Origin of the sequence: Rhizobium album (assembly GCF_003122325.1) — a bacterium.
Classification (GTDB): domain Bacteria; phylum Pseudomonadota; class Alphaproteobacteria; order Rhizobiales; family Rhizobiaceae; genus Metarhizobium; species Metarhizobium album.
Genome location: NZ_QFBC01000005.1, coordinates 1 through 57,671, shown reverse-complemented (window position 1 = coordinate 57,671; position 57,671 = coordinate 1). Strand labels below are relative to the sequence as shown.

At 63.1% G+C, this 57,671-nt stretch carries 53 protein-coding genes (1 of these 53 running past the window's edge); 29 read left to right on the top strand and 24 right to left on the bottom strand.

All coding sequences use genetic code 11. The features are described from left to right. The 8 genes from DEM27_RS13260 to DEM27_RS13225 all read right to left on the bottom strand — a co-directional run. Window positions 1-925, bottom strand: partial view of a type VI secretion protein IcmF/TssM N-terminal domain-containing protein gene (locus DEM27_RS13260; protein ID WP_109458726.1) — the 5' portion only. 893 nt of this gene lie to the left of the window's left edge; only the first 925 of its 1,818 coding nucleotides appear in the window; its start codon is at window positions 923-925; its stop codon lies beyond the left edge, outside the window. After that, window positions 922-2,292: a type IVB secretion system protein IcmH/DotU gene (gene icmH, locus DEM27_RS13255; RefSeq protein ID WP_109458725.1), complete on the bottom strand. Its 1,371-nt coding sequence runs from the start codon at window positions 2,290-2,292 to the stop codon at window positions 922-924. Before icmH ends, DEM27_RS13260 begins: the two co-directional genes overlap by 4 nt. A 111-nt stretch (window positions 2,293-2,403) precedes the next feature. Beyond that, window positions 2,404-3,732 carry a type VI secretion system baseplate subunit TssK gene (gene tssK / locus DEM27_RS13250; RefSeq protein ID WP_109458724.1) on the bottom strand — a complete coding sequence of 443 codons (1,329 nt, stop codon included), beginning with the start codon at window positions 3,730-3,732 and terminating at the stop codon, window positions 2,404-2,406. A 62-nt stretch (window positions 3,733-3,794) separates the two neighbouring features. Beyond that, a complete protein-coding gene (gene tssJ / locus DEM27_RS13245) occupies window positions 3,795-4,349 on the bottom strand; it encodes a type VI secretion system lipoprotein TssJ (RefSeq protein WP_245445839.1) in 555 nt (184 codons plus the stop codon). Continuing rightward, window positions 4,349-5,116: an FHA domain-containing protein gene (locus DEM27_RS13240; protein ID WP_280954516.1), complete on the bottom strand. Its 768-nt coding sequence runs from the start codon at window positions 5,114-5,116 to the stop codon at window positions 4,349-4,351. The genes tssJ and DEM27_RS13240 overlap by 1 nt, the downstream gene beginning before the upstream one ends. 91 nt (window positions 5,117-5,207) lie before the next feature. Further along, the gene (locus DEM27_RS13235; protein WP_128755500.1) at window positions 5,208-6,287 is read right to left on the bottom strand and encodes a methyltransferase domain-containing protein; all 1,080 of its coding nucleotides are present in this window, start codon (window positions 6,285-6,287) and stop codon (window positions 5,208-5,210) included. Between the two features lie 12 nt (window positions 6,288-6,299). After that, window positions 6,300-6,680, bottom strand: coding sequence for a PAAR domain-containing protein (locus DEM27_RS13230; RefSeq protein ID WP_245445819.1), 381 nt, complete (start codon window positions 6,678-6,680; stop codon window positions 6,300-6,302). Continuing rightward, a complete protein-coding gene (locus DEM27_RS13225; RefSeq protein ID WP_165823417.1) occupies window positions 6,677-7,753 on the bottom strand; it encodes an ATP-binding protein in 1,077 nt (358 codons plus the stop codon). Before DEM27_RS13225 ends, DEM27_RS13230 begins: the two co-directional genes overlap by 4 nt. Before the next feature lie 87 nt (window positions 7,754-7,840). On the opposite strand from DEM27_RS13225, the gene DEM27_RS13220 reads away from it, so the two are divergent. The 10 genes from DEM27_RS13220 to tssE all read left to right on the top strand — a co-directional run bounded on the left by DEM27_RS13220 (window position 7,841) and on the right by tssE (window position 19,746). Continuing rightward, entirely contained in the window at window positions 7,841-8,170 is a 330-nt protein-coding gene (locus DEM27_RS13220) for an STAS domain-containing protein (RefSeq protein WP_109458954.1), read from the top strand. 141 nt (window positions 8,171-8,311) lie between these two features. Next, window positions 8,312-11,053, top strand: coding sequence for a type VI secretion system ATPase TssH (gene tssH, locus DEM27_RS13215; protein WP_109458719.1), 2,742 nt, complete (start codon window positions 8,312-8,314; stop codon window positions 11,051-11,053). Between the two features lie 61 nt (window positions 11,054-11,114). Next, window positions 11,115-11,591 (top strand): Hcp family type VI secretion system effector, encoded by a 477-nt coding sequence (locus tag DEM27_RS13210; protein WP_109458718.1) that lies wholly within the window; start codon window positions 11,115-11,117, stop codon window positions 11,589-11,591. A gap of 58 nt (window positions 11,592-11,649) precedes the next feature. Next, window positions 11,650-13,740 (top strand): type VI secretion system Vgr family protein, encoded by a 2,091-nt coding sequence (locus DEM27_RS13205; RefSeq protein ID WP_109458717.1) that lies wholly within the window; start codon window positions 11,650-11,652, stop codon window positions 13,738-13,740. An 11-nt stretch (window positions 13,741-13,751) separates the two neighbouring features. Continuing rightward, a complete protein-coding gene (locus DEM27_RS13200; protein WP_109458716.1) occupies window positions 13,752-14,363 on the top strand; it encodes a DUF6931 family protein in 612 nt (203 codons plus the stop codon). A gap of 153 nt (window positions 14,364-14,516) precedes the next feature. Then, the gene (gene tssA, locus DEM27_RS13195) at window positions 14,517-15,653 is read left to right on the top strand and encodes a type VI secretion system protein TssA (RefSeq protein WP_109458715.1); all 1,137 of its coding nucleotides are present in this window, start codon (window positions 14,517-14,519) and stop codon (window positions 15,651-15,653) included. Between the two features lie 56 nt (window positions 15,654-15,709). Further along, entirely contained in the window at window positions 15,710-16,219 is a 510-nt protein-coding gene (tssB, locus tag DEM27_RS13190; protein WP_109458714.1) for a type VI secretion system contractile sheath small subunit, read from the top strand. A gap of 3 nt (window positions 16,220-16,222) precedes the next feature. Then, on the top strand, window positions 16,223-17,716 hold the full coding sequence (gene tssC, locus DEM27_RS13185; protein WP_109458713.1) for a type VI secretion system contractile sheath large subunit: 1,494 nt from the start codon (window positions 16,223-16,225) through the stop codon (window positions 17,714-17,716). Between the two features lie 4 nt (window positions 17,717-17,720). After that, window positions 17,721-19,265, top strand: coding sequence for a type VI secretion system contractile sheath large subunit (gene tssC / locus DEM27_RS13180; RefSeq protein ID WP_109458712.1), 1,545 nt, complete (start codon window positions 17,721-17,723; stop codon window positions 19,263-19,265). A gap of 1 nt (window position 19,266) precedes the next feature. Next, a complete protein-coding gene (tssE, locus tag DEM27_RS13175) occupies window positions 19,267-19,746 on the top strand; it encodes a type VI secretion system baseplate subunit TssE (RefSeq protein ID WP_109458711.1) in 480 nt (159 codons plus the stop codon). A 16-nt stretch (window positions 19,747-19,762) separates the two neighbouring features. Here the strand turns inward: tssE and DEM27_RS13170 are convergent, their stop codons facing one another. The 6 genes from DEM27_RS13170 to DEM27_RS13145 form a co-directional block, all read right to left on the bottom strand. Then, entirely contained in the window at window positions 19,763-20,203 is a 441-nt protein-coding gene (locus DEM27_RS13170) for a response regulator (RefSeq protein ID WP_109458710.1), read from the bottom strand. Window positions 20,204-20,528: 325 nt separating this feature from the next. Next, window positions 20,529-20,783 carry a hypothetical protein gene (locus DEM27_RS13165; protein ID WP_109458709.1) on the bottom strand — a complete coding sequence of 85 codons (255 nt, stop codon included), beginning with the start codon at window positions 20,781-20,783 and terminating at the stop codon, window positions 20,529-20,531. A 177-nt stretch (window positions 20,784-20,960) separates the two neighbouring features. Next, window positions 20,961-21,584, bottom strand: coding sequence for a DUF2076 domain-containing protein (locus tag DEM27_RS13160; RefSeq protein ID WP_109458708.1), 624 nt, complete (start codon window positions 21,582-21,584; stop codon window positions 20,961-20,963). Between the two features lie 28 nt (window positions 21,585-21,612). After that, a complete protein-coding gene (locus tag DEM27_RS13155) occupies window positions 21,613-22,329 on the bottom strand; it encodes a Bax inhibitor-1/YccA family protein (RefSeq protein WP_109458707.1) in 717 nt (238 codons plus the stop codon). 37 nt (window positions 22,330-22,366) lie between these two features. Further along, entirely contained in the window at window positions 22,367-23,140 is a 774-nt protein-coding gene (locus tag DEM27_RS13150) for an anti-sigma factor family protein (protein WP_109458706.1), read from the bottom strand. Next, entirely contained in the window at window positions 23,127-23,672 is a 546-nt protein-coding gene (locus DEM27_RS13145; RefSeq protein ID WP_109458705.1) for a sigma-70 family RNA polymerase sigma factor, read from the bottom strand. The genes DEM27_RS13150 and DEM27_RS13145 overlap by 14 nt, the downstream gene beginning before the upstream one ends. A 328-nt stretch (window positions 23,673-24,000) precedes the next feature. Here DEM27_RS13145 and DEM27_RS13140 point away from each other — a divergent pair, with 328 nt between their 5' ends. Next, window positions 24,001-24,933, top strand: coding sequence for a lysylphosphatidylglycerol synthase domain-containing protein (locus DEM27_RS13140; protein ID WP_109458704.1), 933 nt, complete (start codon window positions 24,001-24,003; stop codon window positions 24,931-24,933). Window positions 24,934-24,976: 43 nt separating this feature from the next. Here DEM27_RS13140 and DEM27_RS13135 read toward each other — a convergent pair whose 3' ends face one another. From DEM27_RS13135 to DEM27_RS13125, 3 genes are read right to left on the bottom strand one after another with little or no spacing between them, the layout of a single operon-like run. Further along, entirely contained in the window at window positions 24,977-26,710 is a 1,734-nt protein-coding gene (locus tag DEM27_RS13135) for a flotillin family protein (RefSeq protein WP_109458703.1), read from the bottom strand. A gap of 6 nt (window positions 26,711-26,716) precedes the next feature. Continuing rightward, window positions 26,717-27,385: an OB-fold-containig protein gene (locus DEM27_RS13130; protein WP_109458702.1), complete on the bottom strand. Its 669-nt coding sequence runs from the start codon at window positions 27,383-27,385 to the stop codon at window positions 26,717-26,719. Beyond that, the gene (locus tag DEM27_RS13125) at window positions 27,385-28,431 is read right to left on the bottom strand and encodes a PspA/IM30 family protein (RefSeq protein WP_165823416.1); all 1,047 of its coding nucleotides are present in this window, start codon (window positions 28,429-28,431) and stop codon (window positions 27,385-27,387) included. Before DEM27_RS13125 ends, DEM27_RS13130 begins: the two co-directional genes overlap by 1 nt. A gap of 345 nt (window positions 28,432-28,776) precedes the next feature. On the opposite strand from DEM27_RS13125, the gene DEM27_RS13120 reads away from it, so the two are divergent. The 9 genes from DEM27_RS13120 to glgX all read left to right on the top strand — a co-directional run bounded on the left by DEM27_RS13120 (window position 28,777) and on the right by glgX (window position 40,764). Continuing rightward, window positions 28,777-29,808: a substrate-binding domain-containing protein gene (locus tag DEM27_RS13120; protein ID WP_109458700.1), complete on the top strand. Its 1,032-nt coding sequence runs from the start codon at window positions 28,777-28,779 to the stop codon at window positions 29,806-29,808. Between the two features lie 87 nt (window positions 29,809-29,895). Beyond that, complete coding sequence (locus DEM27_RS13115; RefSeq protein WP_109458699.1) at window positions 29,896-31,452, top strand: sugar ABC transporter ATP-binding protein; 1,557 nt, start codon at window positions 29,896-29,898, stop codon at window positions 31,450-31,452. Window positions 31,453-31,474: 22 nt separating this feature from the next. Continuing rightward, the gene (locus DEM27_RS13110; RefSeq protein ID WP_109458698.1) at window positions 31,475-32,461 is read left to right on the top strand and encodes an ABC transporter permease; all 987 of its coding nucleotides are present in this window, start codon (window positions 31,475-31,477) and stop codon (window positions 32,459-32,461) included. 2 nt (window positions 32,462-32,463) lie between these two features. Further along, complete coding sequence (locus DEM27_RS13105) at window positions 32,464-33,474, top strand: sugar-binding transcriptional regulator (RefSeq protein ID WP_109458697.1); 1,011 nt, start codon at window positions 32,464-32,466, stop codon at window positions 33,472-33,474. Next, window positions 33,471-34,466: an aldo/keto reductase gene (locus DEM27_RS13100; protein ID WP_109458696.1), complete on the top strand. Its 996-nt coding sequence runs from the start codon at window positions 33,471-33,473 to the stop codon at window positions 34,464-34,466. The genes DEM27_RS13105 and DEM27_RS13100 overlap by 4 nt, the downstream gene beginning before the upstream one ends. Before the next feature lie 17 nt (window positions 34,467-34,483). Beyond that, window positions 34,484-36,187: a glycerol-3-phosphate dehydrogenase/oxidase gene (locus tag DEM27_RS13095; protein ID WP_109458695.1), complete on the top strand. Its 1,704-nt coding sequence runs from the start codon at window positions 34,484-34,486 to the stop codon at window positions 36,185-36,187. Between the two features lie 2 nt (window positions 36,188-36,189). Next, window positions 36,190-37,032 (top strand): class I fructose-bisphosphate aldolase, encoded by an 843-nt coding sequence (locus DEM27_RS13090; RefSeq protein WP_109458694.1) that lies wholly within the window; start codon window positions 36,190-36,192, stop codon window positions 37,030-37,032. A 33-nt stretch (window positions 37,033-37,065) separates the two neighbouring features. Beyond that, window positions 37,066-38,577, top strand: a complete 1,512-nt coding sequence (locus DEM27_RS13085) for an FGGY-family carbohydrate kinase (protein WP_109458693.1) — start codon at window positions 37,066-37,068, stop codon at window positions 38,575-38,577. A 99-nt stretch (window positions 38,578-38,676) separates the two neighbouring features. Beyond that, window positions 38,677-40,764, top strand: a complete 2,088-nt coding sequence (gene glgX / locus DEM27_RS13080) for a glycogen debranching protein GlgX (RefSeq protein WP_109458692.1) — start codon at window positions 38,677-38,679, stop codon at window positions 40,762-40,764. An 82-nt stretch (window positions 40,765-40,846) separates the two neighbouring features. Here the strand turns inward: glgX and glgA are convergent, their stop codons facing one another. Continuing rightward, the gene (glgA, locus tag DEM27_RS13075) at window positions 40,847-42,322 is read right to left on the bottom strand and encodes a glycogen synthase GlgA (RefSeq protein ID WP_109458953.1); all 1,476 of its coding nucleotides are present in this window, start codon (window positions 42,320-42,322) and stop codon (window positions 40,847-40,849) included. A 274-nt stretch (window positions 42,323-42,596) separates the two neighbouring features. Continuing rightward, complete coding sequence (locus tag DEM27_RS13070; protein ID WP_109458691.1) at window positions 42,597-42,836, bottom strand: DUF2934 domain-containing protein; 240 nt, start codon at window positions 42,834-42,836, stop codon at window positions 42,597-42,599. Between the two features lie 178 nt (window positions 42,837-43,014). Here DEM27_RS13070 and DEM27_RS13065 point away from each other — a divergent pair, with 178 nt between their 5' ends. After that, entirely contained in the window at window positions 43,015-43,254 is a 240-nt protein-coding gene (locus tag DEM27_RS13065) for a hypothetical protein (protein ID WP_109458690.1), read from the top strand. 114 nt (window positions 43,255-43,368) lie between these two features. Here DEM27_RS13065 and DEM27_RS13060 read toward each other — a convergent pair whose 3' ends face one another. The 3 genes from DEM27_RS13060 to DEM27_RS33995 form a co-directional block, all read right to left on the bottom strand. Next, window positions 43,369-43,869: a YciE/YciF ferroxidase family protein gene (locus DEM27_RS13060; protein WP_109458689.1), complete on the bottom strand. Its 501-nt coding sequence runs from the start codon at window positions 43,867-43,869 to the stop codon at window positions 43,369-43,371. A gap of 102 nt (window positions 43,870-43,971) precedes the next feature. Continuing rightward, a complete protein-coding gene (locus DEM27_RS13055) occupies window positions 43,972-44,559 on the bottom strand; it encodes a DNA-3-methyladenine glycosylase (protein ID WP_109458688.1) in 588 nt (195 codons plus the stop codon). 61 nt (window positions 44,560-44,620) lie between these two features. Next, the gene (locus DEM27_RS33995; protein WP_165823415.1) at window positions 44,621-44,773 is read right to left on the bottom strand and encodes a hypothetical protein; all 153 of its coding nucleotides are present in this window, start codon (window positions 44,771-44,773) and stop codon (window positions 44,621-44,623) included. Window positions 44,774-44,995: 222 nt separating this feature from the next. Here DEM27_RS33995 and DEM27_RS13050 point away from each other — a divergent pair, with 222 nt between their 5' ends. From DEM27_RS13050 to DEM27_RS13015, 8 genes are all read left to right on the top strand, one after another. Continuing rightward, window positions 44,996-45,499, top strand: a complete 504-nt coding sequence (locus tag DEM27_RS13050) for a sigma-70 family RNA polymerase sigma factor (protein ID WP_420028822.1) — start codon at window positions 44,996-44,998, stop codon at window positions 45,497-45,499. A 77-nt stretch (window positions 45,500-45,576) separates the two neighbouring features. Next, entirely contained in the window at window positions 45,577-47,433 is a 1,857-nt protein-coding gene (treZ, locus tag DEM27_RS13045) for a malto-oligosyltrehalose trehalohydrolase (protein ID WP_109458686.1), read from the top strand. Between the two features lie 149 nt (window positions 47,434-47,582). Further along, window positions 47,583-48,608, top strand: a complete 1,026-nt coding sequence (locus tag DEM27_RS13040) for an ABC transporter substrate-binding protein (RefSeq protein ID WP_109458685.1) — start codon at window positions 47,583-47,585, stop codon at window positions 48,606-48,608. Between the two features lie 180 nt (window positions 48,609-48,788). Continuing rightward, window positions 48,789-50,294 (top strand): sugar ABC transporter ATP-binding protein, encoded by a 1,506-nt coding sequence (locus tag DEM27_RS13035; protein ID WP_109458684.1) that lies wholly within the window; start codon window positions 48,789-48,791, stop codon window positions 50,292-50,294. Continuing rightward, window positions 50,294-51,283, top strand: coding sequence for an ABC transporter permease (locus tag DEM27_RS13030; RefSeq protein WP_109458683.1), 990 nt, complete (start codon window positions 50,294-50,296; stop codon window positions 51,281-51,283). Before DEM27_RS13035 ends, DEM27_RS13030 begins: the two co-directional genes overlap by 1 nt. A 2-nt stretch (window positions 51,284-51,285) precedes the next feature. Next, window positions 51,286-52,272, top strand: a complete 987-nt coding sequence (locus DEM27_RS13025; protein ID WP_109458952.1) for an ABC transporter permease — start codon at window positions 51,286-51,288, stop codon at window positions 52,270-52,272. Beyond that, window positions 52,269-53,285, top strand: coding sequence for a LacI family DNA-binding transcriptional regulator (locus DEM27_RS13020; RefSeq protein WP_109458682.1), 1,017 nt, complete (start codon window positions 52,269-52,271; stop codon window positions 53,283-53,285). The genes DEM27_RS13025 and DEM27_RS13020 overlap by 4 nt, the downstream gene beginning before the upstream one ends. 26 nt (window positions 53,286-53,311) lie before the next feature. Continuing rightward, the gene (locus tag DEM27_RS13015; protein ID WP_109458951.1) at window positions 53,312-54,553 is read left to right on the top strand and encodes a Gfo/Idh/MocA family protein; all 1,242 of its coding nucleotides are present in this window, start codon (window positions 53,312-53,314) and stop codon (window positions 54,551-54,553) included. A 100-nt stretch (window positions 54,554-54,653) separates the two neighbouring features. On the opposite strand, the gene DEM27_RS13010 is transcribed toward DEM27_RS13015, so the two are convergent. Beyond that, window positions 54,654-56,993, bottom strand: a complete 2,340-nt coding sequence (locus tag DEM27_RS13010; protein WP_109458681.1) for a glucose/quinate/shikimate family membrane-bound PQQ-dependent dehydrogenase — start codon at window positions 56,991-56,993, stop codon at window positions 54,654-54,656. A 64-nt stretch (window positions 56,994-57,057) separates the two neighbouring features. Continuing rightward, window positions 57,058-57,327: a BON domain-containing protein gene (locus DEM27_RS13005; protein ID WP_109458680.1), complete on the bottom strand. Its 270-nt coding sequence runs from the start codon at window positions 57,325-57,327 to the stop codon at window positions 57,058-57,060. Between the last annotated feature and the right edge of the window lie 344 nt (window positions 57,328-57,671).

The following is a 57,671-nucleotide window of genomic DNA, read 5'->3' as shown; positions in this document are numbered from 1 at the left end:
TTTTCTGCAGCGCGGCGATCTGCGCGGAAAAGCCCTGAAGGTGGCCGCAGCGCACCGGATCGGCCTCACGCGACAGCCATTCCATGTGGCGCGCCCGCATGGCGGCGAGCAGGTCCTGAAAACCCTTGTCGATTTCGGCGTGCCGTTCCACCGCCGTCTTGCCCTTGGCCATGGTCTCATAGGGCAGGATGAAGCCCCAGGGCTGTTCGCGCTCCTGCGGTTCGTAGCGGTCGAAGAATTCGCGGAAACCGGGCACGAGGTCGGTCTTGGAGAGCAGCAGATAGGCGGGGATGCTGGTCTTGGTGACCTCGTCCAGCAGGCGCAGGCTGTTGGTGACGGCATGCATCACGGAGCGCTGTTCGGCGAGATCGGCCAGCGTCAGGTCGGCGGGGCTCAACGTCAGCAGCGTGGCATTGACCGGCAGTTTCGGCCGCAGGCTGCGCAGAAGATCGTAGACCTCGCGGGTCGTGGCTTCTTCCATGCCGAACGTCGTTTCGACGAAGACCGCGTCCGGCCCCACCCACCATGTGGAATTGCCGATCGTCATTGGCATGCCGAGCCGCATGTCGGAGCGTTCGAGAATGCTCGATTTGCCGCTGCCGGGGGGGCCGACGAGCAGGAAGAACGGCTTGCCGTAACGGCCGCGCCGGCCTTTGACGCCGCGATTGGCGAGGAAGGCGATGGCGGCGCGGCGATGGCCGCGCAGCGTCGGCGATTCCTGCGGCCCGGCCGCCTTGAAGAACAGCCGGGAAAACAAGACGGGCACCATGGCCCAGACGATCAGGGGAAGCAGCGCCACGCCGAAACGCAGGTCCTGACGGAGATCCAGGGGAAGGAAATCCGCCGCACGGGTCCAGATCAGCCAGCTCGCGCCGGCTGCGACCAGAAGCCCGATGAACCAGGAAATCAGCGCGGCCGGCCTCATGGCGTCTTTTCCGCGGGGATCTGGAATTCGACGCGCCTGTTGCGGGCACGGTCTTCCGACGAAGTGTTCGGCACGATCGGATCGGTCTCGCCGCGGCCTTCGAAGCTGACGCGCGACTGGTCCTCGACATGCTTCTGCAGCATCTGCGCCGCCGAGCGGGCCCGGGCGACCGAAATCGCCATGTTGTCGCCGAGCGGGCTGCCGGCGCCGACGGGCACGTTGTCGGTATGGCCGACGACGAGGATGGGGCCGGGTTCCGGGTCGAGCGCGGCGCCGATCCTGGCGATCAGCGGCTCTTCGGTGAGTGCCAGATCCAGCCCGCCGGAGGGGAAGGAGGCGCCGAGCATGCGGATGACGACCTTGTCGTCGACCGTGGCGACCTCGATGCGGCGTGCGGCGATTTCGGCGGCCAGCGCTTCGGTGATCCGCTCGATCTGCGTCTTGCGCACCGGCGGCACCGGTTCGGGGATATCGGGAATGCCGGCGCGCTCGACCATGACCGGAATGGTCGGCACCAGCGCACGGATCTGTTCGGCGGAACGCTCGACGCTGGCCCTCAGGCTGATGCTGGAAAAGGCCCAGAGGCCGGCGAGCAGAAGCAGCAGCAGCAGGGCAGCCGCCCACGGCGCCGCCATGCTGATCGGGGCGCGGTGCGGCACCGGCATGGTCTGCCAGGCAGCGGAAAGATTTCGCTCGTAGGGGCCGCGGATGCGGCGGATGGTGCGGTAGAGATCCTGGCGCAGGCGCTGCAGTTGCCCCTGGCCGCCTTCCGCCACCCGGTATTTGCCGGAAAAGCCGATGGACAGGCAGATCGCCATCAGTTCCAGGGCGTCGATATTCTGCTCCGGCTGCTGCATCACCTGCGACAGCAGGTCGTAGAAGCGTTCGCCGCCCCAGGTCTCGTTGTAAAGAATGCTGACGAGGCTGCTGCTCGCCCAGCCGCTGGAGGCGCCCCAGCGAGTGGAGAGGATGATGTCGTCGATCACGGCGCAGAGTGCATAGCGGGACACGCGGATCAGCCTGTCCGGCACATCCTTCGCCATGGCGGCGGTTTCGAAATGACGGATCTCGTCCATGACGCGGCCGCGGAATTCCGGAATGTCTTCCGGCGGGGCGCTTTCGTTCAGACGGCCGGCCAGCCACAGCAGCGGCGAAGCGGCACTGACCAGCGGATTGATCGCGGCGAGTTCGAAAGCCTTGTCGATGGCGGCGTCGCTGCGCCGGGACGGCTTTTCCATCACCGGCTGGTTCAGGCCGAAATCGTCGGTAAACCCTTGTCGTGTCTTCGGCTTGGGATCAAAAAAATCGTCGGAAAAGGTCGCGGTCGTGCCGGGACGGGCAAGCGGCTCGAAGCCCTTGCCAGCCATCGGCTCGACGAAGACCGCAGCCTGACGGGGCTGCTCACCCGAAAGCGGGCGGCGGATCGTGTCGTCGGAACCGGGGTAATAAGCAAACGGATCGCTCAGCGTCTCCCCTCCTCAATCTTTGACAGCCCACAAATCGAGCTCGAGTCCGGGAAATTCCCCTGCGACGTGAATGGCAAGGCCGGCACCGGCGGCCACCTGTTTCCAGATGGCGCTGGAGCGGTCGAGTTCGAAATAGGCCTTGCCGGTGTGATACGGGATCTGGCGCGGCGCGACCGGCAGGGCGCGCAGCATGATGCCGGGCAGCGCGGTGTTGACCAGCTCGGTGATCTGCTCGACGGCGCCGATCTTCACCTGGCCGATCAGGCGCCGCACCAGCGCTTCGGCCGGCATGTCGGCCTTTCCGGCCAGCACGAAGGTGTATTTCAGATAGAGCGAGCGGTCCGGAACCTCGGCCACGCGGATGCCGTAGCGGTGTTCCGTCAGCGGAATGGCGATGGCATTGCGTTCGAGCACTGCGCTCAGCGCCTGGCGGATGGCGGCGGCGACGGGCGTGAACACCAGCTGCAGCCGCTCGTGGTCATAGACCGGGAAGGGCCGGGGGCGATGCGAGCCGCTGGTGAAGGTCGAAAGTTCGCCCGCAAGCCCGATCGCCGACATGAAAAGCTGCTCGGGATGGACGAAGGAGGCCGACGCCAGGTGCGAGAAGACCGGCTGCCAGCGATTGATCGTCTGCAGCATCATCATGTCGGTGATTTCCGACGCCGTGCCGGAGCTGGACCCGGCCAGGCGCGAGGCAATCGCCTCGCCGCGGTGGTTGAGCAGGCCGACGATCTCGGTCATGAAACCGGACAACAGGCTCGAAACCTGGGAATCGAGCACCGGCGGCACGTAGCTTTCGTCGAGCACCACCGAATTGTCGGCCCGGACCTCGATGATTCGTGCCAGGCCGATGCTGACGAGACCGCTGCGGTCGCTGCTTTCCAGCGCGTAGCGCAGGCGCAGCTTGCCGACGACGATCGGCGCTGCGGAAATGTCGCTGCTGTTGGCGTCGGAAATCTCGATCTCGGTCGAGGCGTAGCGGGTCAGCGTTTCCGCCGACAGTTCGGCCGTCTCGCGCCCGCCCGGCTGGCTGATCGGCAGCGTCAGGTAGACGATGGTGTTGCGGATGTTTTCGTTGAGCTGCAACGGCGGCAGTTCCGCCGCGTCGTCCGGAATGGAAAACGGCGTGCCGTCGGCGAAGACGCCGGAGGCGCGCTCGACGCCGAACCGGCCGATCGACAGCAGTTCGCGGTTGAGGCGCAGTTCGGTCAGGCCCCAGGCGTAGGGTCGCAGGCCGCGCGTGCGGTTGCGCACCAGGCGCTCGACGTAACGGGCATCCTGCTGGAAATGCTGGGCACGGATGAACATGCCCTCCGACCATATCACCTTGTCAAATGACATCGTCCGCTCCCTTCAGGCGCGGCGGGAGCTCCGCCCTCTTGTTCCAGTCAAAACGCGACATATCAATCCTGCGGTCCCAGCTCGACGGACGATGTCTTCAGGTCGGCTTTCAGCTTGAAGCGCTTGTCACCCTGAAGCGGCACCATTGCCCGCCATTTTGCATCCTCAAAATTCCTGTAACCCACCACGACCGCGACGATCGTGGTGCCTTCAATCAGATTCGCCTTTATGCGCTCGACCCCGCCCGGGGTGAGGTAGATCTCGGTCTTGCCGAGCATCGTCGCGCCCAGCGTCTTTTCGTCTTCTTCCCAGAGCTGCCGGAAGCTGCCGTTGACGAAATTCGTCTCGCCGTTCAGCTGGTAGAGCCGCATCACGACGGGTGACGGCACACCGTCCGGGCCCGGATTGGCCAGCGGCGAGGCGACCGCGATGAAATCGATGCTGGCAGCGGCCGGCGCCGGCTTGATCTCGATTTCCGTCGGCGGCGGCTTCTTCTTGCCGAACATGCCGCACGCAGACAGCCCGACCGCCAGAACGCAGACGATCAGAACCTTGAGGACAAGCGAACTGGCTCCTCGAATGGCCGGGAACAGTCCGGCATTCATAGGAAACGACACTACTGCCAACGCGACCTCTCCTCCTGGAGAAGCCCGCGAAGCCGGGCGTCAAATACCTGTCTTTCACTGTCTGACAAAGCCAGCATCGCCTTCTCGACAGCCCGGATCAACGTTTTTGCGTCGATGTTCCCGGCGGCCTGCAAAAGCGTCCCCGTTTCGCCGCTCGAAAACGGCACTATTCCTTGATTGCCCCCCGCCATGTCCACGGACAAGGGCGCATTTTTGGCCACCATATCGGCGGACAATGGCAGTTCGGGCTTGCTCGAGGCTGCCTTGGGATCCCACCAATCCTGCAGCAGCGGCCCCTGGCCCGGCTGTGTCGCTGGCTCCTCCGAAGCCGGTAAAATTGCAACGGACGGCTCCGGCGCCTTGTCGTCGAAGCCGAAGGGGCCGTCCATGAACACCTCGCCCGGCACCGCCTCGATGGCCGCCGCGCCGGGTATCGTCGCGCCCAATATATTCGCGTTCGCCATGTCCGCCACTGCCGCCGGCATCGTTTCTATCTCGACGCCGATGATCGCGTCGCCCAGGAGCAACGTATCCCCGTGCGACAGCAGCCCCGGAATACCGCGCCCCACGGGTACGTCGTTAATGCGCACGCCATTTGTTGACGTGTCCGTCACCATAAAGCCTCTCTCCGTCCGATCGATGCGGCAATGCGCCTTGGAGAGCACACGATCAGGATCGGGAATCATCCAATCCGCCTCCGGTGAACGTCCTATGACGAGGCCACCAGATTCAAGAACCTTTTCTGGTATGGTCTGCATTAGGCGTGCGGGGCCTCTCAACAAAAGTTTCAGTCGCATGGAACTCCCCGCGATACGACGGCTTGTGATGAATCTTTTATAGCTCGGTATACTATTTCACGGTTTTTCGGGCTGCCACAAGATGGGCTGAGTAGTACATACAGGAACGATCGTGCAATCTGACGTGCCAGGGAACCTCCTGTGAGGGTCCTTTGCGCCTGAGATCGCCGGCCGCAAGCGGTCCGTCCGAGAGCAGCATGTCGAGAATGGCCTCCGGGCTGCCGCGATGGGCGGCGCGCTGCGAATGGCCGCCGAGCCAGGCCTCGACAGGCGTCACCTGTCCCGACCAGTCGAAAGGCACGGACAGGATCGCGGCGCCGTCCGGCCGCAGGGCGCGGCTGATTTCCGTCAGGCCGGCGCGCGGATCGACCATGCAGTCGACGACGTTCATCGCAGCGGCGGCGGCGAACGTATCGGTTTCGAACGGCAGGACCATGACATCGCAGATCCAGATGTCCGCCAGTTTCCCCGCCTTGTGGTCAGCGGCATAACGCCTGCGGTCGTAGACGAGGCCGTTGCGGCGCAAGGCGTAATCGACCACCCCGCCGACGACGGCCTGCCGCCCGGCGCGGGCCAGCGACATCGAAATGTCGATGCCCAGCGTCAGCCGCCCGGTGCGCTCCGCCAGTTCTGCCGTGGTTCTTCCCGTGCCGCAACCGATGTCGAGGATCGGCCCGTCCGCCATATCGGCGGCAATCATCTCCAGCCCGGACGCGAGGTTGCGGATGACGGCACCCGGCGTGGCTCCGCCCGGGAGATTGCCGGCGCCTTCCGGATCGCGGTCGCCCCAGTGATCCCACGCATAGGAGGAGACGTGCTGGCGAATCGCTTCCAATCCGCTTCCAGGCCCCGCGGCGTCGCCGATCAGTCCTTCCACGGCGGGCGTCAGGTCGTTGCGCGCCAATATATAAAAGAGATTGTCCTGAACGTAGCGACGGACCTCGGGGACGAGGACCGGCAAGCCGTCGAGGATTGGAAATTCCGCCCCGCAGGCGCCGCAGGAGAGGATGCCGCTCCGGATGTCGTCGTCCTCTTCCGCCTCGACCACCATGATGGCAAGGGCACACTGGTTTCCCTGCCGGCGGCAAAGAGGGCAGACCGGACGAAGCGATTCGAAATGATACCGACGCAAGAACCTTGCTCCTCAGCCACCGATCATGACGGTGGGGCATCCGGGCGGCAGAATTTTGCCGACTGGGCTCGGAATCGGAGCGATACAGGCGGCATGCATGGTCATGTCGTTGATCCGCGCGGCCGGCATATTGCCGATCAGCACCGTTGCCGAACCCAGCATGATCATGCCCGGCCCGCCGGGAACGCAGCCGGGAAGTGCGCAGGGTGCCGACATATCGCTCAGCCGGGCCGCCGGCATGTTGCCGATCATGACGGTCGGCAATCCGGTGACGATGGCGAGCGGCAGCGCCGGGTGCGGGACAGGCGTCGGCACCAGCGCTGCGGGATGGATGGGCGCATGGCAATGCGGCGCATCCTGCAGGATCATGTCTCCCATGCGAGCGGCGTTCATGGCGCATTTCCTCCGGCAGGGGGCAAATTCTTTTCAAGGAGAAGGACGTTCCAGCCATTACTTCGTTTGTACTCGACCCTGTCAAGCAAGGTACGAACGAAATGCATGCCCAATCCGCCGATCTGACGGTCGTCGATCTCCACCGACAAGTCCGGTTCCGGCACACTCAGGGGGTCGAAAGGCCCGCCGTCGTCGCGAACCTCGATGCTCAGCAGCCCTGATTCGACCGAAAGCGAGACAAGGATCTCGTGGGCGTTGCCGTCCTTGTAGCCGTAGTTGACCGCATTGGTAAGAATTTCGTCCAGGGCGACGTCCAGCCCGGCAACCGCCTCCTCGTCGAGCGACTGGCGCAGGAAGAAGCGGCCGATATCCTCCAGCAACGGCGGAATTCCGGCGAGATCGTTGGTCATGACGAAAGTGGCCGACCTGTTCGACTTCGCGGCGGTCTTGTAGAGGACCGCGCAGCCCACGCCCGCGGAGCCCTGCAGGGCGGGCTTTACCAGCCCTTCCAGCCCCTCGATCGGCACCTTGTCGTCAGAAAGGCCCGGCATTTCACCCGCCGTCAGCCACAGGATGCTGCCGGGCGTGACCGAGGGACCGTCGAACGCCTCCGTCCCGTCGCCGAGACGGGCGCCGGCCTCGCCCTTCGTCGCGATGCTCACCTGGCCGGAGACGACATCGAGGCGGGCCAGGGCGGCGTCGAACCGGATCTGCGGCGCCAGGTCGGCAACCGTTGCAAGCACAGCGTGCGGATCGCTGATTCGCGTCAGCAGCGCTCGCAGCATCTGGCGGAGGCCGGAGGCCGTCCAGGCGCCGTCGAGGCCGGTCTGGTGCACGCGGATGGCGGCCGCGGCAAAGATCTGCGTTTCCACCCAAATATGGTCGTAGAAAGAAACCGTGGTGTTTGCGGAACCGATGCCGGATTCGACTTCCAGGTCGCGCCGCACCGGAAACCGCGGCGGCAAAAGGGCCCGCTGCATCAGTCCGGCCAGGTCGTGGCGCAGGGAATCAGCGCTTGTCATCGATGTCGTTCCCCTCTCATGCTTGAAAAACATTCTGGCGCGTGGCGCCACTTTCTGAAATCATTACGGGCCATAATGCTGCGGTTCGTCACGCGGGCCGTTTCCCGATCAAGTGTGAATAACGAGGGTACCAACGCCATGAACATCGCCGAGACTCGCCGAGAGGGCAACCTTATTGTTTCGCCGAACGGCAGAATAGACAGCATGACGTCAGGCGTGTTCGATCGCCATCTCGCCGCCGTCATCGATCGGGGTGATACCAACATCATCGTCGATCTCGCCGGGCTGGAATATATCAGCAGCACCGGACTCTCCGTGTTTTTGTCGGCTGCAAAGAAGATTCGTGCAACCGGAGGGCGAATGGCGCTGACCGGTCTCAACAGCCGTATCCGTTTGGTATTCGAAATGAGTGGTTTCTTAAGGCTATTTCCGATTTATCCGACGGTGGACGCGGCCCTCGCCGGATGACCCAATTTTGGACATGGACTTTTAGGGGCAAATCGGTTCTAGCTTTCGCAGTCGCGCCAACAGCGACCGAATTGTCATAATAGTTTTTCAAGTCATGCGTCATTATTTGCTTGGCGCCCTGCAGCATGAGAGGGGATATGCTTGCTTAACGTTGACTTGCAATCGTTGATCGCACGCCTCAATCCGATTTGCCGTTCGACTCTCGAAGGCGCCGTCGGGCTGACGTTGTCGCGCACGCATTATAACGTCGAGATCGAGCACTGGCTGGTGAAGCTTCTCGAATCTGCTGACACCGACATTGCCGCCATCCTGCGGCATTTCGAAATCGACGCCGGCCGGCTAGCCGCCGATCTCAACAAGGTGCTCGACCGCCAGAAGACCGGCAACAGCCGCTCTCCTGCGCTGGCTCCCAATATCGTCAAGTGGATGCGCGAAGCCTGGATCTTCACGTCGCTGCAATATAATGAGCGGGCCGTGCGCAGCGGTCATCTGTTGACCGCGCTTCTGTGCGACGACACGCTTGCGGCGCTGGCGCGGGATGCGTCTTCGCAGTTCGCCCGCATCAACGCCGAAGCGCTGCGGACGTCCGTCGGCAAGATCACGTCCGGCACCAGCGAAGCCGGTGCCGCGGCGGCTGCAGCGGGCGGCAGTGCCGGTGGCGCAACGGCCGAAGGCCAGGCCCGTCCGGCCGTCGTTTCCGGCTCGGCGCTCGACCAGTACACCATCAACCTGACGGCGCGGGCTCGCGACGGCAAGATCGATCCGGTTCTCGGCCGTGACGCCGAAACCCGCCAGATCGTCGACATCCTGACCCGTCGCCGCCAGAACAATCCGATCCTGACCGGCGAAGCCGGCGTCGGCAAGACGGCCGTCGTCGAGGGTTTTGCCCTGAAGATCGCCGCCGGCGACGTGCCCCCGGCCCTTAAGGACGTGGAGCTTCTGTCGCTCGACCTCGGCCTGCTGCAGGCCGGTGCCGGCATGAAGGGCGAGTTCGAGAACCGGCTCAAGAACGTCATCGAAGAGGTGAAAGCCTCGCCGCGACCGATCATCATGTTCATCGACGAAGCCCATACGCTGATCGGTGCGGGCGGTGCGGCAGGCCAGAACGATGCCGCCAACCTGCTGAAACCGGCGCTGGCGCGTGGCGAAATGCGCACGATCGCCGCTACGACCTGGGCCGAATACAAGAAATATTTCGAGCGTGACCCGGCCCTGACCCGCCGCTTTCAGGTGGTGAAGGTCGACGAGCCGGGCGATGAGGCAGCCATCGGCATGATGCGCGGCCTGATCCCGACGCTCGAGCAGCATCACGGCGTGCGCGTGCTTGCCGAAGCGGTGGAAGATGCCGTCCGCTTGTCGCGGCGCTACATTCCGAGCCGCCAGCTTCCGGACAAGGCGGTCAGCCTGCTGGATACGGCCTGCGGCCGCGTCGCCGTCGCCGCGCATGGAACGCCGGCCGTGGTCGAAGACCGTCGCCGCCGGATCGAGATGATCGATACGGACCTTGCCGTTCTCGGACGCGAAGTGAAGATCGGCGCGGATCATGCAGAGCGCATCGCCGAGTTGAAGGCCGATCGTGAGAAGACGGCCTCCGAACTGGCCGAGATGGAAGCGCAGTGGGAAAAGGAACGTGACCTGGTGTCGCGGATCCGGGCGCTGCAGGAAGCGCTGGGCGAACTGGAAGAGGGGGCCGAACAGCCCGCCGACGCCAAGTCCCCGGACGAGATGCGCGAAGAACTGGCGGCACTGGGTGCCGAACTGACCGAACTGCAGGGCGAAAATCCGCTGATGCGCGTCACGGTGGACAGCCAGGCGATTGCCGAAGTCGTCGGCAACTGGACCGGCATTCCGGTCGGCCGCATGGTGTCCAACGAAATCAAGACGGTTCTGGCTCTCAAGGACAAGCTCAGCGAGCGCGTCATCGGCCAGTCGCATGCGCTGGAAGCGATCGCCGAAACGATCCGCACCTCGCGCGCCAAACTGACGGATCCACGCAAGCCGATCGGCGTTTTCCTCATGGTCGGCACCTCGGGCGTCGGCAAGACGGAAACGGCGCTGGCGCTGGCCGACCTCCTGTATGGCGGCGAGCAGAACCTCACCGTCATCAACATGTCGGAATTCAAGGAAGAGCATAAGGTGTCGATGCTCGTCGGTTCGCCTCCCGGCTATGTCGGTTACGGCGAAGGCGGCGTTCTGACCGAGGCGGTTCGCCGCCGGCCCTATTCCGTGGTGCTCTTCGACGAGATGGAAAAGGCTCATCCCGGCGTCCAGGACGTGTTCTACCAGGTCTTCGACAAGGGCATGCTGCGCGACGGCGAAGGCCGCGACATCGACTTCAAGAATACCATCATCATCATGACGTCGAATGCCGGCACGGATCTCATCCACAGGCTCTATGCCGATCCGGACAACCGGCCCGACGTCGATACGCTGACCGAGGCGGTACGTCCGGAACTGCTGAAGAGCTTCAAACCGGCGTTCCTGGGGCGTTGCTCCGTCGTTCCTTATTTCCCGCTGGCGGACGATATCATCCGCAAGATCGTGGAACTGCAATTGAACCGCATCCGCAAGCGGTTCCTGGAAAATTACCGCGCAAACCTGACATGGGATGCGTCGCTGATCGCCGATATTGCCAGCCGTTGCACCGAAGTAGAAAGCGGCGCGCGCAATATCGAATATATCCTGTCCCGCGGATTGCTGCCGCGCCTGTCCGCCCATGTCCTGTCGATCATGGCGGACGGCAGGCAGGTCGGAAGCCTCAAGGCAGTCCTTGGAACGGATGGTCAGTTCGAGTTTGTGGAACAGGTGTCGGCCGACAACGTCGCCTCGCCTGCCGATATCGACGAGCCAGTGGAAGAAGAGCCGGTCGCTGCCGCCGAATAAGCATGTTCTGCGAAGAGTAAAGCCCAATAATTGAAATTGACACACCAACGGGAGCTAACGAATGGCAATTTATCTCAAGTACGAAGGTATTGACGGCGAAGCAACGCACGACAAGCACCAGAAATGGATCGACATCGGCAGCCTGCAGTTCGGCCTCGGTCGTGCGATCTCGACGCCGGCAGGTGCGGCAGCAAACCGCGAAGCAAGCGAGCCGAGCGTCAGCGAAGTCACCGTCACGAAGATGCTCGACAGCTCTTCCTCCAAGCTGTTCACGGAATCGGCGACCGGCGCTGCCGGCAAGAAGGTCGAAATCCATCTCGTCAGCACCGGTAGCCCGGGCAACACCTATGCCGAATACACGCTGACCAATGCGCTGGTCTCCGCTTATTCGATCAGCACCGGCGGCGACCGGCCGAGCGAGTCCATTTCGATCAACTTCACCAAGATCGAATACAAGTTCATTCCGTACGACAGCAACAACAAGGCCGGCACGCCGGTGACCGTCAGCTACGACCTCTCCACCACCAAGAGCGGCTGATATTGACCAAATCCTGGCGCTTGGCGTTTAGCCAGGCGCCTCTAAGGATCATGCTTCCATGACGACGACACTGACTCAGGCGGAGCGCTGGCTGACCCTTGACACGCCGCTCGGCGAGGATGTGCTTGTCGCAACCGGTGTCCGTGGGGTCGAAGGCATCTCGCGGCTTTTCGAATTCCACGCGGAGGCTCTCTGCGAGCGCGAAACAATTGCGCCCGGCGACCTTCTCGGCAAAAGCGTGACGCTGCAGATGTCGCACCCGGCGGCTCAGCGGCGCCTGGTGAACGGCATCGTCACGGCGTTTTCCGGCGGCGCGCTGACGCGCAGCGGCTACCGTATCTATAATCTGACCATTTCGCCGACTTTCTGGGTCCTCGACCGGACCTCGGACTACAAGATCTTCCAGGACAAGACCGCGGTCGAGATCGTCGAGGAAATCCTCGGCCAAGACAGCATCAAGTTCGAGAAGAAGCTGAACGCGACGTATGACCGGCGCGACTATTGCGTCCAGTACGGCGAGACCAATCGTGCCTTCGTCGAGCGGCTGCTTGCCGAAGAGGGGATCTTCTACTTTTTCACCCATGCGCAGGGCGCCCATACCCTGGTCCTTGCCGATGACGCCAACGGCTACAAGGATTGCCTGCAGGATAAGGTGGTCTATCGTCCCAACGGCGGCAATACGGTGGACTCGATTTCGGTCCTGGATATCGGACGCGGGCTCACCGACACCAAATGGGAGCTTCAGGACTACAATTTCGAAGTTCCGAGCGAAAACGTCTCGGGAACGAAGACCACCAAGAAGGCGCCGGCCGCCGACAAGTCGTGGTCGCATTTCCGCTTTCCCGGCGATTCCTTCCAGAAGGCGACGCTCAACCGCCTCTCGGCCGCCGCCGTCGACGCCTCGGACCGCGTCACCGAGACGATTTCGGGCGATTCGAGCTGCGCCAGCTTTTTGCCCGGCCACCGTTTTACGCTCGAACATCCGATCGATGCCGAGAGCAACAAGACTTACGTGCTGACCGAGGTCTACCACGAGGCCTACAATCGCACGCATTTTACCATGCAGGGCGGCAGCGGCGGCGAGCCGTCCTATTCGAACCGTTTTACCGGCGTGATTTCCACGCAGCCGGCGCGAAGCCCTCTGCCCGTGCCGCGGCCGATCGCCCGCGGGCCGGTGACCGCGAAGGTCGTCGGTGCATCGCAGGAAGAGATCCATACGGACAAATACGGCCGCATTCGCGTCCAGTTCTTCTGGGATCGCCACGGCAAGAACAACGAGCAGAGTTCCTGCTTCATCCGCGTGGCGCAAAGCATGGCAGGCAGCGCCTGGGGCATGATGTTCATTCCGCGCGTCGGGATGGAAGTCGTCGTGCAATTCCTCGACGGCGACCCCGACCGGCCGCTGGTGACGGGCGCCGTCTACAATGCCGACAACATGCCGCCATGGGCCTTGCCGGACAACATGACGAAGAGCGGCCTGCTGACGCGCTCGACGAAGGACGGCCAGGTCGCCAACGCCAACGAATTGTCTTTCGAGGACAAGAAGGGCAGCGAAAAAATCCTGTTCCATGCGGAAAAGGATTTTACGCGCGAGGTCGAAAACGACGACGTGCTCGATGTCGGCCATGACCAGACCCGGACGATCAAGAACGACCGCACCTCGACGATCACCGAAGGCAACGATACCTTCACGATCAAGAAGGGCAACCGTGTCGAGAAGATCGAGACCGGCAACGAGACCCTCGACATCGACAAGGGCAACCGGACGACGACGCTTGGCCAGGGCAACGATACGCTGACGCTGTCGCAGGGCAACCGGACGGCAAAGCTCGACAAGGGTAACGATGCGCTGACCCTTTCGATGGGCAACCGGACGACGACCCTCGACAAGGGCGACGATACGTTAACCGTTTCGCTCGGAAATCAGACAACCAAGGCGAGTGCCGGAAAAATTCTCCTGGAAGCAGGACAAGGCATAACTTTGAAATGCGGGACGAGCACCATCGAGCTGACGCCGGCCGGCATCAACATAAAGGCGGTTCAGATCACGATAAAGGGAGATGCGAAGGCAGGCCTGCAGGCGCCGATTGTGGACGTTGCCGGTGACGGCATGGTCACCGTCAAGGGCGGTATCGTGAAGATAAACTAGGAGCGCGGACTGTGAAGATCCAGAACGAACCGTTCCGCAAGGTGAGTGCCGCGACGGCAGCGGAGATTTGCGAACGCGTCGACCTATCCACCGAGGCGCGCGCCTTTCTGCTTCCGGAGCTTTCACCGCAAGGTTATTTTTCCCTGCTGGTCGATTCGGAGCAGGTCGGCGATGCCGTGCGTTTCCTGGCGTTCTCGCTGCCCGTGCGTGAGGCGGTCTGGTGGGCCTGCGTCGTGGCGCATACGAATATCGCCCAGCCGACCGAACTGGAGGCGACGTGCCTGGAACGGACCGCCGCCTGGGTTTACGGTCCCAACGAAGAGCGCAGGCGGGCATGTTTTGCCGTTGCCGAACAGGCGAAGTTCGAGGGTGCGGCGGCCTATGCGGCACTGGCCGTGTTCTGGTCCGGAGGCAGCCTGGCGCCGGAAGGCATGCCGGACGCGCCTGCAGATCCGAAGCTCGGACCGATCGGTGTCGGCGCTTCCGTCCTGCTGTCCATCACCGGTGGTGCGCCGCAGAGCCTGCTGAAGCGCTTCGAAGCGTCGGTGGTGCGCGGGATCAACATCGCCAACGGCGGCAATGGCTGGCTGAAGGACGACCGGCCGCTGAAGTCGGCAGGCTAGGGTTGCGAAGAAACAATCGGGGCTTTTCAAGCTCTTTAACATTTTGCGCATAAGAGTGGAATTACAGTCGACTGTCCTTGTTGTTTCTGCCGCGCCCGCGGTGAAGGGGACAAAGCTCGTCCGGGTTCTTCTCTCTGAAAAGGAAGCCTGCTCATGGCGTTGACGCCGGTCATCGATATCGACGCTCTGCTCCAGCCCATCAGCGATGATGCGCCGGCGGGAACGGATCCGCGTGCCGATACCTCTTCGTCGTCGCTTTATTACCAGACGAAGGATGCGCGCAACGCCGCGCGTTCGGCCGAACGTGCCGCCGTCGATCTCGGTGGTCCGCCGCCGGAGGAATGGGATGTCGTTGCCGAGACGGCGGCGACCATCCTCGCCAACCATGCCAAGGATCTGGAAATTGCCGCCTGGTTCGTCGAGGCCCTGCTGCGCCAGGAAGGATTTGCCGGGCTGCGAGACGGCTTCAGGGTGATCACCGGCATCGTCCAGAATTTCTGGGAGCCGTGTTTCCCGGAGCTTGACGAGGACGGCATCGAAAGCAAGGTTTCCGCCGTCGCGGGCCTCAGCGGCGCCGGCGCGGTGGGAACGTTGATCCAGCCGACCCGTCTCGTCCCGCTGACCTTCGGTTCGCTCGCGGATTATTCCTTGTGGAATTTCGAGCAGGCGACGGATCTCGAGAAGATCACCGACACCTACAAGCGCCAGGAACGGATTGACAACGGCGCCATCACCATGGAGCAGTTCAATCAGAGCGTTGCCGAAACCCCGGCAGCACGCTTTGGCGAAACGGCAGCGCTGATCGAGGAGACGCTGGCGGCGCTGGCGGAGATGTCGGCCGCCTTCGATGCGGTTGCCGGTGTGGATGCACCGCCGACGTCCGCACTCCGCGAGTTGCTGGAGCAGATTCTTGGCTCGCTCAAGCATTTTGCCGCCGACAAACTTGCCGTTTCCTCTTATGGTGATGCGCAAGCCGGCGCCGGCGAAGAGAGCGGCGAGGCGGTGGAAACCACGGGTGCCGACGGCACCGTCACGATGGTGCAGGTCCGCAAGATCGACGGTTACGCCTCCCGTGACGAAGCTTTGGCGGAATTGCTTCGGATTTCGAACTATTTCCGCAAGACCGAGCCTCACTCGCCGATATCCTACACATTGGAGGATGCGGTTCGGCGAGCGCGCCTCACCCTGCCGGAACTTCTCGCCGAACTGGCGGAAGATCCAAGTCATATCCAGAGAATACTTCTTGCGGCAGGCATCAAGCCGCCGGAAGTAGAATCCTCCGGATACTGAGTATAAAACGTAGCATCGCATTGATTCCAAACGGCAACTGACACAGAGGGATTGTCATGGCAGAGAGCGTTCAACAAAAACTGAAGAGAGTGCGCGCTCCGCGCGTCCACATTACCTATGACGTGGAGACCGAAGGCGCGCAGGTTCGCAAGGAACTGCCTTTCGTCGTCGGCGTGATCGGCGATTTCTCCGGCAAGCCCTACGAGCCGCTGAAGCCGTTGCGCGATCGCAAGTTCATCCAGATCGACCGCGACAACTTCGACGACGTCATGAAGCGCATGACGCCCGGCGCGGAATTCAAGGTCGACAACACGCTGGCTGGCGACGAGTCGCAGATGGCGGTTTCGCTGAAGTTCAACTCGATGGAAGACTTCGAGCCGGGCTCGATCGTCGACCAGGTCGAGCCGCTGCGCAAGCTGCTGGCCGTCCGCAACAAGCTGCGCGACCTGATGTCGAAGGTCGACCGTTCGGAAGAACTGGAAAGCCTGCTCGAAGAGGTTCTGCAGAACACCGAGAAACTGTCGGCGCTCGCCGGCGAGCTGGGCAGCGAGAAGAAGGAGGGCTGATAGATGAGCACCGAAGTCAAAACCGAAGGCGGCGCAGCAGCCGCGGAAGCCACCGGCTCGCTAAGCCTGCTCGACCAGGCCATCCAGGTTACCAAGACCGCCGAACCGGATGAGATGCAGGACCTCTTGAAGACGCTGACCGACGAAGCCCTCTCGGGCACGGTGACGTTTTCCAAGAACCTGACGCAGACCTTCAACAAAGCCATCCAGGCGATCGACGAAAAGCTGTCCAAGCAGCTGACGGCGATCATGCATCACCCGGACTTCCAGAAGCTGGAAGGCTCCTGGCGCGGCCTGAACTACCTGGTGAAGAACTCCGAAACGTCGGCGACGCTGAAGATCCGCGTTCTGAACCAGACCAAGAAGGAACTGCACAAGGATCTGACCAAGGCCGTCGAATTCGACCAGAGCCAGGTCTTCAAGAAGATCTACGAAAACGAATTCGGCACCCCCGGCGGCGAGCCCTACGGCGCGCTGATCGGCGACTATGAATTCGGCAACGGCACCGAGGACCTGGAAATCCTGCAGGGCATGTCGAATGTCGCGGCCGCTTCCTTCGCGCCGTTCGTCTCCGCCGCAAGCCCGAAGATGTTCGGCCTGGAAAGCTTCACCGACCTGTCCAAGCCGCGTGACCTCGAAAAGATCTTCGAGAGCTCGGAATACATCAAGTGGCGCGGTTTCCGCGAGAGCGAAGACAGCCGCTTCGTGACGCTGACCATGCCGCGTGTTCTCGCACGCGTGCCGTACGGTTCGCAGGGCACCTCGATCGAGGAGTTCAAGTTCGAGGAAGCGCCGATCGATGCCAACGGCATCGTGACCAAGATGGAGCAGGACCAGTTCACCTGGATGAACGCCTCCTACGCGCTCGGCGAGCGCCTGACGACGGCTTTCGCCAAGTACGGCTGGTGCGTTGCCATCCGCGGCGCGGAAGGCGGCGGCAAGGTCGAGAACCTGCCGAGCTTCACCTTCACCAGCGATGACGGCGATGCCGACCAGCAGTGCCCGACGGAAATCGGTATCACCGATCGCCGCGAAGCCGAACTCTCCAAGCTCGGCTTCCTGCCGTTGTGCCACTACAAGAACACGGATTATGCCGTCTTCTTCGGGGCGCAGACGACCCAGAAGGCAAAGAAATACGACAAGCCGGACGCAACGGCCAATGCCGCCATTTCCTCCCGCCTGCCGTACATCATGGCGACCTCGCGCTTCTCGCACTACCTGAAGGTCATGGGCCGCGACAAGATCGGTTCGTTCATGGAAGTCGGCGATTGCGAATCCTGGCTGAACAACTGGATCCGCAACTACGTCAACGGCAATCCGGAAGCCAGCGCCGAAATGAAGGCACAGTATCCGCTCGCCGAAGCCCAGGTCACGGTCAAGGAAGTTCCGGGCGCTCCGGGGTCCTACAACGCCGTTGCCTACCTGCGTCCGTGGCTGCAGATGGAAGAACTGACCGCTTCCATGCGTCTGGTTGCGCGCATCCCGCAGATGGGTTGATCGCATGATGAATGCCGGGGTTCTTGATGCGGATGGGCCCGCTGCAGACAGCGAGCCCGTAAGCCTCGATCTTCGGCGCAGCATTGTCGATGCTGTTTTGGGGCGCGGCGGCGAAGAACTCGCCGCCGCGCTCGACGATTTTTTCGGTGAAGACGATCGGACGGCCGGATTGGCCCGCTGGTTTTCGCAAGAGCAGGTCGCCCGCACCGAGCCGAGCCGTATCTCCGCCATGCTCATGCGCGATATCGCCGCGCTCGACGCGCTGATCGGCGACCAGGTGGATGCAATCCTCCACGCCGCGGAGTTCAAGCGCCTGGAAGCCGCGTGGCGCGGTGTCGACCTGCTGATCGCGGAAAGCGACGACGACGAGAAAATTCGCCTGCGGCTGTTCAATGCGACATGGCTGGAATTGTCGCGGGATTTCGACCGGTCGATCGAATTCGACCAGAGCACCCTTTTTGCCAAGGTCTACAATGAGGAATACGGCATGCCGGGCGGCGTGCCTTACGGCCTGCTGATCTGCGATTATGCCGTGCGCCACCGCTTCTCGTCCGGCGCCGGGCCGGTGACCGACGATGTCAGCACGCTGTCCAGCATCGCCCAGGTTGCGGCCGCCGCCTTTTCTCCCTGCGTGATCGGAGCGGCGCCGGAACTCTTCGGCGTTTCGACCTTTGCCGACCTGTCCTATTCGCAGCGCCTCGACACCAGTTTCCGTCTCGCCGAATATCAGCGCTGGCGAAAGCTGCGGGAGCGGGAGGAAAGCCGGTTCGTCGGCATCGCCCTGCCGCGAATTCTTTTGCGCGACCGCTACCAGGATAGTGCCGTCCGGCAGGATGGTTTTCGCTACATCGAAGGCGGCATCGGTCTCGATTCGTGGCTTTGGGGCAATGCCGCATTCGGCTTCGGCGTGGTGGCGATCCGGGCCTTCAAGGAATGGGGCTGGTTTGCCGATGTCTGCGGCACGCGCGGCGACAGCAATCGTGGCGGCGTCATTTCCGATCTGCCCTCTCCGGATTTCTCGACCAAGGAAATTGCCGGCTATCGACGGCCGCTGGAGGTCGAACTGACCGACAAGAAGCAGAAGGCGCTCGAGGACCTCGGCTTCATCTCTTTCAGCCCCTGCAACTTCACCCGCTCCATGGTCATGCTCGGCGCCCAGTCGCTGCATCTGCCCACGGAAGAGGGCGACGTTGCCGAGCGGGCGAATGACCGGCTTTCCTCGATGCTGCAATATGTCATGTGCATCAGTCGCTTCGCGCATTACGTCAAGGTCATGGCCAGGGATCGGGTCGGCGCCTATTCGACGCCGCAGGATCTGGAGCGGTATCTGGAGGAATGGCTGCGCAACTATACCATCGGCAACACCGACGCCGGGCCGGATCTCAAGGCGCGTTATCCCCTGAGCGGGGCACGGCTGGAGGTGAGGGAGGTTCCGGGCCGACCGGGTACGATGAGTTGCGTCATGCACCTGCAACCGCATTTCCAGTTCGACCAGGTGGTCTCGGGGTTCAAGATGCGGACGGAAATCCAGACGACGAGGACAAGGTAAGATGGCACGGCATCCGCCCAAGGCACCGCCCCGTCTGGCTCTTTTCGACCGGCTTCTGCAGGGCGATAGCGTCGAGACGGACAAAAATGCCGACCGCGCCATGCGTGAACTGCGGGAATCGGTGCGGCGCGATCTTGAGATTCTGTTCAATACCCGTCCGCGACATTTGCCGATCGATCCGGCACTGGAGGAATTGCAGAAATCGATTCTCGCCTTCGGGCTGCCATCGCTGCAGGGACAGCATGTCGCGACGCCGGTGCAGCAGCGAAAATTTCAGGATCATCTGCAGTCGATCATCCAGCGCTTCGAGCCGCGTTTCCGCGACCTTTCGGTTCAACTCGTGCAGAACCAGGATTGGATGGACCGTGTCCTGCGCCTGCAGATCCACGCCATGCTGGAAACGGATTCCGCCAGCGAAGCGGTGGTCTACGATACGATGATCGACCCGGTTTCCGGCGGTCTCGTCATCAAGGAGGCTTGAAGCCCCGCACCGGCTCCTACGCGGCAAAAACCTGCATGGCTCTCGGCGCGGGAGCGCGTTGGTGACTGCGGCGGGCTATGGCGTATTGCAGCAGCTGCTCGATGGTACGGGAATCGACGGGCTTCCTGACGACACCCAGCGCGCCCTTGACGCCCATGGCCACGATTTCCGGATTGGCCGTCATGAAGATGACGGTTACGCCGAAATCTTCGGCGAGGATGCGTCCGATTTCCGGACCGCTCGGACCATCCGACAGGTTGACATCGACAAGCGCGATATCGGCCAGCGGCGCGAGGATGAGCGCGTTTTCCTTGTCGCTGGCAAGGCCGACGACGTCCGCTTCGACGGGCGACGAGGAGACCATGTCCTCGACGTCCATGGCGATGAGGTATTCATCCTCGATTATCAGCACACGATGATTCATATCGTCCCCATCCTGGTCCTTGCTGGTCTCCATAACCTGATCCTTTCCGATCCGATGACCCGTCCGGCGAGCAGACACGCTGGGGTCATGCCAATCCTTCAAGTCATGTGTCACGTCACTGTTTACACTCGGGCTTGTATTCTTGCCCTTTGAAACGCCAAAACGATCCGGATGGAAATATGTTCCGAGGAAGAACATCTTTTCAGGGAAAGAGAGAAGATTCAGGACGAAATAACTTAAATCCTGTGATTCGGAGATTTTGTAAGGAATTAATTAACCATGTCGGCCGTTTCTGGTTAAATGAAAGTAAATATTCATGCTTCCGGCCGAAACATATGAGTGAACCGAAATAGATCCTTCAGATGACGAGGGATGCGCCCAGCCAGAGGCTGGCTATACTGCGGCTGACGCAGCATTCCAGCGCGGACATGACCCCGCCCTTGCGCCATACCGACGACCAGATGAAAAGATTGTAGGGAAGCGGCAGCAGAAAAATCAGAAGGGCGGCCCAATCCGGCAGGCCCGAAGCTGCTGCCGTCACGGCGAGGGCGAGGAAAATAAGGTTCAGCGTCGTGCCGATGAGAAACATGTCGCGCCACAGGAGCACGGGCATGGCGACCCGGTTTTCCCGTCGGTCGGTTATGAAACGGCGTAACGGCATGACCTGCTCTTTGATGGCTGAACGGCAGGCACCTCGGCCGGGCCTCTTTCGTCTTTCGATAGAGCAGTCATGGCACAAAGGCAATTGCCGCGCCCCATGGAGCGCGGCAAGCCGATTGCGGGGATGCGATCAGAAATCCATGTCGTCCATGCCGGCGTCGCCGCCGAAATCGTCATCCTGATCGGCCGCGTCGTCCTGCGGCTGTTCGGCCGCCGGTGCGGCGTTGGCCGTGTCGCCGGCAAACATGCCGGCTATGGCGTTTCCGAGCAGCACGCCGCCGGCAACGCCCATCGCCGTCTGGGCCGCGCCGGCAAGGAAGCCGCCGCCGCGCTGGGCGCCGTTTGCCTGCTGGCCCCACGGGCCGCCCGCCTGCTGCCCCATCGGCGCTCCGTTGGGAACGCCGCCCATGCCGTTACCGGCGTTCTGGCCTTGATAGGTCTGGCCCTGGTCGGCTTGAAGGGCGGGCCGGGGCGCGGGGCGGCTGCCGCCGCCGAACAGGCTGGAGAGCAGGCCGCCGGAAGCCGGCCGGTTGGCCGCCTCGTATTCGAGCTGCTCGATGCGCTGTTGCGCCGCCTGCAATGCCTGATCCTGCACGACGATCGTCTGCGCCATGAAATAGGGCGCGGCGGGCTGGGCGGCGACCCGTTCCCGAATCAAGGCCTCGGCCTCGTTGTCACGCTGGCCGCTCTGCTGCTCCACCTGGGAGAGCTTGCCGAAGAGGCCGTCGATCGCCTGGCGGTCGTTCTGGTCCATGGGATAATACTCCTTTGCGGCGGGCGGCTTACTCGCGCTCGCCCGTAAAGTACAACAGCAACTGGAAGATATTGACGAAATTCAGGTAGAGCGACAGCGCGCCGAAGACGGCGAGCTTGTGCTGCGATTCCTGGTCGAAGTTTTCCGCATACTGTTCCTTGATGTTCTGCGTGTCCCAGGCGGTCAGGCCGACGAAGACGACGATGCCGATCACCGAGATCGCGAACTGCAGCGCCGAAGAGCCGAGGAAGATGTTGACGACCGAGGCGATGATGACGCCGATCAGGCCCATCATCAGGAACGAGCCGAATTGCGACAGGTCACGCTTGGTGGTGTAGCCGTAGAGGCTGGTGGCGCCGAACATCGTTGCGGCGATGAAGAAGGTGCGGGCGATGCTGGTTCCGGTGAAGACCAGGAACACGGACGCCAGCGACAGGCCCATGACGGCGCAGAAGGCCCAGAAGGTCAACTGTGCGGTACGCGCCGACATCGAATGGATGCGGAACGAGAAGAAGAAGACGAAGGCGAGCGGCGCCAGCATCACCACCCACTTCAGCGGCGTGGAGAAGATCGGCACGTAGAGCGCCGGCGTCGAGCTGACGATGAAGGCGACGAGGCCGGTCAGCACCAGGCCGGCGCCCATGTAGTTATAGACGCGCAGCATGTGCTTGCGCAGGCTTTCGTCGAACACCGCCTGGCTTTGCGCGGCGGGATTATACCCAAAACGACTGGGGTTTGTATTCATGATCGTTCTCCTTGTCCGATTCGATGAATGGAAAAAATCAGTAGAGCGAGCCGGCGAGCTTCTGGGCTATGCCGTTGAGTTCGTTGGCCTTGCGGGTGTCTGAAACCAGGGCGTAGGCCACCTCGCCGATCTGCCAGTAGGACGCCTGCGTCACGCCGCTGGCGAAGGGCAGGGCCTGCTGTACGGTGAAATTGCCGGGGCGCACGGCAAAGAGCGACAAGACTTCGCCCTTGCCGGGAGATACCGCCATTTCGACGCTGGGGCCGAAGGCGGAGGGGAAGATCTGCACGTCCATCACCCGCCAGCCCTTGGGAACAGCGGGCATGACGATGCCGGTCGCGGCGCGGATGTCGTTGGCATCGTAATCGGCGGTCTCGCGCTGCGAGTGCATGGTTTCGCGCAGCAGCGTCGTCTGGTGGGCGCGAACGGCCTCCTCGACGAAAGCCGGCGGCTGCACGGAGGCGACGACGCTGGTCGCCCCGAACGGCCCGACATAGGCATTGGCCAGCCAGCCGGTGGCGATCAGCAGGATGACGGCCGCGGCCCGGCGCAGGGTCGAGAAGAGGCGGCCGCGCGACAGCGCGCCTTCGAGCCGACGCGCGGCATCGCGGGTCTGCGGGCGCGCCGCCCTGTTCTGGTCGGCGAGCGCCAGCCGCAATTCGCCCTTGAGGCTGAGGTCGGCCATCACCTGCGCCGCGATCTGCGGGTTTTCGGAGAGATAGGCCTCGACTTCGATGCGGCGATTGATGCCGAGCTGGTTGTCGACATAGGCGGCCAGATCGGTCTCGACGATGGGATCAACGCTTTTCATTGTCTGCTCCTCCGATCAGTCGCAGGTGGCCGCCCTTGGCGGCACCGGCCTGGTCTTCGAAATTCCTGAGTTTTTCCCGTGCCCGCGAAATGCGCGACATCAGCGTTCCGACCGGAATGCCGAGCGCGTCGGCCGCCTCCTGGTAGGACAGATCTTCCATCGCCACGAGATGCAGGGCTTCGCGCTGCTCTTCCGGCAGGGCGAAAAACGCCTCGCGCACCTGGCGCAGGCGGACGGCATGGTCCTGATCGGCGGGGGCCGCTTGTTCTGTCACCTGTGCCGCCGCCTCCACGCGCCGCGTCTGGGACCGGGCGCGGCGGATGCGGTCGATATGGGTGTTGTGCACGATCGACAGCAGCCAGTTGCGGATGTTGGCACCGCGCCGGAAGCTGCTTTCGTGCTCATAGGCCCGGACGAGCGCATCGTGCACAAGGTCTTCCGCCTCGTCGGCATTGCGCACCAGCGAGCGCGCGTAACGCCGCAGGGTCTCCAACTGGCCGACGATGTCGAAAGGGCTGCGTTTCTTTTCCATGACCCAGTATACGCAAGCCCGGCCGGTGCTATTCCACCGCTTTCGGAAAAAATTGCATATCCGGCGTTGGCTGCTGGAACACTGGCCTGAACAGGCCGTTCGCCGTTTTTGGTTCGTGTCCCAAAAATGCGCGGCCGTTCAGAAAAAGGAAAGGGAATGGACGGATGATTGCCAGAAGACCGCTGCAAATACCCGCATCGCTTGGTTCCACATCGGCGGCTTTGGTAAAAATACACTTGTCACGCCCGCACCTGCCGTGGGTAGATGGACGCATCATCATAACGTGGAGGACCATGGGTTTGACGGGAAAAGAACACGGGCTGGCTGGATGAGTTTGAAGAAATACATCTGGCCGGTAATCGGTCTCGCTGCCGTCGTCTTCTCGATATGGCTGCTGTATCGGGAACTGCGCGGCCTTTCCCTCGACGACATGATTGCCAGCTTTCGGGCGATCCCGTTGCACAATTGGCTGCTGTCGGGCGCGGCGACGCTGCTCGCTTATGCGGCCCTTGCCGGCTATGATCGCATCGCGCTTCTGCATCTCCGGCGCAAGGTGCCGTGGCTGTTCATAACGCTCGCCTCCTTCACCACCTACGCCCTGTCCCACAATGTCGGCGCGTCCGTTCTGTCCGGCGCCGTCGTGCGTTACCGGGCCTATACCTCCCGCGGCCTGACCGGGCAGGAGGTGGGCGTGCTGGTGGCGTTCTGCTCGTTTACCTTCATGCTCGGCACCGTCCTGCTCGGCGGCATCGTGCTGGTGTTCGAGCCGACGATCGTCGAACGTTTCGTTGATGTCCTGCCGCTGGATGCGTCGCGCACGACCGGCTTCGTGCTGCTCGCTCTCGTGTCGCTGTATGTCATCGGCAGCATGCTGGGATTTCGCACCCTGTCGCTCGGCAAGCTCGAACTTTCCTACCCGCGTCCGCCGGTGGTGGTGCAGCAACTGGTGATCGGGCCGCTGGAACTGCTGGCGGCGGCGGGCATCATCTATTTCGCCCTGCCCGAGGCGGGGAACCCCGGCTATTTCGTCGTGCTCGGCATCTTCCTGGTGTCCTTTTCCGCGGCGCTGGTTTCCCATGCGCCCGGCGGCCTCGGCGTGCTGGAACTGGTGTTCATCACCGGCTTGCCGGATATGGACCAGGCGGACGTGCTGGCGGCGCTGGTGGTGTTCCGCCTGTTCTACCTTCTCATCCCTTTCGTCATCGCCCTGATCGTGATCCTGCTGTTCGAGCGGTCACAATTCGCGGTCGAGGAGCAATAGGCGCCTGCCGGATGTCCGGCAGGCGGTATTATCGAATATTCGCTCAGATTTCCGGGTTGCCCGAAGGATTCGGCGTCGCGTTCTGAACCGTCGAATTGGCCTGCTTCTTCGGTGCGGCGGCCTTTTCCCCGACGGCACCGACGGAAGCCGCCAGTAGCGCCTGTGTGGCGTCCGCGCCCTTGAAACCCGCCTGTGCAAGGATTTCGTCGAGGATCGGCTTCTGCGCAGTGAAGCTGAGAAGCTGGCTGCTGAGATCGCCAACGGCATTGCCCGTATGCTCGCCGCTCGCTCCACCCATCGCCCCGGCAAGATTGCCGGCGCTGAAGATGCGGATGTCTGAGATCTTCTCGATCGGCTTCATGGCCTGCTGAAGCGCATCCGGAACGATGGCGATGCGGGCGCGGGCAAGCTCGAACTCGATGATGCTGGTGGCCAGGGCATTGCGGGCTTCGTTCTTCGCCCGTTCGGCCTGCGCCTCGGCCTCGCCGAGCGCGATCACGCCGGCGGCGCGAATTTTGGCGGCCTCGGCCTCGGCGTCGGCTTCGATCTTCGTCGCGGCGGCAAGGTTTTCGGCGGCCTGGCGTTCGGCTTCCGCCTTGACGGTCAGCGCCGTCGCTTCCTGCTCGGCGGCCTTGCGGGCGTCCAGAACGGCGATGCGCTTGGCGCGCTCGGCGATCTCGACCTCGCGGGCGGTGATGACCTGTTCTTCGGCGGTGGTTGCCGCAGCCTTCGCCTCGTCGGCCTTGGCGCGGGCGGCCTGTTCCTGCTCGACCTTCTGCGCCACGGCGATCGCCGCGTCGATGCGGGCCGTTTCGGTGATCTTGCGGGCCTCGGCTTCGCGTTCGGCAATGCCGCGCTCGGCTTCGATGCGGGCGGTTTCGCGGATCTGCCGGGCCTCGGCGTCGCGCTCGGCGATGCCGCGTTCGGTGTCGAGGCGGGACGTTTCTTCGCTGAGCCGTGCCAGCTGTTCCGCCTTCGCCGCTTCGGCGCGGGTCTCGGCGGTCTTGTTGGCGATGTCGCGTTCCTGGCTCAGTTCGGCGTCCCGCTGCTCGCGGGCGATGGTCAGCCGCCGCAGCGCCGCTTCGCGGTCCTTGGTGGCGATCTCGACTTCGTTGTCGCGAACGATCTGGTTGCGCTCGCGCTTGCGCTCCTCGGTGATCTTGGTGAGCGCAGTCAGACCTTCGGCGTCGAAGCTGTTGTTGGGGTTGAAGTGCTTGATATCGGTCTGGTCGAGGCGGGTCAGCGACACCGATTCGAGTTCCAGGCCGTTGGACTGCAGGTCATGGGCGACGGCCGCCTGCACCGACTTGACGAATTCCGCGCGCTGCTCCTGCAGGTCGCGCAGGGTCATGGTGGCGGCGACGGAACGCAGGCCGTCGACGAACTTCGCTTCGACCAGCGCCTTCAGGGCGTCGGCATCGTTGGTGCGGTCGCCGAGCGTCTGGGCCGCCAGCGCGATGTTTTCGGCGTCGGGTTTGACCCGGACGTAGAATTCGGCCGTGATGTCGGCGCGCATGCGGTCCTGGGTGATCAGCGATTCATGTTCGGAGCGCTTGACTTCCAGTCGTAGCGTGCTCAGCGAAACCCAGGAGAAGGAGTGGAAGATCGGCAGGATGATCGAGCCGCCGTCGAGGACGACTTTTTTGCCGCCGAGGCCGGTTCGAACATATGCCTTGTCCCGCGTCGCTCGCGTATAAAGCGACGTCATGATGATGCCGATGACGACGACAGCCACTACGATGACGCCGGCGATCAGTCCTAACGAAAGAAAGTCCATGGTCGTTTAGCCCCCGTGATTCTCAGTGTGGGAATGACCCAGTTCCGGCGGCGCCGGAATGGCTTGGAAAAGACCTGCCTCGCCGTCGACGATCAGCACCTGTTCGCCCGTCGCGATGACATGGCCGGGTGCAGCACGGGTGCGCAGGATGTGGATGTTGTCAAACCGGTCCTTGACGCGAACCGTGCCGGGATTGCCCTGGTCGAGCGGTCCCAGGGTGACGATACCGACGAGGCCGATGAAATCGGCCTGCTCGACGGCGTTGGTCTCATCGCGCGGGATGATTTTCGAAATGCCGTTGCTGGTCCAGCGGGTGACCGGGATCGCCACTGCCACGGCGCCGGTCATGGCGGCATAAAGCGGCATCGGGCCGCCCGTCACGTTGGACCACATCGCCTGGATGGCAAAACCGGCCGCCGCAAAGGCGGACAGCAGGATCACCGCCAGGACGAGGATCGGTACGCCGCCGGCATTGAGCCAGGACATCCAGCCGCCGAGCAGGCCGGCCTCCGAATGGTCGGGAACGTGATGGCCGTGATGGCCGAGCCCGTCGTCGATCAGTCCGGAAGCCGAGCCGCCGAGCAGGACGGAGACGAGCTCGACGATGCCGAGACCCGCCACCGTCAGCAAGGCGATCCAGAACGGGGCCGTGCCGGGCTGGACGACGTTCTCCATCAGCGCTGACCTTCCCGGAAGGCCCTGAGACGCGCCTCGATGGCGTTGTCGCGCTGCATCCGGCCGAGTTCCTCGACTTCGGCGGCACCATCGGTCGGCTTGGCGGGAACGCCGGTGACGCGCTCGACGGCGCCGAGGGCATCCGCGAGGCGGCGGTCGTTTCGTTGCGACGGCGTGGCCGCCGATGTCGGCACCGCCCGTTCCGCCCGCTGGGCGTCCTCAAGCCGCTTCTGCGCATCGGCGCGGGCCGAGGCGATGCTGCGCAGCGTCGTTTCCGCCTCGGCGATTTCGGCGGCATTTTCAAGGATCGCCTTGGACAGCGCCTCGCGCTGCGCTTCGAGGTCGATCTGCAGGCCGGTGGCGGCGCGGGCGAGATCCTCGCGGCCATTCTCCAGACCGACCTTGATCTTCTCGTCGAGATCCTTGATTTCCGCGTCGAGATCACCGGCCTTGGCCTTCAGGCGGTGACCGGCGGCGACGGCGATGCCAAGCGCCGTGCGTGCTTCCTCGGCGATCTTGCCGATTTCGCGGACGGCCTGCTGGGCGACGGCAGTGGGATTGGATGATTCTGCAGCATCGACTGCATTGTTGACGACACCGGCGATGACACGCCCGAGCCGAACAAGAATACCTTCATTGGTCATGGAAGCCTCCGTGTTCGGTTGGAAGCCGGATTGGATACCGGCCTGAATGCGGATCGAATTTCCATCGAAGACCAGCCGCGCCTCGGCAAAATCGCTCCAGCCGCTGCGATACCCGCTGACCGCATAGGGCACGACGATGCGTCCGGCGACGGTGGCGATGCTGACGCTGTCAGGGCCCTTGACCGCAAACAGCTTGGCATCGAGCGGAATGTCCGAGACGGTTTCATCCGTCCGGCGGCGGCTGTGATCGCGCAGGGCCAGCGTGGCCATTCGCGACGGCAGGCCGGTCTTCGTCCTGATTTCTTCATAGGCCGCCTCATGCAGCGCCACCAGGTTGGCACCCCGCGTGCGGTCCAGGATCGCCATGGCCCGCCGATAGGCAGTCAGGGTTTCATCAAGCATCCCCCGCTCCTTTTCAGCGAGTTGAAGGACAAGCGTGACAGCGGCTTTAAGCTTTGTACCCATGGTAAAATATATAAAGCACTACATTGGTGCTTTCAAGATTTCGGTGCTGATATTTCGAGAACGCGTTGGCTGGGGGAATTATTCGGGCCGCCTCTCTTTCCAAGAGGTGTTCTCCGATGCATGGATGTGAAATATATTTCATTGCATGAATTATATTGACAATGCCGGGGGAACCGCGCAATTTGCCTTCACCGCGGATCGAGGAGAACCCGCGGTTCCACAGATCAGGCGCAGAGCGCCGAGGGTTATTTTTGGGAGGGGCTTCGGCCTCGAGGAGGACATTTGCGCACATTTTTCAGCATGGCCGCAACCGCGGCCCTGGCAGCCACCCTTTTGTCCGGAACGGCGTCGGCTCAGGAAACCGAGAACCCGTTCCGCTGCAAGCCGGGCGAAAAATACGTCATGAACGTCATGGTTTCCGGCGTCGAATACTGGTTCCCGGTCTATGAGATGTTCAAGCAGGCCGGCAAGCAGCTTGGCTGCGAGACAGCTTATACCGGCACGCCGGAATACGACGTCAACAAGCAGATCGCCACGTTCGACCAGGCCCTGGCGCAGAACCCGGCCGGCATTCTCGTCCATCCGATGAACTCCGATCCGTTCATCGAGCCGATCAACCGGGCGATCGACCAGGGCACTGCGGTCGTCACCTTCGCCGCCGACTCGCCGCTGTCGAAGCGCATCTCGTTCATCACCTCGGACAACACCCGCGAAGGCATCTACGCCGCCGACGCGCTGGCCGAGAAGCTGGGCGGCAAGGGTGAATATGCGGTCCTGGAAAACCCCGGCCAGGACAATCACGACAAGCGCATCGCCGCCTTCATCGGCCGCATGGAGGAAAAGTGGCCTGAGATGAAGCTGGTCGGTCGCGCCGCGTCGAACCAGGACCCGACCAAGGCCTATCAGGGCCTGCTCAGCATCATCCAGGCCAACCCGAACCTCGGCGCCGTCTTCATGCCGGAAGCCAACTCGGCGATCGGCGCGGCGCAGGCCTCGAAGGAAAGCGGCGGCAAGGTGCTCGTCATGTGCGCCGACGTCAACGCCAACATCCTCGACATGATCAAGGCCGGCGAAGTATTCGGTTCGATCAACCCGAACCAGGGCATGCAGGGCTACATGGGCTTCATGCTGCTTTGGCTCGCCAAGCATCCGGAACTCATCGACCCGATGAACGATGCCAAGCGTTCCGGCTTCAACCCGATGAGCGTTCCCTTCGTCGACAACGGCCTGTCGATCGTCACGGCCGAAAACGCCGATGATTTTTATTGGGACAAGTACCTGAAGCGTCGTGGTACGAAGGGTATCGAGGAGTAAGTCCGTCGTTCGGCGGTCTGGGGTGGGCCGGTTCCGGCCCGCTTCGTCCGCCGGCGATCCGGACAGGAGAAGACGAGGAGTACCCCGATGGCATCGACGGTTTCGGCCGCAAGCGGTCCCGCTCTGGAAATCCGCAACGTTTCCAAACATTTCGGTGTCGTAAAGGCCTTGAGCGGCGTCGATTTTACGCTGGAACGCGGCGAGATCCACGCCTTGTGCGGCGAAAACGGTGCCGGCAAATCGACCCTGATGAACATCATCGCCGGCGTGCTGCAGCCGAGCGAGGGCGAGATCCGCGTCGACGGCACTGTCGTGCGCATCGCCTCGCCGGCGACGGCGCAGAAACTCGGCATCGGCCTGGTGCACCAGGAAATCGCCCTTTGCCCCGACGTGACGGTGGCGGAAAACATGTTCATGGCGGCAACCAGCCTGCGCAAGGCGCCGCTGATGAACTATCGTGAGCTCAATCGCCGGGCGCAGGACATCATGCACCGGCTGGCGCCGATCCCCGTCGACGCCAAGGTCTCGACGCTGTCGATTTCCAACCAGCAGCTCGTCGAGATCGCCAAGGCGCTGACGCTCGACTGCCGCGTGCTGATCTTCGACGAACCGACGGCGGCGCTGACGGAAGCGGAAGCCAAGGTGCTGTTCGGCATCATCCGCGATCTCAGGGCGCAGGGCATCTCGATCATCTATATCAGCCACCGCATGGCTGAAATCTTCAGCCTCTGCGACCGCGTGACCGTGTTCCGCGACGGGCGTTATGTGTCGACGGACCGGATCAAGGATGTCGATGCGGATTATGTCGTGCGCCGCATGGTCGGTCGCGAAATCACCCAGCTTTATCCGCCGAAACTGGCGGGCGCGCCGGGCGACGTCATCCTGTCGGTGTGCGATCTCGGTGACGGCGCACGGTTCTCGAAGATCAGCTTCGAGGTGCGCAAGGGCGAAATCCTCGGCATCGGCGGCCTGATCGGCGCCGGGCGGACGGAGATTGCCGAAGGCATCTGCGGCCTGCGGCCGGTGACGACGGGCGGCGTGCTGCTGCACGGCGTGCCGCAAAAGATCGGCTCCTACGCGGACGCGGTGAAGAGCGGCATCGTCTATCTCTCGGAAGATCGCAAGGGATCGGGCGTTTTCCTCGACCTGTCGATCGCCAAGAACATTTCGGCGCTGGATCTGAAGCGCCTGACGACGGCCTTCGGGCTGTTGAACGCCCGGGCGGAAGCGGACCTCGCCCGCGATTTCACCAGAAAACTCGGCGTGCGCATGGGCGGCATCGATTACCCCGTCTCATCGCTGTCGGGCGGCAACCAGCAGAAGGTGGCGATCGCCAAGCAGCTGTCGGTCAATCCGAAGGTCATCCTGATGGACGAGCCGACGCGCGGCATCGATGTCGGCGCCAAGTCGGAAATCCACCGGCTTCTGCGCGAGCTTGCCGAAACCGGCATCGGCATCGTGGTGATCTCGTCGGAACTGCCGGAACTGCTCGGCCTCTGCGACCGGGTGGCGGTGATTCGCGAGGGACATATCGCCGGGGAACTGACGGGAGAGGACATGTCGGAGGAAAATGTCATGCGACTGGCCTCCGGCGTGACCATGGAGACGGCGGACAACGAACGGAGAGCGTCCGCGCATGTCTGAGAAGGATAAGGGAGAGACGAAGATGGCAGTCGATACAATGGCAGGCGGCGGGGAGCGGGTCTCCTCCTGGCGCCGGCTCGGTTCCATGCGCGAGGCGGGACTGATCGCCATCATCCTGGCACTGTGCGTGATCATGACGTTCGCGTCGCCGCACTTCCTGACGCTCGGCAATTTCCGGGCGATGCTGATGTCGTTCTCGGTGGAAGGCATCGTCGTGGTCGGCATGACGGTGCTCTTGATCGTCGGCGGCATCGATCTTGCCGTCGGCTCGGTCGTCTGCTTCGCCATGGTGTTTGCCGGCTCGCTGTTCCTGCTCGGGCTCGATCCGTGGAGCGCCTCGCTGCTCGGCATCCTCGCCAGCGCGGCGATCGGGGCGATCATGGGTTTCTTCGTCACCGTGGTCGGGCTCAACCACTTCATCACCTCGCTGGCGGCGATGGTCATCGTGCGCGGTCTCTGCCTGATCATTACCAAGGGAACGCCGCTGTCGCTGTTCACCATGCCGCCGGAATTCAAGGCGGTGGGGCAGGGGACGTTCTATGGCGTGCCCTATGTCATCCTGATCTTCATCGCCGTGGTCGTCGTCTTCGACTTCCTGCTGCGCCGCGCCACCGCCTTCCGCAAGGTGTTCTATACCGGCAGCAACGAGAAGGCGGCGCAATATTCCGGCATCAAGACCAAGCAGGTGAAATTCTGGGTGACGGTGATGTGCTCGACGCTATCAGGTGTCGCAGGCGTCATCTACATGTCCCGCTTCGGTGCGGCGACCCCCACCTTCGGCGTCGGCATGGAACTGAACATCATCGCGGCGGCGGTCATCGGCGGTGCTTCGCTGAACGGCGGATCGGGCACCATTCTCGGCGCCATCCTCGGCATCGCGCTGCTCTCGGTCGTCGCCTCGTCGCTGATCCTGCTCGATGTCTCGGTCTACTGGCAGGACATGATCAAGGGCTGCATCCTGCTGGCGGCGGTTTCCATCGACCACTTCCTGCACAAGCGAAAGGCCTGAGCATGGCCATCGGCAAGCTCGTCAAGAAATCCGCCGGTTCCTCCGGCCCCCGCGAAGAGATCGTCATCGCGCGGCAGATGCACCAGGCGCTCGTGCTGCACTTTCTCGAAGGGCTGACGCAGGCGCAGATCGCCGACCGGCTCGGCATCTCGCATGCGACGGTCAACCGGTTGATCAAGCGCGGCCGGCAGCTCGGACTGGTCGAGATCAAGATCAAGTCGCCGGTCGAACAGCTCGTCGACATGGAGGAACAGCTTCTGGCGCTCGGCGGCATCGACCGCGCCGTTGTGGTGCCGACGGTCTCCGACAATCCGCAGATCTCGTTGCAGGCGACGGGCGAGGCGGCGGCACGGCTGCTGCTCGACACGATCAAGGACGGCGACACCATCTGCATCACCGGCGGCAAGGGCGTCAGCGCCGTCGTCGCCGGGCTGAAGCCGACGCGGCGCTACGATGTCGAGGTTATCCCGGCCACCGGCTGCGTCCAGGGCAAGCACTATACCGACGTCAACCATGTCGCGACGCTGATGGCCGACAAGCTCGGCGGCCGGGCCTACCAGATCCACGCGCCGCTCTTCGCCGACGATGCCGACCAGCGTGAAATGCTGATCAACATGCGTTCGGTCTCGAACGTCTTCCGGCTGGCGCGTGAGGCAAACCATGCCGTCGTCGGCATCGGTTCGATCATGAGCGACGATTCGAGCTATTACGACCTGCATCCGTCCTCCGCCACGGACCGTGCTGCCATCGAACGTTCCGGCGCCAGTTGCGAACTGCTGGCCCACCTGCTCGATGCCGGCGGCGGCGTCTGCGACTACAGCCTCAACCGCTCGCTGGTTTCCCTGACGCTCGACGAGTTCGCCTCGATCCCCAACAAGATCGGCGTCGCCAGCGGCCCGAACAAGGCCGGGCCGATCCTCAGCGTCCTGCGCGGCGGCCATCTCGATACGCTGGTGACCGACGAAGGCACCAGCGCCCGCATCCTCGATCTTGCCCATGGAGTTTCTGCATGACCGCTTCCCAGATCACTCGCGACATCGGCAGATCCGGCGTCACCGCATCGGCCGTCGGCCTCGGCACCTGGGCCATCGGCGGCTGGATGTGGGGCGGCACGGACGAAAAGGAATCGATTGCCGCGATCCAGGCTTCGCTCGATGCCGGCGTGACGCTGATCGATACCGCGCCCGCCTACGGCCTCGGCCGCTCCGAGGAGATCGTCGGCAAGGCGCTCAACGGCCGGCGCGACAAGGCGGTGATCGCAACCAAATGCGGCCTCGTCTGGCACACGCAGAAGGGCCGGCATTTCTTCGATCAGGACGGCAAGCCGGTGCACCGTTATCTCGGCCGCGATGCGATCTTCCACGAGGTGGAGGAAAGCCTGAAACGGCTCGGCACCGATTACATCGACCTCTACATCACCCATTGGCAGGACCCGACGACGCCGATCGCCGAGACGATGGAGGCGTTGGAAGATCTGCGCAAGGCCGGCAAGATCCGTGCCATCGGCGCCAGCAATGTCAGCCGCACCGAGCTGGAAGACTATGCGCGGATCGGCGGGCTCGATGCGATCCAGGAGCGCTTCAGCATGGTCGACCGCGAGATCGAGGCGGAGCTGCTGCCGGTGACGACGCGGGAAGGCATTGCGACGCTCAGCTATTCCTCGCTGGCGCTCGGCCTGCTGTCCGGCGTCATCGGCCCGGACCGGGAGTTCGAAGGCGACGACCAGCGGCGCGACAATCCGCGCTTCTCCGTTGCCAACCGGGAGAAGGTCGCGGCCTTCTCCGCCGATATCCGCCCCGTTGCCGACGCGCACCGGGCGAGCATCGCCCAGGTCGTCATCGCCTGGACGCTGGCGCAGCCGGGCATCACCTTTGCGCTCTGCGGCGCCCGCAACCCACGCCAGGCGCTCGACAATGCCCGTGCCGGAACCATCCGGCTGAGCGACGAAGAGCGCGGCCTGATCGACACGGCGATTGCCGGTCGGCTGGCGCAGATGGACTCATAAGGACCGGACGACAGGTCATGAACCGCAAACATGTGATGGATGAACTCCGCGTCCGCGGTCAGGTGGACGTGCTGGTGGTGGGCGGCGGCATCAATGGTGTCAGCGTCTTCCGCGAACTGGCGCTACAGGGCGTCGACGTGCTGCTCGTCGAGCGCCACGATTTCTGTTCCGGTGCCAGCGCCGCTCCGTCCCGCATGGTTCATGGCGGTTTGCGCTACCTGGAAAACGGCGAGTTCAAGCTGGTGAAGGAATCGCTGTTCGAGCGCGACCGGCTTCTGGCCAATGCGCCGCATTATGTCGGCCCGCTGCCGACGACGGTGCCGATCTTCGATGTCTTCTCCGGCATCGGCAACGGCATCGTCCGTTTCCTCGGCCTCACCCGGCGCCCGAGCCGCCGTGGCGCCGTGGTCATCAAGGCAGGCCTCAGCATCTACGACTTCTTCACCAAGGCGCGGCGGATGATGCCGCAGCACCAGTTCCGCAGCCGGCGGGAAACGCTGGCGAAATGGCCGGCGCTCAATCCGTCGATCCGCAATTCGGCCACCTACTACGATGCATGGGTAAGCCATCCCGAACGTATCGGCATCGAGTTGCTGGAGGACGGCCTGTCGGCCCATGCCGGCGCGCATGCGCTGAATTACGCCGAAGCGCATCGCGGGACGGATGGCGGGCTGGTGATCGAGGACAGGATTTCCGGCGAAGGGGTTTCCGTTACGCCGAAAATGATTGTCAATGCCACCGGCGGCTGGATCGACCTGACAAACGGTGCTCTGGAGGTGAAATCGGAACGGCCGCTGATGGGCGGCACCAAAGGTTCGCACCTCATCGTTGATAATGACGCGCTCAAGTCGGCACTCGGCGACCACATGATCTATTACGAAAACGAGGATGGCCGCATCTGCATCCTGTTTCCTTATCTCGGAAAGGTGCTGATCGGTTCGACCGATATTCGCGTCGATAATCCCGAAGTGGTGCGCTGCGAGCCGGATGAACGCGACTACATCCTGCAGTCGCTGGCTTTCGTCCTGCCGGAGATCCGCATCCGGCCGGAGGAGATCGTCTTCCAGTTCGCCGGCGTCCGGCCGCTGCCGGCCAGCAACGACAGCTTTACCGGCCGCATCCCGCGCGATCATTTCTGCACCGTCATCGAAGGCGAGCAGCCGGTGCTGTGCATGATCGGCGGCAAGTGGACGACGTTCCGCTCCTTCGGGGAGCTGGCCGCCGACATGGTGCTCGAACGGCTGGCGTTGCCGCGCCGCGTCGAGACCACCGAACGGGCGATCGGCGGCGGCCGCGATTATCCGGCCAACCGCAACGACTGGGTGGCGCGGCTGGCGGAAAGGCACCGTCTGACATTGGCGCAGGCGGAGCTGCTTTTCCGCCGTTACGGCACCAAGGCTGCGGCCATTGCGGCGTTTATCGCCGAAGGCGACGATGCGCCGCTGCCGGGGGCGGCTTATTCCCGCCGGGAGATCCTGTATCTTATCCGCAACGAGGCGGTCGAACATCCCGCAGACATTATCCTGCGCCGCACGACGCTTGCCATTACCGGCGAAATATCGATGCAGCTTGCGGATGCCATTCTCGATCTTCTCGCCACCGAGCGGCAGTGGCCGGACGAGCGCCGTGCGGCAGAGCGGGCGCTTTTCCTCGATCTCATGGCCGAACGTCACGGCGTTTCCGCTAAAACCCTTATCGCACGCAACTCCCAAGGAGACTGAACATGAAGACCAACCACAAGGCCCGCATGAACCGGCTGTTCGGCGGTGGCCGCTGCCTGGACGTGGCAATCGATCACGGCGTCTGCAACGAGCCGAGCTTTCTCTCCGGCCTCGAAGACATGGAAGGCGTCGTCAAGGCGCTGGTTGCGGCCAATCCGGACGCGATCCAGATGAGTTATGGTGCCGCCGATCTGCTGCAGTCGATCGAAGGCAAGGACAAGCCGGCGCTGGTGATGCGCATCGACATGGGCAACCCCTACAACAAGATCCGCCATCGCGCCATGTGGGCGGTGCTGCAGAACGAGGCCGAACCGCTGGTCGGCGCGCTGCAGATGGATGCGGCCTGCGTCGTCGTCAACCTGTTCATGCTGCCGGATGAGCCCGACCTGTTCCGCCAGTGCGTGCAGAACATCGCCCGCGTGCGCGCCGACTGCGAAAAATACGGCATGCCGCTGATGATCGAGCCGCTGGCGATGCTGCCTGTTGCCGAACATGGCGGTTACATGGTCGACGGCGACGCCGAAAAGATCGTGACGCTGACGCGGTTGGCGAGCGAAATGGGTGCCGACGTCATCAAGGCCGACCCGACCACCAACCCGGAGGATTTCCACCGCGTGGTGCAGGCGGCCCGTTGCCCCGTGCTCGTCCGCGGCGGTGGCAAGGAAGACCTGCGTGCGGTGTTCGACAAGTCGGCGGCGCTGATGGCGCAGGGCGCCAAGGGCATGGTCTACGGCCGCAACATCTATCAGCATGCCAATCCCAGCGCCGTGGTGCGCGGGCTGATGGCGATCGTCCATGACGATGCCGGCGGCGAAGAGGCCTTTGAACTGTATCAGAAGGGCTGATAGGCCAGCGAAAACCTTTGGGAGGAGGCACATATGGGTGAATATCTGCTGGGGATCGATGCCGGCAACACCGTCATCAAGGCGGTGATCTTCGACCTGCAGGGCAAGGAGATCGCCGCTGCCGCGGAGGAAGGCCACAGCCGCATGCCGCGGCCGGGCCATGTCGAGCGCGGTCTCGATGAACTCTGGCAGAATGCCCGCCTCGTCATTGCCTCCTGCCTGAAACAGGCTGGCATTTCGCCGGCCGAAATCGCCGCCATCGGCTGCGCCGGCCACGGCAACGGTCTCTATGCCCTGGACAAGGCCGGAGATCCGCTGCTCGGCATCCAGTCGATCGATACGCGCGCTTCGGCGCTTGTCGAGGAGTGGCAGGCCGCCGGCGTCGGCGACCGGACCTATCCGATCGGCCAGCAGCGTCCCTGGCCGGCACAGACGCCGACCCTGATGGCCTGGCTCAAGCGCCACCAACCGGAGATGTTCGCCAGGATCGGCACGGTTTTCCTCTGCAAGGATTTCATCGTCAACCGGCTGACCGGCGAACGGGTCAGCGAAGTCTCCGACATGATCGGCTGCGGGCTGCTGCATGTGGCGGAGCGGCGCTACGACCGGTCGCTGATGCTGGCCTACGGGCTGGAAGAGGCATTCGACACCCTGCCAAGGCTGCTGGAAAGCGCCGAGATCGCCGGGCATGTCAGCGAAAAGGCGGCGGCGGAAACCGGCTTGAAGGCGGGCACGCCCGTCATTGCCGGGCTGTTCGACGTCATCGCCAGCGCGCTCGGCTCCGGCGTGGCGCGCACGGGGGCTGCGTCGATCATCGCCGGCACATGGAGCATCAACCAGGTGGTCATCGACCGACCGGCCCTGGACGGCCCGGTGTTCATGTCGTCGAGCTTCGACCACGAACGCTACATGGCCATCGAATCGAGCGCCACTTCGGCCGCCAACCTGGAATGGATCGTGCGGGAATTTTTTGCCGACGAGCGGCCGGACGGCCGTTCACCCTTCGAACTCTGCAGCGAACTGGCGGGATCGGTGGCGCCAGTCGACGACAATCCGCACTATCATCCCTATGTCTACGGCGCGCAGCAGGACGGCAACGCCCGCGCCGGCTTCTACGGCGTCGGCGGCTGGCATACGAAGGCGCATCTGCTGCACGCGGTCTTCGAAGGCGTCGCCTTCGGGCATCGCTGGCACATCGACAATCTGCGGCGCGCCGGTGCGCGTTTCGACGAGGCGGTCCTGTCGGGCGGCGGTTCGCGCAGCGCCGTCTGGCCGCAGATCTTCGCCGACGTGCTGGGTGTGCCCGTCTCCGTGGCCCGGTCGCGGGAAACCGGCGCCTTGGGCGCGGCGATTGCGGCGGGCATCGGCGTCGGCCTGTTCGGCGGTTTCGAGGCGGGCGCTGCCGCCATGACCGAGGTGGTCCGCAGCTACCAGCCCAATCCGCAGCTCAAGGCACTCTACGACCGCCGCTATGCCCTGCACCGCGACATCGTCGATGCGATGACGCCGATCTGGAAACGCCTGGCATCGTCTGCGCCCGTATGACGGGTGTCGATGCGGCCCGATTGAATTTTTTGCACTGCAACGGAACCAAGCGGGCCGTGAGGATTTAACCTGCCGAAGAAAATTCGGGGGTTTTCACACATGACATCGACGAATGGCGGCTATTCGATCCAATCCGGAACCTGGACCGAACTGGGCGCAACATGGCAGGGCGACGGCGTCAACTTCGCGCTGTTTTCCGCCCATGCCGAACGGGTGGAACTCTGCCTTTTCGACGAACGCGGCCAGACCGAGATCGCACGGCTGACGCTGCCGGAATTCACCAACGAGATCTGGCACGGCTTCGTCCCCGGCCTTAAGCCGGGAGCGCTGTATGGTTACCGCGTCCATGGCCCGTACGATCCCGGCAACGGCCATCGTTTCAATCCCAACAAGCTGCTGATTGATCCTTATGCCCGCCAGCTCGTCGGTCCGATACAATGGTCGGAGGCGCTGTTCGGTTACGACCTGCTGCACGAGGACAAGGACCTGACCTTTGACGAGCGCGACAGCGCCCCCGGCATGCCGAAATGCCGCGTCGTCGACCCCTCGACCTACGATGCCAGCGGCGACGTGAAGCCGAACATCCCCTGGTCGCAGACGGTGATCTACGAAACCCACGTCAAAGGGTTCACCCAGCTCAATCCCGGCATTCCCGAAGCGCTGCGCGGAACCTATGAAGGCTTGGGCCACAAGGCGGCGGTCGATTACATCAAGGGGTTGGGCATCACCACCGTCGAACTTCTGCCGGTCCACGAGTTTCCCGATGATTCCTACCTGATCGACAGGGGGCTGAAGAATTATTGGGGTTATAATACGCTCGCGTTCTTCGCGCCGGCGTCCCGATATTTCGGCCCGAACGGCGTCGACGGCTTCCGCGCCATGGTGCGTGCCTTCCACGATGCCGGCGTCGAAGTCATCCTCGACGTCGTCTACAACCACACGGCCGAAGGCAACGAGCTTGGCCCGACGCTGTCGTTCAAGGGCATCGACAATTTCTCCTACTACCGGACGATGCCGACCGACCACCGCTATTACATCAACGACACCGGCACGGGGAACACCGTCAACACCTCGCATCCGCGCGTGCTGCAGCTGATCACCGATTCGTTGCGGTATTGGGTGGAGCACATGCATGTCGACGGTTTCCGCTTCGATCTCGGCACCATCCTCGGCCGCGAGCCGGAAGGTTTCGACCAGCGCGGCGGCTTCTTCGACGTGATGACGCAGGATCCCGTCCTGTCCAAGGTGAAGCTGATCGGCGAACCCTGGGATGTCGGTCCCGGTGGTTACCAGCTTGGCGGTTTTCCGCCCGGCTGGGCGGAATGGAACGACAAGTACCGCGACACGGTGCGCGAATACTGGCTTGATGCGGACGGCACCGCGCCGGATTTTGCCGCGCGCGTACTGGGCTCCGGCGATATCTACGATCTGCGCGGCCGTCGCCCCTGGGCAAGCGTCAATTTCATCGCGGCCCATGACGGCTTTACCGTCAACGATCTCGTTTCCTACAACGAGAAGCACAACGAGGCGAACGGCGAAGACAACAAGGACGGCCACGACCACAACCGAAGCTTCAACTACGGTGCGGAAGGCCCGACCGATGACGAGGCAATCAATGCCGTCCGCGACCGCCAGAAGCGCAATTTCCTGGCAACGCTGCTCCTTTCGCACGGCACGCCGATGTTGCTCGGCGGCGACGAGTTCGGCCGCAGCCAGATGGGCAACAACAACGGCTATTGCCAGGACAGCGAGTTGAGCTGGCTGCACTGGCAAGACTTGCCGCCGTCCGCGGAGATCCTGCGCGATTTCGTGCGGCGCCTGACGAAGATCCGCGCCGAGCAGCCGATCTTCCGCCGCGACAGCTGGCGTGACGGGATGATCGTCACATGGCTCAATTGCAATGGCGGCGAGCAGCTGCCGGAGCATTGGGATGATCCGGGCGGCACGACGATCGGCGTGCAGCTGTCGATGAACGGCGATGATGGCGATGCCGACACCTGGACGGAGGTCATGATGCTGTTCAACCCGCACGACGGGGCGGTGCCCTTCGTCCTGCCGGCGTCGCATAGCGGCACCTGGGCGCTGGAACTCAGCACCGTCGACCCGGAACGATCCGGTGAAACATTCTCGACGGGCGATGTCTTCGAAATGGAAAACCGCAGCCTGGCGCTTTTTCGCCGGGCTTGAGAAGCGCAGCCGGTAATATGCGCGGTCGGAAACAGAAGGGTGGGTGCTCGGCTCCCGCCCTTTTCGCCAGGGTCGTCGCCTGTCAGCCGGTGGCCCTGATTGCCCAGTCCAGCGTTGGGCTTCGGCGGGCGATCAGCGAGCCATACAACGAAGCATATTGCTGTGCGCTGCGATCCCAGGAAAAATGCGCTTTCATGCCCTGATGCTGCAGCCGCGCCCAGCGGCGCGGATCACGATAGGCGGCGAAGGCCCGGTGCAGCGCCAGCCGCAGGCCTTCCGTGTCGACCGGATGAAACTGGAAGCCGGTGGCGACCCGTGCCGATACGGCGGCATCGTTGGCGTCGATGATCGTTTCCGCCAGCCCGCCGGTGCGCGATACGACGGGCACGCTGCCGTATCGCAGCGCATAAAGCTGCGTCAGGCCGCAAGGTTCGAAGCGGGAGGGCTGGACGATGGAATCGACGCCGCCATGAATCAGATGCGCCGTCGGCTCGTCGTAACCGATGCGCACGGCAATCCGGCCCGGATGGCGGGCGGCGGCACCGGCCAGCATGTCCTCGATATACCGATCGCCCTTGCCGAAGACGATCAGCTTGCCGCCGTTCGCCACCAGGTCGTCGGCGACCTCGGCAAGCATGTCGAGGCCTTTCTGCCAGGTCAGCCGGCTGACGACCGCAAACAGCAGGCTGTCGTCGTGGTGTAGCCCGAATTCCTCTTCGACCCGGCGGCGATTTATGCGCCGCGACCTGAGGCCGAGGTAATCGTAGTTGGCAAGGAGAGCGGGATCGGTCGCGGGGTTCCACATGTCCGGGTCGATGCCGTTGACGATGCCGATCAGGTCCGGCCGCCGCTCGTTGAGCACGCCTTGCATGCCCATGCCGAATTCCGGCGTCAGGATTTCGCGCGCATAGGTCGGGCTGACGGTGGTGATAAGATTGGCCGTCTGCAGGCCGCCTTTCAGGAAGCTGACATCGCCATGATATTCGAGGCAGTTTATGTTCATGGCGTCGAAGGGCAGGCCGAGATGTTCGAGGATGCCGGCATGGAACTGACCCTGGAATGCCAGGTTGTGAACCGTGAGCACGCAGGGGATGTCGCGGCCCTTGCCGTACCGCATGTAGACGGATGTCAGGGCCGATTGCCAGTCGTGGGTGTGAACCACATCCGGCTGCCAGTGCGGCAGCAGGCCGCCGGCGATTTCGGCGGCGACGACGGAGAGGGCCGCGAAGCGGCGCCAGTTGTCTTCGTGGTCATTGCCGCCGTCGTCGACATAGGGGCCGCCGGGCCGGTCGTACAGGCCGGGCGCATGCAACACCAGAAGGTCGAGGTCGCCATGGCGGCCCTGCATCAGGGTTGCCGGCTCGCCGAATACCTCGTCGAAGACCACGAGCGGTTCCATCGCCTTCAGTTTGCGCAACACGGTGGGATATCCGGGCACCAGGGTCTTGGTATGGACGCCGCAGGCCTTCAGGAATTTCGGCAAGGATCCGGTAACGTCCGCCAGGCCGCCGGTCTTGATCAGTGGGAATATTTCCGATGTAACCGAGAGTATCTTCATGAATGCCGCATCCCCTTGCATCGGCGGACTCTCCTTCGAGCCGCCTGCACACAAACAATCAATGTGAAGCGCAAACGAGTAACGCAGATCCAGCAACAGGCCGGGAAAAGGAAAACAGACCGGAACTCACGCTCGCCAGACATAACGAGGACAGACACAAACCGTTCCGCTGCAGAAGGATTAAATCACGACGGATTCCCCACCGTCAACAGGTCAAAAGGCCACAGCGCCCGCAACGCGGGCGCCCGGACGCAAGCAAATTGTAACGCGGGTTTTAAACGGCGACTTTTTTGGTGCGGCGTTTGGCCGGGGCCTTTACGTCCGCATCGACGATCTCTGTTGTCGCTTCCTCGATAATCGATGCCACTCGAACGGGTGTTTCCGTATCCGTCTGATCGGCAATCTCGCGGTTGGCACGTTCCCAATGCACGGCATCCCGGCCCCAAGGCCTGCCTTCTTCTTCCCAGATTTCGTAGGCTCGTTTTTTAACTCGTTCGTACACGGTTTCCGCCATGGATCGATCTCCCCGTATGGACAGCACGTTAAACGACGACGCAACACCGATAGTTCCACAGGCGTGGTGGATTGGAAAGCGCGGAAACCTGCCGCGATCGCCCAATCCATGAAAAAATTGTGCAGTGCGTCGGGAACAATCGGCCTCCTGCGGAATTCTGTAGGTATGGGAGGAAGAAATGAACCAATATTTTTGTGATGTTCTACCGCATGACAATGGCTGGATGTTCGTCATGGACGGTTTCCAGTCTGCCATCTACCCCAATTACGATCTGGCGGTGAAGGCCGCGAACGAACATGCCGAGCGCGTCAGGCAGCATGAGCGCATCGTGCTCCGCTGCCAGACGTTAAAGGGTGACATGATGCGCATCGCTGTCACCGGCGTGAAATCCAACCCGGGTGAAAAACGCGCAAACTGATCGTGTCGATCTCCATTGGTTTTGATGCCGGCCATGCTTCGCATGGCCGGCTTCTTCGTGTCTATCTCGATCCGGCGGGGGGACGCGTCCGCTTTCGCGGACGCGAAGGATCACTCAGGCGGCGCGCTGCTTTGCCGCACCATTGACGGCGGTCTCCGCGAGCTTGGTCAGCGTCTCGTCGGTTTTCCCTTCTTCCTGCAGGGTCGTGTCGAGAAGCTTGGCGACGTCGTCGTGGCCGAGCTGCATGGCCCACGCCTTCAGCGTGCCGTAACGGCTGATCTCATAATGCTCGACCGCTTGGGCGGCCGCCAGAAGCCCGGCATCGATGGCCGGCGACCCCTTGAAGGCTTCGAGGATCTCCTCGCCTTCCTCGACGATGCCGTCGATGGCGGGGCAGGTCTTCGCACGTGCACGCTTGCCGATCTTCTCGAAGATCTCCTGCAGGCGCTCGACATGCGTCTCGGTTTCGTCGCGATGCTTGAGGAAGGCCGCCTGCAATTTCTCGTCCTGGGCGCCGCGCGCCATCTTCGGCAGCGTCTTCAGGATCTTGCGCTCGGCGTAATAGATGTCCTTGAGGGTTTCGTAGAAAAGATCGTCGAGGGTTTTGTCCGCCATTGATTTTTCTCCTGTGAACGGGTGTTGCCAGCATCAAACTCGCAGGCCCGGGCAATGTTCCGGCGTTTTTCACCGCGCTGGCGCAGGACAGGGTTTTCGCTGTCAGGGTGCTGCCGGGGCAAACCTTCGGCTGATGAAAGCCGAGCCGGCCAGCCCGAAGCGCCACGGTGCGGCGATGTTGCGGCTGATGCCGATCCGGGGACCCGACAGCACGTGCTCCGCCTGTCCCGCTGTCAGCAGAAACGGCGGCGAATCGAGCGGCAGCCCGTCCCGGGTGATGTCGATCCCAAGTGCGGCGCATAATTTGCCGGGCCCCGAACATAGCTTGCGCAGGTCGTCCGTTCCCCGGCGCTTCTGCATGTCGGCAAGTCCGAGCGTCGGCTGCAATGCCCGGATCAGCACGGCGCTTCCCGGCAGGCAGACGAAATTCAGGCACCAGTGGATGCCGTAGGAGCGATAGACGTAGGCATGCCCGGCGGGGCCGAACATGGCGGCATTGCGGTTTGTCGGCCCTCGGAAACTGTGCGAAGCTTCGTCGTCCGGGCGGTAGGCTTCCGTTTCGACGACAATGCCGCCGACGCCTTCGACGGCGACCTGCCAGCCGATCAGCTCCCGGGCGACCTCGACGGCATCGCGGGCGAAGAAGGCGTTTAGGGTGTCGTCGGCTTTGCTGCTCGGAGAAGACGTCAAGAGCGTGCTCGCATCGGGATGGCAAGGTGACGGTGACGGATTGTCGTTGCCCTTGAAGGAACTATGACTGTGGCTTCCGGTCGTTCAGGGCCTTCTGCAATTGTTTCGCCAACACCAGAAGCCGGTCCGGCACGGCCTCCTTCTCGATTTCCTTGAGCAGCAGCGCCACTTCCTGGCTCAACACGTCATTTTCATCTTTGTCGGTCGTCGTCATTTCAGGCCCATTGTCTGTGCGAGCAAGCATATTGCAAAGCGGTGCCAATGCAAATCCGGGGATCGGCGGACAACCGTGTCGATGCGTTTTATCGCCGTTGACTTGATCGAGCATTGCGCCGCGGAAACTTGGCCTTCGCCAGCGCAAGGACACGGAACCAAACCCGAAGCAGCGACGTTGACTAGCGTCACTTCCCGATATTGCGCTGGAGAGGTAAAACCGGTGTCCGATTTACAACCGAGCGTCGACGTTGCACGTGACGATATCGTCAAGCTTATCCCCGCTCTGCGTGCCTTTGCGCGCACTTTTTGCCGCGATCCTGCCGATGCCGACGACCTCGTTCAGGAAACTCTTCTCAAGGCGCTCGCAAATCTCGACAAGTTCGAGCCCGGCACGCGGCTGAAATCCTGGTTGTTCACCATTATGCGCAACACCTTCTATACGCGCATCAAGGTGAAGAAGCGGGAGGTGCCGGGACTGGAAAATTGCTCCAATGAAATGCTCTCCCTGGATGCGACGCAGGAATGGAGCATCCGGGCTCGCGAGGTGGAAGACGCCTTCGCCAAACTGACGCATCAATATCGCGAGATCCTGACGCTGGTGGTGGTCCTGGGCGAGAGCTACGAGGCCGCCGCCGAAATCTGCGATTGCGCCGTCGGCACCGTCAAAAGCCGCCTCAACCGTGCCCGTCGGCAGCTGCTGACCGAATTGGGAGAGGATGCCTGACAGCGTTAATCGACGGAGCGGAACAATTGTGCGGTACGGCTGTTTCTGGAGGCCAACGGAAAGATCACGGAGACTGCATGGAAAATCCCTCGATTGCCTTCCCTTCCTCCACGCATTCTGCCGAAAGACGGCTTCGCCGGTTCCGCAAGAGCTGGGGTGCGGAAATCCTCGACGACGGCAATGTGCTTTTCCGAATCTGGGCGCCGAATCAGTCCAGCGTGTCGCTGAGGCTTGGGGGCGCGGACAAGCCGATGGCCGGCCGGGATGACGGCTGGTTCGAAGTCGTCGTGCCAAAGGTGAGCCCGGAGGCGCAGTATTCCTTCGTGATGTCGGACGGGATGGCGGTGCCCGATCCTGCCGCCCGCGCCCAGGCGGTCGACCAGCACGGCCCCTCCATCGTCACCGATCCCGCAGCCTATCGCTGGCAGGTGCCGTTATGGCGCGGTCGTCCGTGGCACGAGACGGTCATCTACGAGTTGCATATCGGCACGTTCACATCCGAGGGCACCTTCGATGCCGCTACGGCTCGGCTGCCCGACCTGGCGGATCTCGGCATTACCGCGGTGGAAATCATGCCCGTCGCGCATTTTCCCGGAGATCGGAACTGGGGTTATGACGGCGCCTTCCTCTATGCGCCGCAGCGGCATTATGGCTCGCCGGACGCGATGAAGGCGTTTGTCGACGCGGCGCATCGGCTGGGCCTGATGGTCTTCCTCGACGTGGTCTACAATCATTTCGGACCGGATGGAAATTACCTTCACCATTATGCGCCGCAGTTTTTTCATGCCGACCGGAACACGCCCTGGGGAACGGCGATCGACTACACGAAAAAACCCGTCAGGACATTCTTCATCGAAAATGCGCTCTATTGGCTGGAGGAGTTCAACCTCGACGGCCTGCGTTTCGATGCCGTCGACAGCATTCACGACGAAGCGGCGAAGCATGTCCTCATCGAATTGTCCGAGCGGGTGAGGGCGACGTTTTCCGACCGCCATATCCACCTGATGACGGAGGATGCCCGCAACATCACCTCCCTGCACGAGCGCGACGAGAACGGCCACGCTTCCCATTATGACGGCGAATGGAACGACGACTTCCACCATGTCGCCCATGTGATCGCCACCGGCGAGGGCAGGGGATATTACGGCAATTATCTCGACGACCGCTGGTGCAAGCTTGCCCGGTCGCTGGCGGAAGGCTTCGTCTATCAGGGTGAGATACCGAAGATTGGCGATGGCCGGCCCCTGGGTGAAGCGAGCGGCCATCTGCCGCCCACCGCCTTCATAAATTTCATCCAGAACCACGACCAGATCGGCAATCGCGCCTTCGGCGAACGGCTGACGACGCTTGCGGACCCGGCAACGGTCCGGTTGCTGATGGCGATGCTCTTGCTCTCGCCGCAGATACCGCTGCTCTACATGGGCGAGGAATATGGCGAAACCACCCCGTTCTATTTCTTCAGCGACATGGACGGAGCGTTGGGGGAAAGTGTTCGCGAGGGACGGCGCGACGAGGCGGAAAAGTTCGGCGGTTTCGCCGAAGGCCGGACGGCGGACGACATTCCCGATCCGCTCGACGGGGAGACGTTTCGCCAATCCCGCCTCGACTGGTCGCGGCGCGGCGGGCCGGACGGCCGGGCTTGGCTGGCGATGGTCGGCGAACTGCTTGCCCTGCGCCATGCCCGCATCGTGCCCCTGCTGCAGACGGCCGGCGGTAACAGCGGCCAGATCCTCAAGGCCGAGGAGGGGCTGGTGGCGGTGGATTGGACATTGGGTGGAAGCCGGCTGGAGTTGCGAGCCAATTTTGGCGATGTGCCGCTTCCAAGCCCCGGTATCCGTGGCCCGGTTCTTTACGGGCTTCCAGCCGCTGCTGCCGACAGGCTGGCAAGCGATGGTGAACTGCCTGGCCGCTCCATCCTCTTTGCGCTCGCCTGACCTTGCCCCGGCATGAGGCCGCGCCGGCACGGCGCGGTCTGCTACGTTTCGCGGAACCGTGGAAAAGTTACCGTTAACGGCAAAAACGGCTATTGAAATCGATTTCATTTTCTGGTTTCATCCTCTCATTCAAAGTTTGGGAGGACTTTATGAAGAAATTCATCGCAATCGCATTGGCTACCGTCGCAACCCTTTCCGTCTCCGCCACGGGCGCTTCGGCAGAGAGCTTCAAGATCGGCCTGTCCAATGGCTGGGTCGGCAGCGAGTGGCGCACCCAGATGATCGACGAAGCCAAGGCTGCGGCCGCGGCGTGGAAAGAAAAGGGCGTCGATGTCGAAGTCGTCGTCCAGAGCGCCAATGTCGACGTGCCCGGCCAGATCGCCCATGTTCGCAACTTCATCAGCGAAGGCGTGAACGCCATCATCATCAACCCGAACAGCCCGACGGCCTTCGATCCGATCTTCGCCCAGGCGAAGGAAGCCGGTATCCTCGTCGTCGCTACCGATGCCGAAGTCTCGTCGCCGGATGCCGTTTATGTCGGTATCGACCAGACGGCATGGGGCGCTGCCGGCGCCAAGTGGCTCGCAGAAACGCTCGGCGGCAAGGGCAAGGTCGTGGCGATCAACGGTGTTGCCGGCCATCCGGCCAACGAAATGCGCGTTGCCGGCTACAAGAGCGTCTTCAGCCAGCATCCGGATATCCAGGTCGTCAACGAAGTGAACGCCAACTGGGATCAGGCGCAGGGCCAGCAGGCGATGCAGAACATTCTGGCCACCTATCCCGATATCAACGGCGTCTGGGTGCAGGACGGCATGGCGGCGGGTGCGTGGAAGACGATCATGGATGCGGGCAAGACCAGCCAGATCGCCGCAACCGGTGAAATCCGCAAGGACTTCATCGACCTGTGGATCAAGGACAAGCTGAATTCCGGCGCAACCGTCAACCCGCCCGGCGTCATGGCCAGCGCGCTGAACGTCGCCGTGCTGATGCTGCAGGGCAAGGAACTGAAGGAGCCGGCAACGGCTGGCCAGTACAAGAACGCCATGTACCTGCCGATCCCCTTCATCGACAGCAACAACGTTGCCGATGCCGCCAAGCAGCTTGAGGGCAAGCCGGGCTACTACTCCTACACGAGCAGCCTGTCGATCGACGAAGCTTCGGCGCTCTTCAAGTAAGCGCTGCAAGTCATCCTGCGCCGGATGCCACGGGCTCCGGCGCAGGCTTTCCGGGAACATCTCTTCGCTTTTCCTGACAGGCGAAACATGTTCCGCCTCCTTGTTTGACGCAATTCCGCCCGCAACGCCGCGTTCTGCCCGTTTGCCGGAATTGCCCTCAGGTTCCTACGGATCGAAACCATGGCAAAGCTGTCCCTCAGCGGCGTAAGCAAGGCTTACGGCGCGACCCTGGCGCTACGCCGGGGCGACCTCGATATCGAAGCCGGCGAAGTGCATGTGCTGCTCGGCTCCAACGGCTCCGGCAAGAGCACGCTCTGCAAGATCGTCGCCGGCAGCGTCCGCCCCGACAAGGGCGAGGTGCTGATCGACGGCCGGCCGGTGACCATTTCCGGGCCGCAGGCGGCAAGGGCGCTGGGGATCGGCATCTTCTACCAGGAGCTCAGCCTCTCCGAACATCGCAGCGTGGCGGAAAACATCTGCCTCGCCGACCTGCCGGGAAAATCCGGCATCTTCGTCGATCGCGCGGCGCTGGAAGCGCGCGCCAGCCGCTACATCGCCTTGTTTGCGGGTGTTGCCGGGGAAGGATTTTCCGCCGAAGCGCTGGTGGGCAATCTTCGCGCCGACCAGCGCCAGCTGGTCGAGATCATGAAGGCGCTGTCCAGCGAAGCGCCGGTCATCATCTTCGACGAGCCGACATCGGCGCTCGACCGGGCGCAGGTCGATCGTTTCTTCGAGATCCTGCGGCAATTGAAGACCGAGGGTCGCGGCATCATCTTCATTTCGCATCGCATGGACGAAATCACCGCCATCGGCGACCGCGCCACCGTCATTCGTGACGGCGAGACGATCCGGACGCTAAAACTGTCGGAAACCGATCCGGCTGAGATGATCCGCCTGATGGTCGGCGAAAACAGCGACCTGCCGTCGGCCGAGCATGAATTGCCGGCGGCCGGGCCGAGCGCGGGTGCGCCGCTGCTCTCCGTCCGCAATCTGAGCGGCAAGGGTTTCCGCGATGTCAGCTTCGATGTGCTGCCGGGCGAAATCCTCGGTTTCGGCGGGCTGCACGGCCAGGGGCAGTCGGCGGTGCTGCGCGCGCTGTTCGGCGCTTCCAGTATTTCCGGCGGCAGCCTGGAGCTTTCGGGGCGGTCGCTTGCCGTGGCCAATCCGCGCTCGGCGATCCGCAGCGGGCTTGCCTATGTGTCCGGCGACCGCGGCCGCGACGGCGTGATCCAGGGCCGGCCGATCGTCGAGAATGCGGCGCCGATCCACTATCTCAAGGAACGCCTGCTGCTCGCCAGGCCATCGGCGCTGCGCGACAAGGTCCTGCCGGCGCTCGGCGCCCTGCACACCAAGTTCGCCAGCCTTGCCCATCCGATCGGTTCGCTGTCGGGCGGCAACCAGCAGAAGATCGTCATCGCCCGCTGGCTGATCGAGCGGCCGGAGGTGCTTCTGCTCGACGATCCGACCAAAGGCATCGATCTCGCCGCCAAGGCCGATCTCTTCAACCTGATCCGGCAGCTGGCCGCCGAAGGCATGGCGATCCTGCTCTACTCTTCGGAGGATGCCGAACTGCTCGGCAATGCCAATCGCATCCTCGTGTTCAACGGCGGCGCCGTGACGCGGGAACTCACCGGCGCGGACCGCACGCGCTACAATCTCTACCAAGCTGCTTATGAGGCTGCGTGATGGCTGAAACCGGCTCCGCAAAAGCGCCGACACCGGGCGGCTTCAAGCGCCTGATCGAGCGCTACCCGTTCCTGCCGGCACTCGGCATCCTGATCATTCTCCTGGCGCTCAACGGCATCTTCTCGCCCAACAGCCTGAGCTATCGCTCGCTGACGGGGCTTGTCAGCACCTATCTGGCGCTGATCATGCTGGCGATCGCCCAGACCTACGTCATTTTCGCCGGCGATATCGATCTTTCCGCCGGCGCCGTCGTTTCGCTCGTCAACGTCGTCATCATCGTGCTGATGGAGAAGATGGGGGGCGGGGGACTGGCGGTGTTTGCCGCGCTCGGCGTCGGCGTGCTGGCCGGGCTCGTCTGCGGCCTGATCAACGGCATCGTCGTCGCCGGCCTGCGGCTGCAGGCGATCGTCGCCACCTTCGCGACCAGCATCTTCTTCACCGGTTTTGCACTCTGGGTGATGCCGGTTGCCGGCACGCCGGCGCCGGCCCTGTTCTGGCGCACCTACGGCAGCAAGCTTCTCGGCCTGCCTTTCGTGTTTTACATCGTCGCCGCACTGGCAATCCTGCTGTTCGTCATCTCGCGCACCCGGCTGGCCCTGCAGCTTCTGTCCGTCGGCGACGACGCGCAGGCCGCCTACCAGACCGGCCTTCCGGTGACGCCGATCCGGATCAAGGGCTATCTGCTCTGCGGCCTGTTTTCGGCGCTGGCGGCCTTCTGCGTCACCGGCGATACGGCGAGCGGCGATCCGCTGGTCGGCGGCAAGATGACCCTGTTCAGCGTCGCGGCGGTGGTGCTCGGCGGCAGCGCGCTTGCCGGCGGCTGGGGAACCGTGGTCGGCTCGCTGCTCGGCGCGCTGACGATCGGCCTGATCAATTCGCTGGTCTTCTTCATCGGCACGCCGTCGGAATGGCAGAATTTCGTCCAGGGACTGGCGATCCTCGTCGTACTGATGGCTGGTATCCTGGTGGGCAGGAGGGCAAGGGCATGACGATGGTGAATGAAACCGGCGCCGGCAAGACCGGTGCTGCGATCTCCGAATTCCTCAAGCGGCCGCTGGTCATCGCCCTGGTGCTGATCGTCGTGTTGCTGTTTGCCGGTAACGCCCTGTCGCCCGGCTTCGCCTCGGGCCAGCAGATCCTCCGCCTGCTCATCGTCGCGGCCCTGCTCGGCATCGTCGCCGCCGGTCAGAACGTCGTCATCCTCGGCGGCCGGGAAGGCATCGATCTCTCCGTCGGCGGCGTCGTGTCGCTGTCGGCCATCGTCGGTGGCAATGTGATGAACGGCGCCGATATCGGCATCGTGCCGGCGGTGCTGGCCTGCCTCGCGGTTGGCGGTTTCTTCGGCCTGCTGAATGGCCTCGGCGTAACGCTGCTGCGCATTCCGCCGCTGGTGATGACGCTCGGCATGCTCGGCGTGCTGCAGGGATTGCTGATCGTCGTGCGCCAGGGCATTCCATCCGGCCAGGCCGCGCCCGGCCTTTCCAGTTTCGTGACGCAGCCGTTCCTGTTCGGCCTGCCGGGCATCATCTGGCTCTGGGTGCTGATCGGCGTGCTGATGGCGCTGATGCTCACCCGAACCGTCTTCGGCCACCGCATCTATGCGATCGGTTCCAACGAGCACGCTGCCTACATGGCGGGTGTCCCCGTCAAGCTGATGCGCGTCTCCGTCTTCGTGATATCCGGCATGTTCGCCGCCGTCGCCGGGCTTTGCCTGCTCGGTTATTCCGGTTCGTCCTTCGCCAATGTCGGCGAACAATACATGCTGCCGTCGATCATCGCCGTCGTTTTCGGCGGCACCTCGCTTGCCGGCGGCAAGGGCGGATATACCGGCACGATGGCCGGCGCCGTGCTGCTGGTGATCCTGCAAAGCATCCTGACCACCGTCAACATCGCCGATTCCGGCCGCCAGATGGTGTTTGGCGCGACGCTGCTGCTGTTGATGCTGCTCTACGGACGCGGGCGGGCGATGCGGGCATGAACGACCGGCCGAAGATCAAGGACATCGCCGAGCGGGCGGGGGTTTCCCCCGCGACCGTCTCCCGGGCGCTGACCGATTCCGGCCTGGTGACGGAGGCAACACGGCGGCGCATTCACGAGATTGCCCGCGAACTGAACTACCGGCCGAATGTGCGGGCACGCAATCTCCGCACGCAACGATCCATGGCAGTGCTGCTGGTGGTGCGCGATGTCGGAAACCCCTTCTATCTCGACGTTCTCAAGGGCGTCGAAGCGGTCGGCCGCGCCACCGGCTATTCGGTGCTGATGGGCAATACGGAAAACGACCCGGAGCGCGAGGCGGAATATTTCGACATGCTGCGTGACGGCCACGCCGACGGCATGATCCTGATGACCGGCAAACTGCCGGGGGACATTGCGGGTCAGCCCGCCGGCATCGAGGACCTTGCCGTCGTGGTGGCGCTCGAAATCGTCGAGAATGCCGGGCTGCCGCATGTCCAGATCGACAATATCGCCGCGTCGCGCTCGGCCGTCCGCCACCTCGTCGATCTCGGCCACCGGCGCATCGCCCATATCACCGGCCCGATGCCGGAAACCATGAGCGTCGGCCGTCGCGACGGTTATCGTCACGCTATGGCTGAAGCGGGTCTCGATATACCTGAGGGTTACGAACAGCACGGCAACTACCTCCTGGAGTCCGGCCGCGATGCCGTGCGCCAGCTGCTGGCTTTGCCGGAGCCGCCGACCGCCATCTTCGTCGCCAACGACGAAATGGCATACGGCGCGATCCACCAGCTGCGGCGCATGGGGCGCGATGTGCCCGGCGATGTCTCCGTCGTCGGCTTCGACGATCTTTATCTCAGCCAGGCTTTTTACCCGCCGCTGACCACGGTCAGCCAGCCGCGCCTCGACATCGGCCGGATGGCGATGACCGTACTGCTTGCCATCCTCGCCGGCGAAGCCGGTCCTGCAGAACCCATCGTCATGCCGACGGAACTTCTCATTCGCGCCAGCACGGCGCCGCCGACGGCTTGATATTCGTATTTTTCAAGGAGCAGATCATGACGGAATTGCCGAAGAAGACATTGCGTGTCGGGTTCGTGGGCAGCGGGTTCATCGCCCATTTTCACCTGAAATCCATGGTCGGCGTGCGCAACGTCGAAGTCACCGGCGTCTATAGCCGCAGCGCCGAAAAGCGCGCTCGTTTTTCCGAGGAGGTCACCGTGCTCGGGCTCGGCGAATGCCGCAGCCATGCCTCGCTCGATGACCTGCTGTCGGCCGACGATGTCGACGCCATCTGGATCCTGTCGCCCAACTATACGCGCCTCGACGTCATGCGTGCCCTGCACGCTGCGGTCAAGGCGGAACGCAGCAGGATCTTTGCCGTCGCCTGCGAAAAACCGCTGGCGCGGACGGTCGGCGAAGCCCGCGAGATGCTGCGGCTGGTCGAAGACGCCGGCCTCAACCATGGCTATCTCGAAAACCAGGTTTTCGCCACGCCGGTGCTGCGCGGCAAGGAAATCATCTGGCGCCGTGCCGCCTTGACCACAGGCCGCCCTTATCTCGCCCGCGCGGCGGAAGAGCATTCCGGCCCGCACGAGCCGTGGTTCTGGCAGGGCGACAAGCAGGGCGGCGGCGTTCTGTCCGATATGATGTGCCACAGCGTCGAGGTCGCCCGCCACCTCTTGACCGAGCCCGGCAAGCCGCGCAATTCGCTCACCGTCAAGGCGGTGAACGGCACGGTCGCCAACCTGAAATGGACCCGGCCGCATTACGCCGACCAGCTGGCTAGCCGCTTCGGCCGGGAGGTCGATTACCGCAACCATCCGTCCGAGGATTTCGCCCGCGCCACCGTCACGCTGGTCGACGAGGAGGGCAACGACCTGATGATCGAGGCAACCACCTCCTGGGCCTATGTCGGCGCCGGCCTGCGCATCCAGCTCGAATTGCTCGGCCCGGAATATGCGCTGGAATACAGCTCGCTCAACACCGGCCTGAAAATCTTCATGTCCCGCGCCGTGCATGGCAGCGAAGGCGAAGATCTGGTCGAGAAGCAGAATGCCGAACAGGGACTGATGCCGGTGCTGGAAGATGAGGCTGGCGTCTACGGTTATACCGACGAAAACCGCCACATGGTCGAATGCTTCCGCAAGGGCGAAAGGCCGATCGAAACCTTCGAGGACGGCCTGGCCGTGGTCGAGATGCTGATGGGTCTCTATCTGTCCGCCGAGCGGGGGGAAACGATCCGCTTTCCTGCGCCGGAACTGGAGGATTACGTCCCGGTCGTCGCCCGCCGGGAGTGAACATCGCCTTTCCCCTTCTCCCCGTGGGGAGAAGGAGCAGGCTGCACCCCCTCGCTTCATATGCGATAGTCCCGGCTTGGTCGGGCAGCGACCATCCTTCTCACTTCGCAAGCGTATAAGCGATGACATAATCGCCGGGTTTGGTGCCGATCGAACCATGGCCGCCGGCAACCATCACCACGAACTGCCGCCCGTCCTGTTCGTAGGTCATCGGTGTCGCCTGGCCACCGGCCGGAAGACGGGCGCGCCAGAGTTCGCGGCCGTTGTCGAGATCGTAGGCCCGCAGGTAATTGTCGACGGCGGCGCCGAGGAAAGCGATGCCGCCCTTGGTGATGATCGGACCGCCGATGCCGGGCACGCCGACCTTGAAGGGCAGCGGCAGGGGCGTCATGTCGTAGACCGTGCCGTTCTTGTGCTTGTAGGCAATCTTGCCGGTTTTGAGATCGGCCGCCGCGACATAACCCCATGGCGGCGCCTGGCAGGGGATCTGCAGCGGGCCGAGGAACGGCCCCATATAGACGCCGTAAGGAGCGCCGTCGTTGCGGTTCAGGCCTTGTTCGCTGCCTTTTTCGTCCTGTCCGCGCGCCGGGATCTGCGCCCGCGGCACCAGCCTGGAGGTGAATGCCAGATAGGTGGGCATGCCGAACATCACCTGCCGTTCGGGATCGACGGCGACACTTCCCCAGTTGAAGGTTCCGAAGTTGCCGGGATAGACGAGGCTGCCTTCCAGCGACGGCGGCGTATAGCGCCCGTCATATTTCAGCTGGTGGAAGGCGATGCGGCAGGCGAGCTGGTCGAACATGGTGACGCCCCACATGTCCTTTTCCGTTAGGGCCGTCGGCATGAAGGTGAGGTCGGAGACCGGTTGCGTCGGGGCGGTGAAATCCTCGGGGATGGCGCCGGTGGGTGCTGCAACTTCCTTGACCGGAATGATCGGCTCGCCGGTGCGCCGGTCGAGCACGTAGATGTCGCCCTGCTTGGTGGGGCCGACCAGCGCCGGCACCGTCGTGCCGTCGGCCCTGGTGATGTCGAGAAGCGCGGGCTGCGCCGGCACGTCCATGTCCCAGAGATCGTGGTGCACCGTCTGCCGCACCCAGCGATCCTTGCCGGTTTCGATCTCGAGCGCGACGATCGACGACGAATAGCGCTCGACGTTTTCGCTGCGGCCCATGCCGAGCTGGTCGGGCACCTGGTTGCCGAGCGGAATGTAGACGAGGCCGAGCTGTTCGTCGACACTGAACACCGACCAGCAGTTCGGCGAGTTGGCGGTATAGGTCTGGCCGGCGGGCAGGGGCGTCGTTTCGGTCGGGTTGCCGGAGTCCCAGTTCCAGACGAGGGCACCGGACTGAACGTCGAAAGCCCTGATGACGCCGGATTGCTCCTGCGTCGAATAGTTGTCGTTGACGGCGCCGCCGATGATGATCTTGCCGGCGGCGATTACCGGCGGCGAGGTGGAATAATAATAGCCGGCCGGGTTGTAGGGCATCCCCGTTTCCAGCCTCAGCACGCCGTTTTCGGCAAAGGATGTGCAGACCTGGCCGGTTGCTGCATCCAGTGCGATCAGGCGAGCATCCGAGGTCGGAAGGTAGACACGCGTGGCGCACGCGCTTCCGGCTTGTGCCGCAGGGTCGGCGTAATAGGTCACGCCGCGGCAGGTCTGGTGCTGCCGGTCGGGGTTGAGACCGGCATTGGCATCGTATTTCCATTTCTCCTTGCCGGTTGCGGCATCGAGCGCGATCGCCCAGTTGTGCGGCGTGCAGAGATAGAGGCTGTTGCCAACCTTGAGCGGTGTCACCTGGTAGGTGGTTTCGCCGACATCCTCGGGGAGCTTGACGTCGCCGGTCTGATATTGCCACGCAACCGTCAATCGGGCGACGTTGTCTTTGGTGATCTGCGTCAGCGGCGAGTAGCGCTGACCATAAGGGGTGCGGCCATATTGGTGCCACTCGCCATCGGGAACATCTCCACCGAAGCTGACGGTTGTTGCCGCCGTCTGCTGCGGCAGGTCGCCGGCCATGTCATGCGGGTCGGTGGTCATCGCATACAGCGCCACGGCGATGCCGGCGATGATCGGAAGCGCCAGAGGCCAGGGATTGGCGCCGTAACGATAGCCCGCGGGGCTGACGACGCCAAGCGGATGGCGGATCCACGGTGTCAGAAGCCATAGTCCGAGCAGGATGACGATGCCGCCGCGCGGCCCCAGCTGCCACCAGTCGAACTGCACTTCCCAGACCGCCCAAAGCAGAGAGCCGAGAACGATCAGGCCAAAGACCCACAAAGCCGCGGCGTGGCGTTTCAATAGCAGGAAGGCGGTGAGCAGGAAGGCGATACCAGTGATCAGGTAATAAAAGCTGCCGCCCAGCACGACCAGGTAGCCGCCGCCGCCTGCCAGTGCCAATCCGAGGAGGGCGAAAACGACCGCGGTCAGGATGAGAATCATCGGGAAAACTCCGGCTGAAAAGATCAAGCCGCGCCGGGAGGCGCAGCAAAGGCAATATCGACGACTACAGCGAACGAACGAAAATCGTGTGATTGACGGCGGTGACGCCGGGTATCGACATCACCACTTCTATGGCGCGGTCGATTTCCTCCCGGCAGGAGAGGCTGCCGCTGATGGCCACCTCGGATCCCCGAACGACGACGTTCAGGTCGGACGCATCCAGGGTGCCGGCAGCAGCAAGCTTGGATGCCACCGCCGCCTCCAGCGCTGACCGGGCGTGCAACTGTTCATCCTGTGGCGGATTGCCATGAAAGGTGCGATCCTTGAACAGCATGTTTGCCTCCTGTTTTGCGAAGGAACTGGCGGGACACGGGCAGCGATGCCCAGAAAACCGGCTTACGCCACCAAATCGTCAACGCCGCCGAAGCGAAAAAGTTCCGTTGCGGCCGAGGATTGATGCCTGGTCCGAATATCCGCCCGCTTCTGCTGAAAGGAGCTGCCTCTCCGAAGCCTGCAAAGCGCGCAAGAAATCCTGAAAAGGCGAATTTCTCCAACAAAATCAGCCACTTTTCAGAATGTTTCAATTTTTTGACGATTGGATGTTGACTTGTTTGGTGTGAGGGCCTTATAAACCGCCTCACCAACGAGGGCGGCACTGCTGCAGGCGACTGACGGTTG

Coding starts and splice junctions, on each gene's coding strand:
- DEM27_RS13095 (WP_109458695.1), top strand. CDS start 34,484: ATGAACCGCAAACATGTGATGGATGAACTCCGCGTCCGCGGTCAGGTG.
- DEM27_RS13220 (WP_109458954.1), top strand. CDS start 7,841: ATGAACATCGCCGAGACTCGCCGAGAGGGCAACCTTATTGTTTCGCCG.
- DEM27_RS13085 (WP_109458693.1), top strand. CDS start 37,066: ATGGGTGAATATCTGCTGGGGATCGATGCCGGCAACACCGTCATCAAG.
- icmH (WP_109458725.1), bottom strand. CDS start 2,292: ATGGCTGGCAAGGGCTTCGAGCCGCTTGCCCGTCCCGGCACGACCGCG.
- DEM27_RS13005 (WP_109458680.1), bottom strand. CDS start 57,327: ATGCTGTTCAAGGATCGCACCTTTCATGGCAATCCGCCACAGGATGAA.
- DEM27_RS13015 (WP_109458951.1), top strand. CDS start 53,312: ATGACGGAATTGCCGAAGAAGACATTGCGTGTCGGGTTCGTGGGCAGC.
- tssE (WP_109458711.1), top strand. CDS start 19,267: ATGGCACGGCATCCGCCCAAGGCACCGCCCCGTCTGGCTCTTTTCGAC.
- DEM27_RS13110 (WP_109458698.1), top strand. CDS start 31,475: ATGGCAGTCGATACAATGGCAGGCGGCGGGGAGCGGGTCTCCTCCTGG.
- DEM27_RS13090 (WP_109458694.1), top strand. CDS start 36,190: ATGAAGACCAACCACAAGGCCCGCATGAACCGGCTGTTCGGCGGTGGC.
- DEM27_RS13150 (WP_109458706.1), bottom strand. CDS start 23,140: ATGAAAAGCGTTGATCCCATCGTCGAGACCGATCTGGCCGCCTATGTC.
- DEM27_RS13140 (WP_109458704.1), top strand. CDS start 24,001: ATGAGTTTGAAGAAATACATCTGGCCGGTAATCGGTCTCGCTGCCGTC.
- tssB (WP_109458714.1), top strand. CDS start 15,710: ATGGCAGAGAGCGTTCAACAAAAACTGAAGAGAGTGCGCGCTCCGCGC.
- DEM27_RS13130 (WP_109458702.1), bottom strand. CDS start 27,385: ATGGAGAACGTCGTCCAGCCCGGCACGGCCCCGTTCTGGATCGCCTTG.
- DEM27_RS13160 (WP_109458708.1), bottom strand. CDS start 21,584: ATGGACCAGAACGACCGCCAGGCGATCGACGGCCTCTTCGGCAAGCTC.
- glgA (WP_109458953.1), bottom strand. CDS start 42,322: ATGAAGATACTCTCGGTTACATCGGAAATATTCCCACTGATCAAGACC.
- DEM27_RS13070 (WP_109458691.1), bottom strand. CDS start 42,836: ATGGCGGAAACCGTGTACGAACGAGTTAAAAAACGAGCCTACGAAATC.
- DEM27_RS13145 (WP_109458705.1), bottom strand. CDS start 23,672: ATGGAAAAGAAACGCAGCCCTTTCGACATCGTCGGCCAGTTGGAGACC.
- treZ (WP_109458686.1), top strand. CDS start 45,577: ATGGAAAATCCCTCGATTGCCTTCCCTTCCTCCACGCATTCTGCCGAA.
- tssC (WP_109458712.1), top strand. CDS start 17,721: ATGATGAATGCCGGGGTTCTTGATGCGGATGGGCCCGCTGCAGACAGC.
- DEM27_RS13060 (WP_109458689.1), bottom strand. CDS start 43,869: ATGGCGGACAAAACCCTCGACGATCTTTTCTACGAAACCCTCAAGGAC.
- DEM27_RS13205 (WP_109458717.1), top strand. CDS start 11,650: ATGACGACGACACTGACTCAGGCGGAGCGCTGGCTGACCCTTGACACG.
- glgX (WP_109458692.1), top strand. CDS start 38,677: ATGACATCGACGAATGGCGGCTATTCGATCCAATCCGGAACCTGGACC.
- DEM27_RS33995 (WP_165823415.1), bottom strand. CDS start 44,773: ATGACGACGACCGACAAAGATGAAAATGACGTGTTGAGCCAGGAAGTG.
- DEM27_RS13025 (WP_109458952.1), top strand. CDS start 51,286: ATGGTGAATGAAACCGGCGCCGGCAAGACCGGTGCTGCGATCTCCGAA.
- DEM27_RS13065 (WP_109458690.1), top strand. CDS start 43,015: ATGAACCAATATTTTTGTGATGTTCTACCGCATGACAATGGCTGGATG.
- DEM27_RS13170 (WP_109458710.1), bottom strand. CDS start 20,203: ATGGAGACCAGCAAGGACCAGGATGGGGACGATATGAATCATCGTGTG.
- DEM27_RS13030 (WP_109458683.1), top strand. CDS start 50,294: ATGGCTGAAACCGGCTCCGCAAAAGCGCCGACACCGGGCGGCTTCAAG.
- tssK (WP_109458724.1), bottom strand. CDS start 3,732: ATGTCATTTGACAAGGTGATATGGTCGGAGGGCATGTTCATCCGTGCC.
- DEM27_RS13210 (WP_109458718.1), top strand. CDS start 11,115: ATGGCAATTTATCTCAAGTACGAAGGTATTGACGGCGAAGCAACGCAC.
- DEM27_RS13125 (WP_165823416.1), bottom strand. CDS start 28,431: ATGCTTGATGAAACCCTGACTGCCTATCGGCGGGCCATGGCGATCCTG.
- DEM27_RS13105 (WP_109458697.1), top strand. CDS start 32,464: ATGGCCATCGGCAAGCTCGTCAAGAAATCCGCCGGTTCCTCCGGCCCC.
- DEM27_RS13035 (WP_109458684.1), top strand. CDS start 48,789: ATGGCAAAGCTGTCCCTCAGCGGCGTAAGCAAGGCTTACGGCGCGACC.
- DEM27_RS13165 (WP_109458709.1), bottom strand. CDS start 20,783: ATGCCCGTGCTCCTGTGGCGCGACATGTTTCTCATCGGCACGACGCTG.
- DEM27_RS13135 (WP_109458703.1), bottom strand. CDS start 26,710: ATGGACTTTCTTTCGTTAGGACTGATCGCCGGCGTCATCGTAGTGGCT.
- DEM27_RS13100 (WP_109458696.1), top strand. CDS start 33,471: ATGACCGCTTCCCAGATCACTCGCGACATCGGCAGATCCGGCGTCACC.
- DEM27_RS13040 (WP_109458685.1), top strand. CDS start 47,583: ATGAAGAAATTCATCGCAATCGCATTGGCTACCGTCGCAACCCTTTCC.
- DEM27_RS13020 (WP_109458682.1), top strand. CDS start 52,269: ATGAACGACCGGCCGAAGATCAAGGACATCGCCGAGCGGGCGGGGGTT.
- DEM27_RS13230 (WP_245445819.1), bottom strand. CDS start 6,680: ATGAACGCCGCTCGCATGGGAGACATGATCCTGCAGGATGCGCCGCAT.
- tssA (WP_109458715.1), top strand. CDS start 14,517: ATGGCGTTGACGCCGGTCATCGATATCGACGCTCTGCTCCAGCCCATC.
- DEM27_RS13010 (WP_109458681.1), bottom strand. CDS start 56,993: ATGATTCTCATCCTGACCGCGGTCGTTTTCGCCCTCCTCGGATTGGCA.
- DEM27_RS13240 (WP_280954516.1), bottom strand. CDS start 5,116: ATGCAGACCATACCAGAAAAGGTTCTTGAATCTGGTGGCCTCGTCATA.
- tssC (WP_109458713.1), top strand. CDS start 16,223: ATGAGCACCGAAGTCAAAACCGAAGGCGGCGCAGCAGCCGCGGAAGCC.
- DEM27_RS13155 (WP_109458707.1), bottom strand. CDS start 22,329: ATGAATACAAACCCCAGTCGTTTTGGGTATAATCCCGCCGCGCAAAGC.
- DEM27_RS13115 (WP_109458699.1), top strand. CDS start 29,896: ATGGCATCGACGGTTTCGGCCGCAAGCGGTCCCGCTCTGGAAATCCGC.